General features: G+C 28.4%; 47 protein-coding genes and 1 riboswitch. Of the genes, 4 read left to right on the top strand and 43 right to left on the bottom strand.

The genetic code is table 11. The features are described from left to right. Positions 1-29 precede the first annotated feature (29 nt). The 3 genes from AAT22_RS04615 to AAT22_RS04605 all read right to left on the bottom strand — a co-directional run bounded on the left by AAT22_RS04615 (position 30) and on the right by AAT22_RS04605 (position 3,315). Positions 30-2,192, bottom strand: a complete 2,163-nt coding sequence (locus AAT22_RS04615) for a sensor histidine kinase (RefSeq protein WP_016208063.1) — start codon at positions 2,190-2,192, stop codon at positions 30-32. After that, positions 2,167-2,865: a response regulator transcription factor gene (locus tag AAT22_RS04610; protein ID WP_016208064.1), complete on the bottom strand. Its 699-nt coding sequence runs from the start codon at positions 2,863-2,865 to the stop codon at positions 2,167-2,169. The genes AAT22_RS04615 and AAT22_RS04610 overlap by 26 nt, the downstream gene beginning before the upstream one ends. Positions 2,866-3,015: 150 nt before the next feature. Then, positions 3,016-3,315: a thioredoxin family protein gene (locus AAT22_RS04605; RefSeq protein ID WP_016208065.1), complete on the bottom strand. Its 300-nt coding sequence runs from the start codon at positions 3,313-3,315 to the stop codon at positions 3,016-3,018. A 104-nt stretch (positions 3,316-3,419) separates the two neighbouring features. Between AAT22_RS04605 and AAT22_RS04600 the strand changes: the two genes are divergently transcribed. Then, complete coding sequence (locus AAT22_RS04600; RefSeq protein ID WP_052953908.1) at positions 3,420-4,139, top strand: superoxide dismutase; 720 nt, start codon at positions 3,420-3,422, stop codon at positions 4,137-4,139. A 177-nt stretch (positions 4,140-4,316) separates the two neighbouring features. Here AAT22_RS04600 and ugpC read toward each other — a convergent pair whose 3' ends face one another. From ugpC to AAT22_RS04560, 8 genes are all read right to left on the bottom strand, one after another. Then, complete coding sequence (gene ugpC / locus AAT22_RS04595) at positions 4,317-5,426, bottom strand: sn-glycerol-3-phosphate ABC transporter ATP-binding protein UgpC (RefSeq protein WP_016208067.1); 1,110 nt, start codon at positions 5,424-5,426, stop codon at positions 4,317-4,319. A 24-nt stretch (positions 5,427-5,450) separates the two neighbouring features. Then, positions 5,451-5,927: a hypothetical protein gene (locus AAT22_RS04590; protein WP_016208068.1), complete on the bottom strand. Its 477-nt coding sequence runs from the start codon at positions 5,925-5,927 to the stop codon at positions 5,451-5,453. Positions 5,928-6,156: 229 nt separating this feature from the next. Further along, positions 6,157-8,256, bottom strand: a complete 2,100-nt coding sequence (locus tag AAT22_RS04585; protein ID WP_047000407.1) for a UvrD-helicase domain-containing protein — start codon at positions 8,254-8,256, stop codon at positions 6,157-6,159. 116 nt (positions 8,257-8,372) lie between these two features. Beyond that, positions 8,373-10,265 carry an ATP-dependent zinc metalloprotease FtsH gene (ftsH, locus tag AAT22_RS04580; protein WP_016208070.1) on the bottom strand — a complete coding sequence of 631 codons (1,893 nt, stop codon included), beginning with the start codon at positions 10,263-10,265 and terminating at the stop codon, positions 8,373-8,375. Between the two features lie 23 nt (positions 10,266-10,288). After that, a complete protein-coding gene (gene lepB / locus AAT22_RS04575; protein WP_016208071.1) occupies positions 10,289-10,852 on the bottom strand; it encodes a signal peptidase I in 564 nt (187 codons plus the stop codon). Further along, positions 10,849-11,073, bottom strand: a complete 225-nt coding sequence (locus AAT22_RS04570; RefSeq protein WP_047000406.1) for a DUF3006 domain-containing protein — start codon at positions 11,071-11,073, stop codon at positions 10,849-10,851. Before AAT22_RS04570 ends, lepB begins: the two co-directional genes overlap by 4 nt. A gap of 142 nt (positions 11,074-11,215) precedes the next feature. Then, positions 11,216-12,508 (bottom strand): diaminopimelate decarboxylase, encoded by a 1,293-nt coding sequence (gene lysA / locus AAT22_RS04565; RefSeq protein WP_016208073.1) that lies wholly within the window; start codon positions 12,506-12,508, stop codon positions 11,216-11,218. Between the two features lie 174 nt (positions 12,509-12,682). Further along, positions 12,683-13,360, bottom strand: a complete 678-nt coding sequence (locus AAT22_RS04560) for a dihydrodipicolinate synthase/N-acetylneuraminate lyase (protein WP_016208074.1) — start codon at positions 13,358-13,360, stop codon at positions 12,683-12,685. Positions 13,361-13,596: 236 nt separating this feature from the next. Between AAT22_RS04560 and AAT22_RS04555 the strand changes: the two genes are divergently transcribed. Both AAT22_RS04555 and AAT22_RS04550 read left to right on the top strand, forming a co-directional pair. Next, positions 13,597-14,775: a DUF1576 domain-containing protein gene (locus AAT22_RS04555; protein ID WP_242849788.1), complete on the top strand. Its 1,179-nt coding sequence runs from the start codon at positions 13,597-13,599 to the stop codon at positions 14,773-14,775. Between the two features lie 3 nt (positions 14,776-14,778). Next, positions 14,779-15,123, top strand: coding sequence for a hypothetical protein (locus AAT22_RS04550; RefSeq protein ID WP_047000404.1), 345 nt, complete (start codon positions 14,779-14,781; stop codon positions 15,121-15,123). 98 nt (positions 15,124-15,221) lie between these two features. Here AAT22_RS04550 and AAT22_RS04545 read toward each other — a convergent pair whose 3' ends face one another. The 11 genes from AAT22_RS04545 to AAT22_RS04495 all read right to left on the bottom strand — a co-directional run bounded on the left by AAT22_RS04545 (position 15,222) and on the right by AAT22_RS04495 (position 25,553). After that, entirely contained in the window at positions 15,222-15,716 is a 495-nt protein-coding gene (locus AAT22_RS04545) for a peptidoglycan recognition family protein (protein WP_047000403.1), read from the bottom strand. 84 nt (positions 15,717-15,800) lie between these two features. Then, a complete protein-coding gene (locus tag AAT22_RS04540; RefSeq protein WP_016208078.1) occupies positions 15,801-16,298 on the bottom strand; it encodes an NUDIX domain-containing protein in 498 nt (165 codons plus the stop codon). Positions 16,299-16,349: 51 nt separating this feature from the next. Next, complete coding sequence (gene sfsA, locus AAT22_RS04535) at positions 16,350-17,045, bottom strand: DNA/RNA nuclease SfsA (protein WP_016208079.1); 696 nt, start codon at positions 17,043-17,045, stop codon at positions 16,350-16,352. A 505-nt stretch (positions 17,046-17,550) separates the two neighbouring features. Continuing rightward, positions 17,551-17,847, bottom strand: a complete 297-nt coding sequence (locus tag AAT22_RS04530) for a DUF3892 domain-containing protein (protein ID WP_047000402.1) — start codon at positions 17,845-17,847, stop codon at positions 17,551-17,553. A gap of 224 nt (positions 17,848-18,071) precedes the next feature. Further along, on the bottom strand, positions 18,072-18,512 hold the full coding sequence (locus tag AAT22_RS04525) for a hypothetical protein (protein WP_047000401.1): 441 nt from the start codon (positions 18,510-18,512) through the stop codon (positions 18,072-18,074). A gap of 47 nt (positions 18,513-18,559) precedes the next feature. Then, entirely contained in the window at positions 18,560-19,153 is a 594-nt protein-coding gene (locus tag AAT22_RS04520) for a response regulator (protein ID WP_047000400.1), read from the bottom strand. Positions 19,154-19,173: 20 nt separating this feature from the next. Beyond that, positions 19,174-21,000 (bottom strand): ATP-binding protein, encoded by a 1,827-nt coding sequence (locus tag AAT22_RS04515; protein WP_047000399.1) that lies wholly within the window; start codon positions 20,998-21,000, stop codon positions 19,174-19,176. 184 nt (positions 21,001-21,184) lie between these two features. Then, positions 21,185-21,772, bottom strand: a complete 588-nt coding sequence (rbr, locus tag AAT22_RS04510) for a rubrerythrin (protein WP_047000398.1) — start codon at positions 21,770-21,772, stop codon at positions 21,185-21,187. A gap of 199 nt (positions 21,773-21,971) precedes the next feature. Next, positions 21,972-23,852, bottom strand: a complete 1,881-nt coding sequence (locus AAT22_RS04505; RefSeq protein ID WP_047000409.1) for a fructose-specific PTS transporter subunit EIIC — start codon at positions 23,850-23,852, stop codon at positions 21,972-21,974. A gap of 46 nt (positions 23,853-23,898) precedes the next feature. Further along, complete coding sequence (pfkB, locus tag AAT22_RS04500) at positions 23,899-24,804, bottom strand: 1-phosphofructokinase (protein ID WP_047000397.1); 906 nt, start codon at positions 24,802-24,804, stop codon at positions 23,899-23,901. Beyond that, positions 24,801-25,553, bottom strand: coding sequence for a DeoR/GlpR family DNA-binding transcription regulator (locus tag AAT22_RS04495; RefSeq protein WP_047000396.1), 753 nt, complete (start codon positions 25,551-25,553; stop codon positions 24,801-24,803). Before AAT22_RS04495 ends, pfkB begins: the two co-directional genes overlap by 4 nt. A gap of 319 nt (positions 25,554-25,872) precedes the next feature. On the opposite strand from AAT22_RS04495, the gene pflB reads away from it, so the two are divergent. Next, a complete protein-coding gene (gene pflB / locus AAT22_RS04490) occupies positions 25,873-28,101 on the top strand; it encodes a formate C-acetyltransferase (RefSeq protein ID WP_047000395.1) in 2,229 nt (742 codons plus the stop codon). Positions 28,102-28,250: 149 nt separating this feature from the next. On the opposite strand, the gene AAT22_RS04485 is transcribed toward pflB, so the two are convergent. From AAT22_RS04485 to AAT22_RS04385, 21 genes are all read right to left on the bottom strand, one after another. Beyond that, positions 28,251-29,138 (bottom strand): tocopherol cyclase family protein, encoded by an 888-nt coding sequence (locus AAT22_RS04485; protein WP_047000394.1) that lies wholly within the window; start codon positions 29,136-29,138, stop codon positions 28,251-28,253. Next, the gene (locus tag AAT22_RS04480) at positions 29,128-30,570 is read right to left on the bottom strand and encodes an FAD-dependent oxidoreductase (RefSeq protein ID WP_047000393.1); all 1,443 of its coding nucleotides are present in this window, start codon (positions 30,568-30,570) and stop codon (positions 29,128-29,130) included. The genes AAT22_RS04485 and AAT22_RS04480 overlap by 11 nt, the downstream gene beginning before the upstream one ends. A gap of 74 nt (positions 30,571-30,644) precedes the next feature. Further along, complete coding sequence (locus tag AAT22_RS04475; protein ID WP_016208093.1) at positions 30,645-31,127, bottom strand: iron dependent repressor, metal binding and dimerization domain protein; 483 nt, start codon at positions 31,125-31,127, stop codon at positions 30,645-30,647. A gap of 172 nt (positions 31,128-31,299) precedes the next feature. Then, positions 31,300-31,587: a hypothetical protein gene (locus AAT22_RS04470; RefSeq protein WP_016208094.1), complete on the bottom strand. Its 288-nt coding sequence runs from the start codon at positions 31,585-31,587 to the stop codon at positions 31,300-31,302. Between the two features lie 203 nt (positions 31,588-31,790). Then, positions 31,791-33,191 carry an FAD-binding oxidoreductase gene (locus AAT22_RS04465; protein WP_047000392.1) on the bottom strand — a complete coding sequence of 467 codons (1,401 nt, stop codon included), beginning with the start codon at positions 33,189-33,191 and terminating at the stop codon, positions 31,791-31,793. Beyond that, positions 33,181-34,383 carry an electron transfer flavoprotein subunit alpha/FixB family protein gene (locus AAT22_RS04460; protein ID WP_016208096.1) on the bottom strand — a complete coding sequence of 401 codons (1,203 nt, stop codon included), beginning with the start codon at positions 34,381-34,383 and terminating at the stop codon, positions 33,181-33,183. The genes AAT22_RS04465 and AAT22_RS04460 overlap by 11 nt, the downstream gene beginning before the upstream one ends. A gap of 11 nt (positions 34,384-34,394) precedes the next feature. Next, positions 34,395-35,183, bottom strand: coding sequence for an electron transfer flavoprotein subunit beta/FixA family protein (locus AAT22_RS04455; protein ID WP_016208097.1), 789 nt, complete (start codon positions 35,181-35,183; stop codon positions 34,395-34,397). A 243-nt stretch (positions 35,184-35,426) separates the two neighbouring features. Next, positions 35,427-35,798 (bottom strand): hypothetical protein, encoded by a 372-nt coding sequence (locus tag AAT22_RS04450; RefSeq protein WP_016208098.1) that lies wholly within the window; start codon positions 35,796-35,798, stop codon positions 35,427-35,429. Between the two features lie 267 nt (positions 35,799-36,065). Continuing rightward, positions 36,066-36,632, bottom strand: coding sequence for a dihydroxyacetone kinase transcriptional activator DhaS (gene dhaS / locus AAT22_RS04445; protein WP_047000391.1), 567 nt, complete (start codon positions 36,630-36,632; stop codon positions 36,066-36,068). Positions 36,633-37,020: 388 nt separating this feature from the next. Further along, positions 37,021-37,911 carry an SDR family oxidoreductase gene (locus AAT22_RS04440; RefSeq protein WP_047000390.1) on the bottom strand — a complete coding sequence of 297 codons (891 nt, stop codon included), beginning with the start codon at positions 37,909-37,911 and terminating at the stop codon, positions 37,021-37,023. A gap of 87 nt (positions 37,912-37,998) precedes the next feature. After that, the gene (locus tag AAT22_RS04435; RefSeq protein WP_047000389.1) at positions 37,999-40,011 is read right to left on the bottom strand and encodes a methyl-accepting chemotaxis protein; all 2,013 of its coding nucleotides are present in this window, start codon (positions 40,009-40,011) and stop codon (positions 37,999-38,001) included. A gap of 272 nt (positions 40,012-40,283) precedes the next feature. Beyond that, complete coding sequence (locus tag AAT22_RS04430) at positions 40,284-41,024, bottom strand: amino acid ABC transporter ATP-binding protein (protein WP_016208108.1); 741 nt, start codon at positions 41,022-41,024, stop codon at positions 40,284-40,286. 12 nt (positions 41,025-41,036) lie between these two features. Continuing rightward, positions 41,037-41,810, bottom strand: coding sequence for an amino acid ABC transporter permease (locus AAT22_RS04425; protein WP_047000388.1), 774 nt, complete (start codon positions 41,808-41,810; stop codon positions 41,037-41,039). A gap of 67 nt (positions 41,811-41,877) precedes the next feature. Further along, entirely contained in the window at positions 41,878-42,705 is an 828-nt protein-coding gene (locus AAT22_RS04420; RefSeq protein WP_047000387.1) for a transporter substrate-binding domain-containing protein, read from the bottom strand. 146 nt (positions 42,706-42,851) lie between these two features. Then, positions 42,852-43,036, bottom strand: a riboswitch (Lysine riboswitch). A 275-nt stretch (positions 43,037-43,311) separates the two neighbouring features. Then, positions 43,312-43,983, bottom strand: coding sequence for a P-II family nitrogen regulator (locus AAT22_RS04415; protein ID WP_347456819.1), 672 nt, complete (start codon positions 43,981-43,983; stop codon positions 43,312-43,314). Then, positions 43,970-45,463, bottom strand: a complete 1,494-nt coding sequence (locus tag AAT22_RS04410) for a DUF1538 domain-containing protein (RefSeq protein WP_047000386.1) — start codon at positions 45,461-45,463, stop codon at positions 43,970-43,972. Before AAT22_RS04410 ends, AAT22_RS04415 begins: the two co-directional genes overlap by 14 nt. A 273-nt stretch (positions 45,464-45,736) precedes the next feature. Continuing rightward, entirely contained in the window at positions 45,737-46,660 is a 924-nt protein-coding gene (locus tag AAT22_RS04405) for an ATP-binding cassette domain-containing protein (RefSeq protein ID WP_047000385.1), read from the bottom strand. Beyond that, the gene (locus AAT22_RS04400) at positions 46,650-47,729 is read right to left on the bottom strand and encodes an ABC transporter ATP-binding protein (protein WP_047000384.1); all 1,080 of its coding nucleotides are present in this window, start codon (positions 47,727-47,729) and stop codon (positions 46,650-46,652) included. Before AAT22_RS04400 ends, AAT22_RS04405 begins: the two co-directional genes overlap by 11 nt. A gap of 13 nt (positions 47,730-47,742) precedes the next feature. Beyond that, on the bottom strand, positions 47,743-48,807 hold the full coding sequence (gene opp3C / locus AAT22_RS04395; protein ID WP_047000383.1) for an oligopeptide ABC transporter permease: 1,065 nt from the start codon (positions 48,805-48,807) through the stop codon (positions 47,743-47,745). After that, a complete protein-coding gene (locus AAT22_RS04390) occupies positions 48,800-49,741 on the bottom strand; it encodes an ABC transporter permease (RefSeq protein WP_047000382.1) in 942 nt (313 codons plus the stop codon). Before AAT22_RS04390 ends, opp3C begins: the two co-directional genes overlap by 8 nt. A gap of 160 nt (positions 49,742-49,901) precedes the next feature. After that, the gene (locus AAT22_RS04385) at positions 49,902-51,557 is read right to left on the bottom strand and encodes a peptide ABC transporter substrate-binding protein (RefSeq protein WP_047000381.1); all 1,656 of its coding nucleotides are present in this window, start codon (positions 51,555-51,557) and stop codon (positions 49,902-49,904) included. Between the last annotated feature and the right edge of the window lie 175 nt (positions 51,558-51,732).

Here is a 51,732-nt window from a genome sequence, read left to right as displayed (position 1 = left end):
ATTATGAAAAACCTCTTTTAAATAAATACTTATTTTTTAAATTTTATAGTTACTTTAAATAAATCTCCATCAATATCTATTTCAAAGCTTCCACCCTGAAGTTCTACTATACTTTTTGCTATAGCAAGTCCAAGTCCAGACCCTTCTGTACTTCTAGATTTATCACCCCTTTTAAATCTTTCAACTATTTCTTCTGCCGTGAAATCTAGCTGATATGATGATATATTTTTCATTATTACTATAACTTCCTCATCATTGCTTATAACCTCTATATATACTCTGGAATTTCTCATTGAATATTTAATAATGTTATTTACTAGGTTTTCAAATGCTCTAAAAGTTTTTCTACCATCTAAAAATAATATAGCTTTTGTTTCTGACCATTTAGTTATTACATTTAACTCTGCTAGCGATATTTTTTCTTCTAACTCCCCTAATATTTGTCTAAGTAATGATACTATATTTAATTCTTCTTTTTCAAATTCCATACTTCCAGATGTTACTTTTGAAGCCTCAAATAAATCTTCTATTAATATTTTAAGCCTCTTAGATTTTATATCTAAAACTTCTATATATTTGTCTCTTTTCTCTTGTGACAAATTTTCTTCCTTTAATAAATCTACATAATTTATTATTGATGTCAAAGGTGTTTTTAAATCATGTGATACATTGGTAATCAATTCACTTTTCATTCTTTCACTTTTAATTGCTTTGTCTAAAGCTCCATTAAGTCCTTCTTCTATATTTAACATATTACTTTCTATTTCTTTGAAAATTATCATTCTATTTTTCTTATATTCTTTTTCATATTTACCATCTGCTATTTTTCTTGATTTTATATTCAATATATTTGCTTCACCAAATACTATAATCACATAAGCTGTTAATATTATTAAATATACAATTACATATATTTGGGCTGTCATTACAGTTATATAGTTCCAATAGCTATAATAATTTATTAATATAGTGCACCATATAGCTAAAGCAGTCATAAAAATCATAGCACTTACTTTAAATGCTGTTGTACTAACAATATAACAGTTTTTTAATTTATCTATTACTATTATTATATATTTTTTTGTTAAGATATTTCCTAAGGCCCTTTTTCCTCCTATTATAAGAATCATATCCTTTATAAGTAAATAAGTTACTATTATTGCTACTATTGATAAAGCTATTATTTTGTTGGAATAACTATTACCACTATAATAAGGTATAACATTTGTTATAAGTTCTTTAATCGTGTTAACACATAATATAGGAATAAATATCTTAATATCTAATGGTAACTTTAAGTATAAACGTTCCATAAAGCCATTTTCATCTTTATTTTTATTTTTATATTTATAACTTAAAATTGCTAGTATCAAGGTTATTATTCCTGATGCTAAAGAAATAATACTATATCTTTTTAATGTATTTAAAGCTCCTTTCCTATAATCCCATTCATAATAAAGATTGTCCCCTTCATTTAAATTCTTTGGTATTCTATAATATTTAACTGTCTCTCTATTATAATAATCAATCAAATCTGGATAGACTTTGGATAATTCCTTAGAATACAAATTATTTTCATTATCATTTTTAGAATTTGGAAAATACATATAATAATAATTTTCATCTTCAAATTCCTTATTCTTTATCTTATATTCAAAGCTATTATCTTTTATATTAGTAATTTTTGCTCCAGTATTATCTTCAATGTAAAATTCAATATTTTTTGTTCTAGCTATAGTTTCAAATGTATTTATTTTTATATTATAGAAATAAGCATCTATATCATTATCTTCAGAAAGTATATTTTCTTTTGCTCTTTCAACATTTTCATTAATTTCATCTTCTGTTAATCCTTGACTTTTTCCCATACTTCTAATATTATTTTCAGATTCTTTCAAAAGATTTTCTTTTTCTTTTTTATCCCTTTCTTTTTCTGCCTTATATATATCTTGTCGTATAGTACCTTCCATATCCTCATATGCATATAAATAAGTTTTCAAAGTTTCATCAAAAGAATCAATATAACTTCTAATGTTATATTCATCATAAAAATTAGTTTTATGAATATATTTAGTATTTCTATATTCCGTTATTGTTTTTGTAAGTGATATTGAAAAAATTATTATTGATAAAATAACTAAGAATATATTTATTTCTTTATAAATTTTATTTTTTGTCAACTTTGTATCCAACTCCCCACACCACCTTTAAATATTGAGGATTTCTAGGGTCTACTTCTATCTTTTCCCTTATCCTCCTTATATGGACAGTTACCGTATCTACATTATATGCTATTTCATTCCATACTCTTTCATATATTTCCTCTATAGAAAATACACGTCCCAAGTTGCTCATAAGAAGACTTAGAATTTTAAATTCTATAGGAGTTAACTTAGCTTCTCTTCCATTAACTAAAACTTCCTTATTAGTGATATTTAACTCCAGTCCACCTACAGTTATTAGTCCTTTATTTTCTTCATTATTTATTGATGAAAACCTAGTATATCTTCTTATTTGCGAGTTAACTCTTGCTATTAACTCTAACGGATTAAATGGCTTAGTTATATAATCATCTGCACCTAAATTTAGTCCTAATATTTTATCTGAATCTTCTGATTTAGCAGATAACATTATTATTGGTATTTCCTTTTCTTTTCTTAATTCAATTGTTGCGCGAGTACCATCAAGGTTTGGCATCATTATATCCATTATTATTAAATGAATTGCTTCTTCTCTAGCAACCTTCAATGCTTGTATTCCATCATAAGCTATAAAAACATTATATCCTTCATTCATAAGATAGATTTCTATTGCTTCTGTTATCTCTTTATCATCATCTACCACCAAAATATTCAATTTATTCATATATCCCCCAAAAGTCTTTTTTATTAATATTTTAACATAATGTATATATTAAGTAACATCCTTATATTAATAATATTAATTTAAAGAAGTTACAAAGTTTATATCATATTTATTAAGGAATTCTTAAAAATATAGTTATTAATTAAATATCTATCTATAAATTAAATTGTAATATCTATCTATCAAATTTTTGAATTCTAATATATCAAAATGTCTCCCAACTCTTAGTGTTTCTTTTTTGTTAATGAACAATATCAAAATAGGTAAAGAAAATATATCATTTTGAGCTGCTAACTCCCTATGCTCCAATGCATTAATTTCAAGAAACCTAATTTCCTTGTAATCTCTAATAACATGTAGTACCTTCTCTTTTATTACATCGCAAGCACCACAAGTTGAACCACTAAAATATATTATACTTATCGAATTATTTTTTATTAATTTTTCCATAACTCCTCCAATTTTAATTTACTTATTATATTTATTATATCACTTACATAATTTATTTATAAAATGCTCTTTTTAGAGAAATACTAAAATAGGAGGTGTATAAAATGAAATCAAAAAATAAAATTTACTCATTCTTTTTATTAGCTTTATCTATAATCACTCTTATCTCCTTAATTCCTACTGCTTTAGTAAAAGGTACTGCATTAGGTGATTCTAAATTTGAGCTAAGACCATTACCATATGCTTATGATGCATTAGAACCTTATATTGATAAGGAAACTATGACCATTCATCATGATAAACATCAAAAAGCTTATGTAGATAATTTAAATAAAGCTATAGCAAAATATCCTGAATTATATTCTAAAGGCTTAGAAGGAATATTAAGGGATTTAGATTCAGTACCAGATGATATTAGAGAAACAGTTAGAAATAATGCTGGTGGCGTATATAATCATGAATTTTTCTGGACAATAATGTCTCCTAAAAAAGATCAAACACCCAAAGGAGATTTATTAGATGCAATTAATAGAGATTTTGAATCTTATGATAACTTTAAAAATCAATTTAAAGAAGCTGCTTTGAATAGATTTGGCTCTGGATGGGCTTGGTTAGTATCAAATAGTGATGGAAAATTATCAATAATATCTACTCCAAACCAAGATAGTCCTATTTCAACAGGACTAATCCCTATTATTGGTATTGATGTTTGGGAACATGCTTATTATCTTAAATATCAAAATAGACGTTCTGAATATATAGATAATTGGTGGAATGTAGTCAATTGGGAACAGGCTGAAAATAATTATAACAATAAAAAGTAAGCCATTATACAACTCATAAACATAGGTTACAGTTTAAAATGCATATTAATGCCTGATACTTATTAGTTTTAGTATATTTTTAATAACTCTAAAAATCAAAAAGCCTGCTGATTCCAGCAGGCTTTATTTTTATTTTCGTAATTTCAATTTAATTGTTAGCTACAAACTTTTCTCTGATTAAAATATTGTATTTTGCTCTTCTCTATCAAATATATGCATCATATTAGTATCAAATCCAAATTCTATTGGATCACCAATTTTATAATCATTAGCTGCTCTAGATTTTATTATGAAGTTAGCTCCGTCTTTCTTAAGGTGAATGTAAGTTTCTGCTCCTAAGTTTTCTTTTAAATCAACTTCACCCTTGAAAGTAACAACTCCTGGTTTAGATAATTCTTCTTTTGTATGGTAAATGTTTTCTGGTCTTATACCAACTATAACTTCTATATTTTCAGCATTCTTTTCTTTTACCATATTAACTTTATCTGCTGGAATTTCAACTAATTCATCAAATATTTTAACAAAGTTTTTTCCATCTTTAATTAAAGTTTGTCCATAAGTCATATTCATTTGAGGACTTCCTATAAATCCTGCAACGAAAAGATTTGCTGGATGATTGTATATTTCAGTTGGTGAATCAACTTGTTGAATAATACCATCTTTCATAACAACTATTCTTGTTCCCAAAGTCATAGCTTCTGTTTGATCATGTGTTACATATATGAATGTAGTCTGTAATTCATTATATAACTTAGAAATTTCTATTCTCATTTGAACTCTTAATTTAGCATCAAGGTTTGATAAAGGTTCATCCATTAAGAATACTTTAGGACTTCTAACTATAGCTCTTCCCATGGCAACCCTTTGTCTTTGTCCACCTGATAAAGCTTTTGGTTTTCTATCTAAAAGATGTTCAATATCTAGTATCTTTGCCGCTTCTCTAACTTTTTGATCTATTTCTTGCTTTGGTAGCTTTCTAAGTTTTAATCCAAATGCCATGTTTTCATAAACTGTCATATGAGGATATAATGCATAGTTTTGGAAAACCATTGCTATATCTCTATCTTTTGGAGCTACATCATTTACAAGTTTATCTCCAATATATAATTCTCCTCCGGATATTTCTTCTAAGCCTGCAATCATTCTTAATGTAGTTGACTTACCACATCCTGATGGTCCAACAAAAACTATAAATTCTCTGTCCTCAATGTCTAAATTAAAATCTTGAACTGCTTTAAATCCATTTTCGTATACTTTTTGAATATTTCTTAAACTTAATCCTGCCATAATTTTCTCCTCCAAATTTATATATTAATAAAATGCTAGTGGATTAACTCTTTTAATTAACCTTATCAAATTTTCGTCCATGGCTAATTGAAATCCTATTAGACCTTGAGATGTTTTCGCAATATAAATCTTGTCCTTTATTCCAGACTCCTTTAAATATGCTCTTACAATTTTAGTATTACTATTAACCATTTGTTCTGGGGTTTTCACACTTGATATGCTTCTTACACTGAAATTTCCCACTTCTTTTCTTTTACTTTTATTCATTATTTTAAATATTACTAATTCTTCACCAGTAAGCTCGTATTCATATTCAACTATGAGCTTTCTAGATAAAATAAATGCTACTAAGTATATTAAGGCAAAGATTGCAGCACCTATAAAATTAAGCATTGCTATAAATACTATTGTAATAACCAATACTACTTTAGATACATTGTTTAGTATCTTTTCTAAGTTACTATAATTTTTAGTCTGAAATTGTTCGTAAAAGCTATCCAAACTTCAACCCCCTCCTTTAATATCGTTTACAACTAGTTATGCTTTTATTATAGCTTGTTTTTTTTTAATTACAATCTTATTACCTTTAATCTATACTTTTCTTAAATTATGACTAATAAAAATTTAAATAAATTGTGAAATATCACAAATTAAAAATAAAAAGTAAAAGGTAACAGTATTCTAAAAAACTGCTACCTACTACCCATTACCTTCTACAAAAAATATAGTTTTATCTTATTTTTACTATTGATAATCTATGAAGTGCTCTAGTGCACATTATATATTTAATTAAATTATCAGTATTTTCATCAAAATCAATTATTATTACTGCATCAAATTCTAGGCCTTTTGCATAATAGGAAGGTATAAGAACTTTTCCCCCTTTATAGACAACATCTAGGTTATTAAATGCTAATATATTAGTATATTTCTTAAGTTCTGGAGCTATTATGTTTAACTCCTCTTTATCTTTCGTTATAATAGCTATATTTTCATACTTTTCTTCTTGGTAATCTTCTAATAAATTCAATATAACATCTATTAAATCTTCCTTATCATCTTTTGGTACTACTGTTTCTAAAACATCAAATTCACCTTTTCTTACAAATGGGACTATAGCATTTTCATCTAATATCTTACTTGCATATTCCATAATTTGATAAGTTGATCTATAACTCTTTTTTAATTCAAATAAACTAAAGAAATTCCCAAATATATCTTTTAACTTTAACATTGCTGGAACTTCTTCTACCTTTATAAGTCTTTGATTTGAATCCCCCACTATAGTATAACTTCTACATCCAGTTAATTCTTTAAGAACTATAAATTGAAGCATATTGTAATCTTGTGCTTCGTCAATAACTATATGTTTTATTTCTCTTTTGAACTTTCTTCCATCTAATTTTATCATCAAATATAAAATGGCCGCTAAATCTAAATAGGATAAAGTTTCAACATTTATAATCTTCTTATATATATTTATAATGCTGTCATTATCTATCCATTTTTCTATATCCTGTTTGACTTTTATAACTTCCCTTATTATATCTCTTATTTTAATTTTTCTTCTAAATTCAATATTATTTTCTTCTATTTCTAATTCTTGTTGTGATAGCTTTGATTTTTCTTCTTGTGCTTTTATATTAATTTCTCTTACCTTCTCATCTCTTTTTTCCTTTATCTTAGAAATTAATATTCTTTTTATCTTTTGACTTCTTCTAAATATAGGCATATATTTATAATGCTTATTGAATAGTTCTTTTATTTCTTCTATAGAAACTATTTCTTCACCTAAGAATTTAACTGCCTCTATATTAAAATAATTTTCTTCTATTTTTTCTATTTCAGTATTTAAAAATTCTATAAATTTATTTGATGACTTATATTTTATTTCATTGATTATTTTTTCGTTTCCATTTAGTACTTCTTCTAGATAAAAAGATATATCTATTACAGCTTCATTTAATCCTATTTCTTTATATGCAAAAGATAAAAATGTCTCATTTAATACTGCAGTTTCTCCTAAATTAGGTAATACCTCTGAAATATAATTCATAAATATATCATTAGGTCCTAAAATAAGTACTTTATCCGTTAACTGTTCTCTATAATTATATAAAAGATATGCTATCCTATGTAAAGCTATAGTTGTTTTTCCCGAACCTGCAACTCCATTTACAACAACAACTCTATTTCTATCAGCTCTTATTATTTCATCTTGTTCTTTTTGTATTGTATTTACAATATCCTTAAGCTTTTCTCCAGAGTTGGATGATAAAACCATTTGTAGTATCTCATCTTGTATATTTATATCTGAATCAAAATATCCTTCCAACTTAGCCTTTTTTACAATTAATTGTCTTCTTGATAATATATCTACTGGCATTTCTCCTTGTGGACTTTTATAACTTGTTTTGCCTAACATCCCTTTGTAAAATAAAGATGCAACCGGTGCTCTCCAATCTACTATTACTGGATCATAACTTTCTTCTGGAGTTAATCCATATCTTCCTATATACAATTCTTCTGAATATCCATCATCTATAAAGTTAACTTTCCCAAAATAAGGTGACTCTTTAAGCTTTACAAATTCACCTAATTTTTTATCTATCATTTTATATGATTCTTCCTTAATATATCTTTCGTGATCAAAATACTCCATTAATTTATCTTCATCATCTCTATATTCCTCAATATACTTTTTTCTATAATCAAGTATATATTCTGAAATACCTTTTCTCTTATCTATATATTTTAAAGTTTCTTCATTAAGAATATTTAATGTATTTTTTAAGTTTTCCTCTTCTTTTAATAATTCTATTTTATCCAAGAGTTACTCCCCCTTTGATTTTATATTTATATCATTAAGAAAGAGTGTAACAAGCAATTATGTACACCCTTTCATTAATTTATCCATTTTACATTATTTTAAACTTTTAAGATTTCTTATATTTCTATAACTTGGTTTGCATCTTTAACCTTTTTATTCTTTCTATCTCTTAGTTCTGGATATTTATCGTACACAAATTCCATAAACTCACTACCAAATATAGTTTCTTTTTCTAATAAGTACTCAGATATCTTATCAAGTAAATCTCTATTTTCTCTTAATAATTTTTTTGTGCTTTCATGACAAGTCCTTATTATTTTTAATATTTCTTCATCTATTAAAGTTGAGGTTTCATCACTACATTCTCTTACTGCTCTTCCATCTAGATATCTATTTTGAACTGATTCTAAAGCCATCATATCAAATTTATCTGTCATTCCATAAATAGTAACCATACTTCTAGCTGTTTTTGTTGCCCTTTCTATATCATTAGATGCTCCAGTTGAAAGTAAGTTAAATACTTCTTCTTCTGCTGATCTTCCACCTAACATGACCATTATTTGATTTGTTAGCTCTTCTTTAGAAACTAGATATTTCTCTTCTTCAGGTAATTGCATAGTGTAACCTAATGCTCCCATTGTTCTAGGTACTATAGTTATCTTGTGAACTGGATCTGTATTTTCTAATAGCGCAGCTACAAGGGCATGCCCAACTTCATGAAAGGCTACTATTCTCTTTTCCATAGGAGATAGTATCCTATCTTTCTTTTCTTTTCCTGCAATTATAACTTCTACAGCTTCCCTTAAGTCCTCTTGCATAACAAACTCTCTGCCATGTTTAACTGCTCTTAATGCTGCTTCATTTACTATATTTGCAAGGTCTGCACCTACTGCTCCTGGAGTACTTTTTGCTATTTCTTCTAAGTTTACATCATCCCCAAGTTTTACTCCTTTAGAATGAACTTTTAATATATCTATTCTTCCCTTTAAATCAGGTCTATCTACTATTACTCTTCTATCGAATCTTCCAGGTCTTAATAGTGCCTTATCTAATATTTCCGGTCTATTTGTTGCAGCTAAAACAACTATAGCCTTTGTAGAATCAAAACCATCCATTTGTGTTAATAATTGATTTAGAGTTTGCTCTCTTTCATCATTTGTTTGTATTTGAGAATCTCTACTTTTACCTATAGAATCTACTTCATCTATAAAAATAATACATGGTGCATTTTTTTCTGCTTCTTGGAAAAGATCTCTCACTTTTGCTGCACCCATTCCTGCAAACATCTCAACAAAATTTGATCCTGATATTGATAAGAAAGGTACATTTGCTTCACCAGCCACTGCTTTTGCTAATAATGTTTTACCTGTTCCTGGTGGACCAACTAATAATGCACCTTTAGGTAATTTAGCTCCTATACTAGTGTACTTACTAGCATTATTTAAATAATCTATTATTTCTTTTAATGATTCTTTTGCTTCATCTTGGCCTGCAACATCATCAAAAGTTATTTTTATATCATTTTCTTTATAAATCTTTGCATTACTTTTACCTAATCCCATCATAGGTGAACCACCCATTTTTCTTCCAACCTTGCCCATAAAAAATCTAATTATAAAGAAGAATATTATAGGCATTATTACCCAATCAAATATAAAATCAATTATATAATTATTCTTCATAGGCTCAGCCTTAAACTCTACTCCTGACTCCGTTAATATACTTACTAAATTGGGATCATTAACATTGCCAGTATATAGCATCTTGCCTTTTACTTTATTCGTACTATCTTCCTTTTTTAAAATTTGTATTTCACTAGATGAAATTATGACACTTTCAACTTCCTTATTTTCTATCATATTTAAAAATTCATTATAACTTACTTCTTGAGTAGTCATAAAATTTTTCGTTATGCTAAAAACATATAAAATTAGGAATGCCATAATTGCATACACTACAATATACTGCTTCTTTTTATCATCATTTTCTTCTGTATTTCTATTACTCATAATTCTTCCTTTCTAATCATTAACTATTTTATTTTTCCTAATTCATTAAAAGGATATACTTTTATTTGAGCTTTACCTTTTATATCTTCTTTAGATATATATGGATTAATCCAATATCTTGAATCTTTTGACCAAAGTCGATTATCTCCTAAAAAGAAATACTTTCCTTCTGGAACTTCATATTCTCCATTAAACTTATCTGTAGCACCTATATACTCTTCTTGTAACTCTTCACCATTCACTGAAACTATACCATTTTCAATTTTAACTTTATCTCCTGGTAAGCCTATTAATCTTTTTATTAATGAATCTTGAAGTTCTTCTGAGTAAAATACTATTATATCTCCTCGCTTAAGTTTATCTAAATTATATACTCTCGTAACAAAAAGCCTATCTCCAACATTTAAAGTTGGTACCATAGATTCTGATGGTATTAGAACCTTAAATAATAAAAACTTATTTATTAGAAAAGCTAATATTATTGCTGAGATTATTGGAACTGCCCATTCGTTAATGAAGTTTTTCATAGAATTTTTATTGCTTTTTTCTACTTTATTATCTTCATCTTTATTATTTGTATCAATCATTCTTTCCATAATCCTTTCATCATTGTATTAATTTTTTTATGTCTTAATTTTGTGGCCTCTTTATCTATAAGATATAAACCATCTCTTTTAAATAAAATGTCCCCTTCTTTTGCTATACCTACTATATCACTTTTTTTAATATCAATTAACTCATTAGCTTTTGTTTCCACTATAACATAATCATTTTCAATTCTATCTATTATATACTCTATATTATCCATAGTATGTTTGTATTTAATCACCTCTTTTTTTAATCTTATATTTTAGTATATCATATTTATTTAAAATTAAAATAGATTAAATGTTAATAAAAAATAGGATAAATGAATATCACTTATCCTACTTCTATTACATTATTTTATATTAAATCTCACTAGTTAATAACTCTTCATAACTTTGCCTTTTACAAACAATTTTGGCTTCACCATTTCTTACAAAAATAACTGCTGGTCTTAAGTTTTTATTGTATCCGCTAGCCATGGAAAAACCATAAGCTCCTGTTGCTAACACCGCAAGTATATCACCATTTTCAGCTTTTGGAAGACTTATATCCTGTATTAATATGTCACCTGATTCACAGCATTTTCCTGCTATTGTAATATTCTTTTCATTTTTATTGCTAGCTTTATTTGCTAATATTGCTTCATATTTTGCTCCATATAATGCCGGTCTTATATTATCACCCATTCCTCCATCTACAGCCGCATATGTTCTAATTCCTGGGATTTCCTTTATGGATCCTACAGTATATAGAGTAGTTCCTGCATTTGCTACAATTGATCTTCCAGGCTCAATTGTTAAAATTGGTTTTTTAAGTGATAACTTTTGGCAAACCTCATTAACTCTATTTAAGATTACATCACAATATTCCTTTGTTTCCTTAGGCTTATCTCCTTCTGAATAGTAAATTCCGAATCCTCCACCTAAATCTAATTCCTCAATTAGATGACCTGTCTCTTGTTTTATGCCATTTATAAAATTTAACATTACTTCAGCTGCATCTGCAAATGGTTCTGTTTCAAATATTTGTGAACCTATATGACAATGTAACCCTACTAATTCTATATTTTCTAATTCAATAGCCATCTTTACAGCATCCATTATTATATTTCCAACTGGGGCAAATCCAAATTTCGAATCTATCTGTCCTGTTTTAATATAATCATGAGTGTGAGCTTCTATACCTGGTGTAAGCCTTAAATAAATTTTTTGTATTTTATTATATTTTTCTGAAACCTTATTTATTTCTGTCATTTCCCATAAATTATCTACTACAAATCTACCTACTCCTAGTTTAATTCCAAACTCTATTTCTTCTAAGGTTTTATTGTTTCCATGAAAGTATATTTTATCCATTGGAAAATTAGCTTTATATGCAGTATATAATTCTCCCCCGGAAACTACATCTAAATAAAGCCCTTGTTCTTCTATAAGTTTACACATACCTACTGTCAAAAAAGCTTTTCCAGCAAATGCCACCCTATTATTTTCAGATTTAACTTTAAAACTTTCTATATATTCTCTACACTTATCTATTAAAAGCTGTTCATCCATAACATATAATGGAGTACCGTATTCATTAGCTAAATCCTTTGCCTTCAGTCCTCCAATGTATAAATCATTTCCTTCTATTTTACTTGCCCCAAATAATTTCATAAAATCTCCTCCAAAAATATAATTATAATAAAACCACCATGATATTACATAGTGGTAGATTTTCTTATGTTAAATAAAAAAATATAGACACTCACTATATATTTATTTTCCACCTATATATTTAGCCCTAAATCATATTATATGCATTATCTTTATAAATTGCTAAAATGCTTATTAATATCCATCCCTATATTTATCCATAAGATTTCCCATTACATCCCCTGATGGTGGTGGAGTATATGTTATAGCATTAGCTCCTGCTTCTATTGTTTTCATTATAGTTTCTTCCGTTGGACCTCCTGTCGCTATTATAGGAAAAGTTGGAAACTGCTCTCTTATTCTTCTAACAATTTCTGGTGTGTTTTTTCCTCCAGAAACATTTAATATAGTAGATCCAGCTTCTATTCTCTCTGCAGGATTTTCACATTCTGAAACAATGGTCACTATTACAGGTATATCTATAACTGTTCGTATTTTCTTTATTATTTCATTTGATGTTGGAGCATTAACTACCACTCCCATAGCACCTTTAAACTCTGCATCCAATGCTAAGTTTACAACCCTTTTTCCTTGAGTTATTCCACCACCTACGCCACAAAAAACTGGCACATCTGCTGCCATAACTAATGCTTGAGTTATAAGTGGTTGAGGAGTAAATGGATATACCGCTATTATAGCGTCTGCATTAGTATTTCTTATAATTGCAACATCAGTAGTAAATAATAATGATTTTATTCTTTTTCCAAATATTTTTATTCCGCTACATTCCCTTATGCAAGAAGGTACTTCTATCACATGGCTTCTTAATATTCCTTTTATCTCTGGTACTTGCTTAATTTTTTTCCCATCCACACTGAACTCCTCCTATTTTTATTTATATTTAACTAATTTTTAGATATAATTATATTATACTACTTTAGTACTATATAACTAGTTAATTTTATAAAATTAACTTAATTTATTCAACATTATTTTAAGTTTTTAATATTAATATTTATAGATATTTATTTTGAGAGGTGATTTTTATAGTAAAGAGGAAAATTTACTCCCCTTATATTGTTTTATTAGTAATGTATCTGTTCTTTATCTTGGTTGCATTTTTGCATGATTCTCCATCTGAAATATTTACTGGACTAAAAAAAATAATTTTAAGCCCAGATATTTTAATAACTGACTATGTTGAAATTGGTGGGATAGGTGCATCCTTATTTAATTCAGCTTTAACTAGTATTCTTTCTATGTTTCTTTTAATATTTATAGGTGTAAAACCTAATGGTTCAACAATCATGTCTTTATGGCTAATGACTGGCTTCGCTTTCTTTGGAAAAAACATTTTGAACATTTGGCCAATAATTATAGGTGTGTACTTATATTCTAGGTATCAAAAAGAACCCTTTCTTAATTATAGTCTAGTGGCTTTGCTTTCAACTACCTTAGCACCTACAGTAAGTCAGCTTAGTTTTACTGATCATTTTTCTACTTTATTTGCCTTAGTTTTAGGGCACGGCATAGGTATACTTACTGGATTTATAATAGCGCCTGTAGCTTCTCACTGTGTAAAGTCACATAATGGTTATAATTTATATAATGTAGGCTTTGCAGCAGGATTATTTGCAACACTTTTAATGTCTATTCTTAGAGCTGTAGGCATAGAGTTTGAAACTAGAATGATTTGGAATACAGGATCTAATTTAATATTTTCAATACTATTATTTACAATCTCTTTATACTTAATGGTAATAGGATTGTTTTATAATCCTCATCCTAAAGAAAAATTACTTTCTATCATAAAACAACCTGGTAGATTAGTTAGTGATTTCTATTTACTATTTGGAGAAACATGTTATATTAATATGAGTATCCTTGGTTTTATATCTACACTTTTAGTAATTTTTTTAGATGGAGACTTAAATGGTCCAACTATATCTGGAATATTCACTATAATTGGATTTGGAGCCTTTGGTAAACATTTACGAAATGTTGTTCCTATTATTATAGGTGCTCTAATAGGTGCTTTAATACACGTAAATCCTATAAATTCTCCATCCTTAATATTATCAATATTATTTTCTACAGCACTTTCTCCTATTGCCGGAAAATTCGGCATCAAAATAGGAATCTTAGCTGGATTTTTACATGTAAATATGGTTACCAATATAGGGTATCTTCATGGCGGCCTTAATTTATATAACAATGGATTAGCAGCAGGATTCGTAGCTATGATTTTAATTCCAATAATTAATGTTTTTAAAAAGGAGACTATATAAAATATGAAATTTAATTTTGAGAAAAACTTAAGAATAGTTAATGAACTAATGACATATCTTCATAAATTGGGTTGTAGTGATATTAATGTGAATTTACACACTGAAGAATCATACACTAATTTTATTATCTGGGGAAAAACCCAAGAAATTAATGACCTAGAATTATTTAATCTAAATAAACTATTAAATACTAAACGCCAACATGAATTAGAAGAGTATTATTGGAGCTTAGGTGGCGACTGTGAACTAGATGAGGAGCTTTCTTTAGTTGGAATGATGGTAGATACTGCAGAAATTAAATTCAATGATGGAATTCTAACTTTAAACATATTTAGAAGCCACTCTTAATATTCAATATTTTGATAATAAAAAGCAGTTGTAGATTTATTTAAAATAATTCGCAACTGCTTTTTATTATCAACTTTTAAGTTTTATTCTTATATAGCTTATACTACATTTAGCTGTTTCTTTATTTCTTCAAAAGGAAAATTTGCTCCTGGGCACTCTGTATTTCTTACATCTTTATGCCTTTTTAAATCAGTGATATTATATTTATTCATTAGGTATTTTGATAATTCGATAACACTAGTCATTTGTTGTGGAGTTAAATACTCATTGTTGAAGTTCCCTTCTAAAGCAATTCCAAAAGCCTTGCTATTGACACCTGGTGCATGTGATCCTACAGCATTTTCAGGTCTACCTCTGTATATAGTTCCATCTTTCCTTATATAAAAATGATATCCTATTCCAGACCATCCTCTATCTTTATGAATCTGATCTATTTGCTGAGGAGTCATATTATTATCTGCGGTATGATGATATACTATCATAGAAGGCTTTAAATTGTAAGTTAATGGAGTTGCCCAATTATATTCAACTTCATTAATTTTAAATTGTCGGTTTAAAAGCTTGTCTTTTAAGCTTCTTAATTTCTTCCTCATTATTACCCCAAACTTATTGATATATTAAAATTATATGTATTCTATTTCAATTTGTTAATATAAAGTTATGAGTAATAACTTTATTTATCTTCTTGATTTAACGTTTAATACCTTTTCAACAACTTTTGTTCCTATTATATCTTCCTTCATTTCATTTAGAGCATTTGAAAGTTTGCTCCATCCCATTCCTTCAACCTCATTAGATTTTTTTATTTGTCCTGATACAAAATCTGCAACAAATGTTATCATTAGAATTTCTTTATCTTTAACATAATCAGACCCAAGATAAGTTATATTATTTATTTCAATTCCTGCTTCTTCTTTTACCTCTCTATAAACTGCTTCTTCTGCGGTTTCATTATTTCCAACATATCCAGATAGTAATACCTTAGAATTCTCGTATATGTAGCTTTGTTTTAATAATAATATTTCATCTTCCTTAATTATAGCTACCATTATGCATGGTTTTGGTGTGTCAAAAAACATCAAATCATCATGTAAGCAATAAGGCACACCCCCTTCATCCCAACTATATTTTTCCTCTAACTCTCTTCCACATAAAGGACAAAACTTGTACTTCATATTACACCTCTTAATTCTCTAAATAAATCTTTATTACAACTTCTATGTTATTTATAATATTATATCAACAATATCATTTATTTCAATTCCCTCTTCATAAACTATACAATTATATGCCATTATATCAACATTGCTTTTCTTTGCAAGTCTTAAGGCTTCACCGAATCCTGGATCTGTCAAATCATTAGGTGAAAAAGTTTTTACATTATCTAGCTGTATCAAAAATAAAATTCCAGCTCCAAATCCTTGCTTTTTAGCTTCTATTAATTCTAATATGTGTCTTGCACCTCTTTCAGTTGGTGCATCTGGAAATCTACAATGACCATTTTCTTCTAAAGTTACTCCCTTAACTTCAAGATAATATATATTATTATCTTTTTCTGTAGATAACTTAAAATCAAATCTACTCTTTCCAAAAGTTTTTTCTCTTTCAATCTTTTCATACTTCTTTAAAAGATTAATTTTTTTATTTATTAAAGCTTCATTAACTACTTTATTTGGTATTTGTGAATCTATATTGATTAATATATCATCCTTAATAGCAGCTATTAAATCATATTTAGTTTTTCTATTTGGATTTAGTTCTTCTCTTAAAAAAATTTTTGTTCCTTCTTTAAGTATTTCTCTACATCTTCCTGTATTAGGTACATGAACAACTATTTCTTCTCCATTTAATATAACATTTGCATTAAATCTATTTGGTCTTTTTTTAAATATTCCTTCATATATTTTTTTATTATACTTCATATATCTCTCCTCAATTTTAATATTTTTTATATTTACAACATTTTTTTACATTAATTTTATCCACAGGTAATAAAAAAACATAAGTTGTCCACAGGCAAGTTTATAAAACATCCCCATTTTATCTATATTTATGGTATTATTGTAACATTATCCACAGTTTTTATCCACATTTTGTACAAACCGTGGATAACTCTATTTCTTAAAAATATAAATACTTTTTTCCTTGTTGCATCTTACTACATATACTAATCTTATTCATCAATAATCATCATATTGTTACAAACATATATTCTTTACATATATATTGTGTCAATACCCTTTAGAAAAGTTTTCAACAGTTTTTTCAACTTGTCCACATTTTGTGGATAACTTTCCACAGTTTTAACACTTTTCCACTATAAATGACCTTATTTTATTCCTAAAAAGTCTTATTTTAATTAATTTGTTAATAAATATTTTAAGAAAGCTAAGTAATCAAAATATTAGTTAGCTTTCTTAAAAACTATTATTTAATTACTGGTAATGAACTTAAATTATTATTTTCATTTTCATCTGGAAGACTTCTTAAATATTCCTCTCCTTTTCTAGAAACTCCAACTGCAACTCCTGCTATTTGACCATTTTTAGCCATTTGCACCCCTTCTTCTTTATTTATCCTTTTTCCATTTGAAAGTTCATATCCAACTATTTCCCCAGAATTCTTAATTATTGCTCTTATTGATTGTGCATCATTATTTGGTGTTGGAACATCCTTATTTATATTTCTTGGAAGGTCTCCAATCATTTCATTTTTTTCCTTCATAATAACACCTCCTATTAATTATACTTTTATTTTATCCATTAAAAATTCTTTAATACTTTTTATTTTTAAACCAAAATTTTCTTATTCAATCCTTCCACTCCAAGTCACCGTAAACTTACATATAACCTTTCAAAAGCTAGAGGAAAAAGTTATAAATAGTTATCCATATGATAAACTTTTTATAACTTGTATAAAAATAAAAAGGATAATTTTCATTATCCTTTTTACCCTAAAATTTTTTCAGCCTGTTCTTTTAATAATTTAATATTATTTTCTGCATCTACAGTTGTAAAATTATAAACATCTGTAAAGTTATAAAAATAATTTGCAATTGCTATTTTTGTGGCTCTAGTAATTTTTAATTCACTAGCTAAATTTTCTAAAAAATCTACTTCTTTATCTTCATACTCACCATCAACTAAAGATAATCCTACTAATTCAAAATATATAATCCTCTTAGATCTATCACTGGACTTTCTTATTACTTCTATTATGTCCTCATATTTAAGATTATAAATTTCCTTATCTTCTATTTCTAATTCCTCTTTATATTCCTTTAAAAGTACTTTTTCTTCCTTCGCAAACTCATTATCTACATCTGCAAAAATTGAAACTAGGTTTATAAAAGCAATACCTTCTTCTTTATTTAATTCTTTCAAAAACATATTCGTATCCCCCTATTTAAAAATTTCTTATATTTATTATATTACTATTAATTAAACAATTTATATATATCTTTAAATCTTTTTTCTTCCTCTATATTTCCAGTCAATTTATTAACTTCACTTATCAATAAATATATTTCTTTATTATATGGATTTATCGATAATGCTTTTTTTAATAATTCATGCGCTTCATATATTTTTTCTATATCATCTATATTTAGAAGTTCCTTAGATATCTTTAGTATTTCATCAACTCTAAATTCTATATTATCATTATTTTTTCTTTCAATTTCATCTAATACTAGATTTATTCTGTCAGGTGAAAAAGGTTTTTGAAGATATATAAGTGCTCCTAATTTTGTACATTCTATTGCATTTTTTACTGTTGCAAAAGCAGTCATTATAACAACAGGGCAAGCACTTCTAACTTCTTTAATTCCTTTTAACACTTCAGTGCCACTTATTCCAGGCATTCTTATATCTAAAAATATTAAATCTATTTTTTCACTTTTATCATTTATTATATTTAATGCCTCTATACCATTATCTGCAGTAACTACTTTATAACCTCTTAATTCTAAACAAGTACTTAATAATATTCTTATATTTTTAGTATCATCAATAACTAAAACTCTTTTCATATACTCATCTCCTACTAGCTTCATGATAATGGAATAGTAAATATAAATTTACTTCCAAATCCCAATTCACTTTCACACCATATCTTTCCTTCATGCATCTCTACAACTTCTTTGGCTATAGAAAGTCCTAGTCCTGTGCTTTCTTCAGGTATTTCAAAACCTTCTACTCTAACAAATTTTTCAAACACTTTTTCTAAATAATTATTAGGTATCCCTCTACCAGTATCTATTACACATATATATATCTTTTTATTCTTAACATACGTCTTTAATTTAACTGACCCCTTTTCTGTATATCTTATTGCATTAGATACTAAGTTATTTAATACCCATTTTATTTTTTCTTCATCTATTTTAGCCTCTGGTAATTCTTTTTCCAAATCTAACATGATATCTAAACCCTTATCTATTGCTTGAGTCTTAAAATTTGTTGCACAGCTCTCTATTAATTCATTTACATTGCTTATTTTCATATTAAATGTAGTTGAATTTGAGTGTATTTGAGATATCTTTAAAAGGTTAGATACTAATTCATTCAATTTTTGTGTATCTTCTTTAATAGTTTCTACTATATTTTGTTGTTTTTCATTTAGTACTCCTATACTACTATTATTTATTAATCCAATTCCCATCATTATAGATGTTAATGGGGTCTTTAGCTCATGAGATATAGTGCCTATAAAGTTTGCTTTAACAATTTCTAATTCTTTTAGACTAGTGATATTTTTAAATAATACTACTACTCCATTAACTTTTTCTTCTGGGCCTTTAATTATTGTTAGTGTCAAATTAAAAAAATACTTTTTATTATTTCTTTTTATTTCAATTATTTTTTCTTTATCCTCATACTTTAAATTAGTTTCACATCTAATATATTCATAGACCTCTGGTAAATTTATAATTTCTAGTAAAGCTTTATTGGTAAATTTCTTTTCGTTAATATCAAAGAAATTTTGTCCTTCATCATTTATAAATTGAACTTTATATTCATTGTCTAATAATATTATCGGATCGGATATACTTTTAATTATACTCAAAGATTTATTCTTCTCTGCCATTAAATAATCTTCAGCATTCTTTTCAAAGTCATGCAATCTATTAGTCATATTATTAAATTCCTTTGCTAATAGTCCAATTTCATCTTGATATATTACTGGAGCTTGTTTATTTAAATTACCTTCTTTTACTGACTTCACAGCATTTATTAATAAATGTATTGGATTAAAGTATCTATTAGTTAAAAACATAGCTATAGATCCTCCAATTATGGCTCCAATTATAGAAACAAACATAACGAAATATATTGATGAATTTCCATTAGCCTTAAGCATTTGTTGCTTTTTAAACATAGCATCTTCATTTAATTGCTTTAACTCTTGTAAACTTTTATTAATTAGCACAACATCATTGGTTATTGTTTTTTCATAAATTTTTACTAATTCTTCATGGTTTTGTCCATTATTATAATCTTGTAGACTTGAAAATGATTTACTAAATTCTATATATTGTAAGTTAACTGTATCTATTAATTCTATTTCCCCAGGTTCAGTTATATTACCCTTTTCAATATAGAACCACTTATAAAATTCATCATCATTTACGTGAAATAAATTTAATGCCTCTTCTTTATTTCCCTGTAGGTATATTAATATAGCCTTATCTTGATTATAAATACAATTAGTCATATTATTAATTGTATTTATACTTTTGTAATTATTTCCTATAAAAATATCTGTGGATGTCTTTATTTTGTACATATTAATAGTAGATACAATACCTACTATTATTATAATAACTACTAAAGTTATATATATTGTCGTAAATTTTTTCTTTAAGAAATTAGTCATAAAATTAACCTTCTATCTTAAAATATTAACTCTATCTTAATTATATATATGTTTTATTTAATAATCTACATAATTTATTTCAATTAAAATACTCAATTCAAACTTAAAAGTTCAATAAATTCTTTTCATATATTCATATATAAAAATAAAAGCTTAAGGAAAAATCCTTAAGCTTTTATTTTTATTAATAATTTTCTGCTGCTACTTCAAAATATCCTTGTGGATGTAAGCATGCTGGACATACTTTTGGTGCTTCTTCACCTTCAAATATATATCCACAGTTAGTACATTTCCATAAAACTGTTTCATCTTTCTTAAATACTTTGCCTTCTTCTAAATTCTTTAATAGCTTATTGTATCTTCTTTCATGCATATTCTCTACTTCAGTTATTCTTTCATAAGCTATTGCTACTTCTGGGAAGCCTTCTTCTCTTGCAATTCTTGCGAATTCTGGATAATCATGAGCCCATTCCTCATGCTCTCCTGCTGCTGCAGATTTTAAATTTTCTGCAGTTTCTTGAGAAAATGCTACTGGATATGCTGCATTGATTTCAATTTGTTCTCCTTGGAAATCACTTAGTAAAAATTTATAGAATCTTTTTGCATGTTCTTTTTCTTGTTCTGCAGTTTCCATGAATATGTTCGCAATTTGTACATATCCTTGTTTTCTTGCTACGCTTGAATAATAAGTATATCTTGTTCTTGCTTGTGATTCTCCAGCAAAAGATTTCATTAAGTTTTCTGCTGTTTTAGTTCCTTTTAAACTTTTCATTTTAACACTCTCCTAAATAATAATTTTTTCTATACGTTACCATTATATTACATACATGTTTTATTATCAAATAATTAAAGAATATATATTTCTATTTAATAGTTTATTCCTTTAAAGTTTTACGTATTTTTTAGGATTAATATTTATTAGTATATTCATAAATTCAATACTTCACATAACGAAAAATACTAAAATTACATTATATATTAGTTTTATTTTTCTTTAATATAGATAATACTATCATTCCTACTAGTGAGCCTACAACTAATGCTGCAAAATATCCTAATGGATTCTCTATAACTGGAAGAACAAAAATTCCACCATGAGGTGCTCTTAGTGAACATCCAAATGCCATTGATAATGCTCCTGCTGTTGCTGAACCTACTACACAAGCTGGTATTACTCTTAATGGATCAGCTGCTGCAAAAGGTATTGCTCCTTCTGTTATAAATGATAATCCCATTATATAATTCGTTACTGCTGATTGTCTTTCTTTAGCTGTAAATTTCTTCTTAAAGAAAGTAGTGCATAAAGCTATTGCTAGTGGTGGTACCATACCACCAATCATAACTGCTGCCATAAATTCAAATTGTCCATTAGCTAATGATGCTGTTCCAAATACATATGCTGCCTTATTAATTGGACCTCCCATATCAACAGCCATCATTCCACCTAAAACTGCGCCTAATAAAATCTTACTACCACTTCCCATTCCATTTAAGAAGTTATTCATAGCATCATTTAATGCTGATACAGGTGGATTTACTACAAATATAATTATTGCTCCTATCAATAAGATTCCAAGTAAAGGATATATTAATACAGGTTTTATTCCTTCTAATGCATCTGGTAATCCCTTAAAAATTTTCTTTAGGAAAAGCACTAAATAACCTGCTATAAATCCTGATAACAGTGCTCCTAAGAAACCTGATCCTCCTGCATTAGCTATAGCTCCGCCTACAAAACCAACTGCTAATGCCGGTCTATCACCTATACTCATTGCTATATATCCTGCTAATATAGGTAACATAAATCCAAATGCTGTTCCACCTATATTTTTAAAGAAAGCTGCAAATGGAGTATTGCTTCCAAAATTAGATGGATCTATACTATAATCGTCAAATAAGAATGCTAATGCTATTAAAATACCTCCACCTATAACAAATGGTAGCATATGAGATACACCATTCATAAGGTGCTTATATATTTGATGTCCTATACTTTCTTTTTCTTCTGATACTTCTTCATTTGAAGATTTTACTCCATTGTGATGATAAATTGGGGCATCTCCTGATTTAGCTTTATTTATTAATTCTTCTGCTTTGTGTATTCCATTTGAAACCTTGGTTTGGATAACTTTTTTACCATCAAATCTAGCCATTTCAACTTTTTTATCAGCCGCAATTATTATACATTCTGCTTCTTTTATTTCCTTTGAAGTTAACACATTCTTAGCTCCACCTGAACCATTGGTTTCTACTTTAATTGAAACCCCCAGTTCCTTAGCTTTTTCTTCTAAACTTTCTGCTGCCATATAAGTGTGAGCTATTCCTGTAGGACACGCAGTTACAGCTAAAACTTTATATCCATTTTTACTTTCCTCTTTATCTTTGTTTAACTTTTTACTTTCAAAATTATCTATTAACTTTATAAATTGCTCTGCTGATTTAGCGTTTAATAATGCACTTCTAAAGTTTTCATCCATTAACATAGTTGATAATCTTGCTAAGACTTCTAAATGAAGATTATTTTCTCCATCCGGCGCTGCAATCATAAAAAACAACTTTGCTTTTTCACCATCTAAGGAATCATAATCAACTCCATCATATACTACTATTGCTGATAAACCTGCTTCTTTAACAGCTTTTGTTTTAGCATGTGGTATAGCAATCCCGTCTCCTATACCAGTTGTGCTGAGTTCTTCCCTTTTTAAAACTTCCCTTTTATATTCTTCCTTATTATTTAAGTTTCCTGATAAATTCATTAAATCAACTAATTTATCAATAGCCTCTCCCTTTGAAGAAACATTATTAGGATTTATTGCTATAGATTTTTTATTTAATAAATCTGTTATTTTCATTTTATTATCCCCCGATCTATAATATTTCATTTTATTACCCCCTGAACTATAATATTTCATTTAATAATTCATAAACTTTTTCTTTTGTTGCTAATCCTTCTGAAAATGCACTTGCACTTCCAGTTGCTATTCCCATTTTAAATGCTTCATCTAAATTTTCATTTTTTAAATATCCAGATATGAATCCTGCCACCATAGAATCTCCTGCACCTACAGAATTTATAACTTTTCCTTTAGGAGCTCTAGATTTTATTACTTCATTATTTTCAGTTATAAATATAGCCCCCTTACCAGCTCTAGAAATTAAAACATTTCTTGCTCCCATTTCTTTAAGGCTTTTAGCATATTTTATTATGTCTTCTTCATTTGATATAGTAACATTGAATAATTCTGCTAATTCATGATGATTAGGTTTTATTAAAAACGGCTTATATTTTAATACATTTAATAAAAGTTCTCCTGTTGCATCAACAATAAATTTAATTCCCTTTTCAGATAATCTATCCATTATTATTTCATATATATTTTTAGGAAGAGTTTTAGGAATACTTCCAGCCAAAACTAAAATATCACCTTCTTTTAATAAATCTAATTTTTTATATAATTCTTCTAAATCCTTATCAGAGATACTAGGCCCTTGACCATTTATTTCTGATTCTTCCTTGGATTTAAGTTTGACATTTATTCTAGACATTCCATTACTAAGCTTTATAAAGTCTGTACTGCATCCAAAAGATTTTACTTTCCTCTCTATTTCATCTCCTGTAAAACCTGCTATATATCCAAGTGCTATATTTTTTTCATCTAAGTTTTTTAATACTATAGAAACATTTATTCCTTTTCCTCCTGGATAAACTTCTTCGTAAGATGTTCTATTTACTTCTCCTAACTTAAAATCATGAACTCTCACAACATAATCTAACGCTGGATTGAAAGTTATAGTATAAATCATAGTTTTAAAACCTCCACTATTTCTGCCTTTTTATAATAACTAGTATCTTCTAATGATGTTGTTATTATAACTGCTTCATCTATTTCTCCAAAAGTTATTGAACTAATTGAATTAAACTTTGTGTTGTCTGCCAATATATATGGATTTCTTGTCCTTTTTATTGCTTCTTCTTTGACTAATGCTTCTTTTATATCTGGTGTTGTATATCCTCTATATTCTGATATTCCATTTGTTCCAAAAAAGCCTTTAGTAAAATTATATCTTTTTAAGTTATTTATGGCTTCAACTCCAACTACTGCCTCTGTTGATATCTTTATTTCCCCACCAAGTATATAAGTTGTAAATCCATTACTTATCAGCTTTTTAGCTTGATTTATTCCATTAGTAACATATATAGCATCTTTTTCTTTTAGAAAATCAATTATTAAATTTGTTGTTGTACCTGAATCTATATATACAAAATCACCTTTTTTTATAAGACCTGCTGAATATTTTGCAATTATAGATTTATCACTAACATTTAATGTTTCTCTTGTTGATACTAAATCATCTTGTGTATTAAAATCTTTCTCTAATAATGTAGCCCCTCCATGTACCTTATTTAGTTTTCCTTCTTTATGTAAATAATTCAAATCTCTTCTTATAGTAGATTCTGAGGTATTTAGCATTTCTACAAGTTCGCTCACATATACAGCGGAATTGGTACTTAATTGTTCTAATATAATTTTATGTCTTTCTTCTGTTAGCACTAAATATCACCTCCAAATTTATAATACACCTTTTAGTAAATGTTTTCAAGCATTTTCATTCAAAAAAATTCACTTTCATTCATTTTTTAAGTCAAATACCTTCAACAAACTAAAAAATATAAACTTTTTTATATTTTGTGATTATAATCACTTATTTATCAATTTATCAATTTTATAATTATATTATCAAAATTATAATTATAGCGGTTGAAACTAGTTGACTTTAATGATAAAATCTATTTGAGAAACATTCTTTATTAATAATATTTTTCCAGTAAATTCTGAATGTTTTGAATTGTTTGAAAAAGGGGTGCAATATATGAATCAAGAATGGATTAATTTTAAAGAAGGTCAATGGACTAAATCTATTGATGTTAGAAACTTTATACAATTAAACTACACTCCATACAACGGTAATGACAGCTTTTTAGTTGGTGCAACAGATGCTACCAAAACTCTATGGAATGAAGTAAGTGAATTATTTGTAAAAGAAAGAGAAAATGGTGTTTTAGATATTGATACTGAAACTATCTCTGGAATTAACGAATACAAAGCCGGTTATATTGATAAGGCTTTTGAAAAAATAGTTGGTGTTCAAACTGATGCTCCACTAAAAAGAGCTGTTATGCCTTTTGGTGGTGTAAGAATGGCTGAAAATGCTGCTAAATCATATGGCTATGAAGTAAGTCCAAGAATTTCAGAAATATTTACTAAATATAGAAAAAGCCATAATCAAGGTGTATTTGATGCTTATACTGATGAAATGAGATTAGCAAGAAAATCTGGTGTTATAACTGGGCTTCCTGATGCTTATGGTAGAGGAAGAATAATAGGTGATTATAGAAGAGTTGCTCTATATGGGGTGGATAGACTAATAGAAGATAAAATTGCTCAAAAGAAAAGCTTAGAAGTTAAAGTTATAGATGAAGATGTAATTAGATTAAGAGAAGAACTTTCTGATCAAATTGTCGCTTTAAAAGAATTAAAAGGCTTAGCTCAAACTTATGGATTAGATATTTCAAAACCTGCTACTAATTCAAGAGAAGCAATCCAATGGTTATATTTTGGTTTCTTAGGAGCTATAAAAGATCAAAATGGTGCTGCAATGTCTCTTGGTAGAACATCTACTTTCTTAGATATATATATAGAAAGAGACTTAAAAGCTGGTTTAATAACAGAAGAGGATGCTCAAGAATTAGTTGACCATTTTGTTATGAAATTAAGACTTGTTAAATTCTTAAGAACTCCAGAGTACAATGATTTATTCTCAGGAGATCCAACTTGGGTTACTGAATCAATCGGCGGTATGGGATTAGATGGAAGAACATTAGTTACTAAGAACTCTTTCAGAATTCTTAATACACTATATACTTTAGGACCATCACCAGAACCTAACTTAACTGTACTTTGGTCAACAAGATTACCTCAAGGCTTTAAGGATTTCTGCTCAAAAGTTTCTATTGATACAAGTTCAGTTCAATATGAAAATGATGATTTAATGGCTCCTTACTGGGGAGATGATTATGCAATTGCTTGTTGTGTATCTGCAATGAGAGTTGGTAAACAAATGCAATTCTTTGGTGCTAGAGTTAACTTAGCAAAAACTTTACTTTATGCTATAAACGGTGGTAAAGATGAAAAATATGGAATGCAAGTTGGCCCAAAATTAGCTCCAATAACTAGCGAATATTTAAATTATGATGAAGTAATGGAGAAATTTGAAATAATGACAGATTGGTTAGCTAACCTTTATGTTAATACTTTAAATGTTATCCACTATATGCATGATAAATATTCATATGAAAAATTACAAATGGCACTTCATGATAGAGATGTATTTAGAACAATGGCTTGTGGTATAGCTGGACTTTCAGTTTGTGCTGACTCACTATCTGCTATTAAATATGCTAAAGTAAAACCTATAAGAAATGAAGAAGGTGTTGCTATAGATTTTGAAGTTGAAGGCGATTTCCCTAAATACGGAAATGATGATGATAGAGTTGATGATATAGCAGTTTATTTAGTTGAAAATATGATGAATAAGATCAGACAAAATAAGACTTATAGAAATGCTTATCACACTCAATCAGTATTAACTATAACTTCAAATGTTGTTTATGGTAAAAAGACTGGTACTACTCCTGATGGTAGAAAAGCTGGAGAACCATTTGCTCCAGGTGCTAACCCAATGCATGGAAGAGATAACAGTGGTTCATTAGCATCATTAAACTCAGTTGCTAAATTACCATATGAACATTCACAAGATGGTATATCAAATACCTTCTCAATAATTCCAGATGCTTTAGGTAAAAACCCTGAAGACAGAATTAAGAATTTAAGTTCATTAATGGATGGATATTTTGGTCAAAATGCTCATCACTTAAATGTAAATGTATTTGATAGAGAAACTCTATTAGATGCTATGGAGCACCCAGAATTATATCCTCAATTAACTATAAGAGTTTCAGGATACGCTGTAAACTTCATTAAGTTAACAAGAGAACAACAATTAGATGTTATAAACAGAACTTTCCATAAATCAATGTAATTAGTGTAAAGTTTCTTTTAAACTATGAAATGAAAAAGAAAAAACCCATTTTGGTTTTTTCTTTTTTTAATTTCTTATTTTTTACCTGTTACCTGTTACCTAAATTCTACTAAAATATATTAAAATTTTTTAATCATACTTATAAAATTTTAATTGCTAACTGGTACATATTCAAAGCTTGCATTTTTACTTTCCAAATTAAAAATTATTTTATTTTTTATGTAAAATTTAAATCTTGCTGTGCATGATATGTTTTCATAAATAGTTCTTTTCATTTCTCCACCATCTGGTGCCAATAACTTTTGAGGATAATCCTCGTTAATTTCTATTTCTAATTTATATTTTCCTCTTTTTATTATTAATCCTCTTTCATTATAATTAATTATTTTTACTCCATTATAAGTTGCTAATCTATATTCTTTGCCCTTATACAAAACACATGCTATACAGCCCTTAAATTCAAGCCCTAAAAATGGAATATCGGCAATAGAAACCATAATGCTTGCTTTTTCATTTTTAAAATCATTTCCTTGAACCCATAAATATGACTTAGGAAACGAACTGCCCCAATCTTTTTCTATATATCCAATTCCATTCTCTATAATTTCATCTTTATTATTTATACTTAATTTTCCACTAACCATATGATGCAAACTTATTATTCCATGATTACACTCCATAAAAGGACATAAAGCAAATGGTCCCATTATATCTCCTTTAATTGGAGTAAGATTTTCATAAGTCAACTTGCCTTTTACTTTTATTTCATTACTTACTACATTTAATATTAAACCATTTTTAGAAAATAAATTATCTTTTATCTTAATAGTTAATTTATCCTTACTTATTGAAAAGTCTTTAAAATCATACTTTATATTATATGTTTTTTCATTAGTTATTATTTGAATAAATGAATACTTCAAACCATTTCTATCTATATTTACTCCAGGAATAAATGCTATGCTTCTATCATTACATTGGTGCTTAAAGTACCATCCTTCAAAAAATCCCTTTTTATTATATTTACTATTTTTCATATTTTAGTTCCTTAATAGCTGGTGAATCTAATAAATTTCCCTTATAGTCAAATCTTGATCCATGACAAGGACAATCCCAAGATGAATCATCAACATTCCACTTTAATTCACAACCCAAATGTGGACATTTTGTAGAAACTGTATATATCTTTCCATCATTATCTTTATATACTCCTACCTTTTCTCCATTATAAATAATGGTTTCTCCTTCTCCATTATTTACATTCTCTATAGTTTCCATTGGAAGGCTTATTTTTTGAGCTATAAAATTATATGCTGTTTCTACTCCATCTCTAACTAAATTTTTTATTGAAGCTGTAATATCAAATCTATTTTCCGAAAATATTTTACAAAAATCATTTTCTTCGCCAGTTATCATATCACTTATTATTATTGCTGAAACCATAGATGATGTCATTCCCCATTTGTTAAAGCCAGTAGCTACATAAACATTTGGCATTTCTTTAGAATATACTCCTATATATGGTATTCCATCAGATGTCATACAATCTTGTGCTGACCAATTGTATTTTTCTATAGCAGTAGGATAAACCTTTTTAGCAAATTCTCTAAGATTATTATAACAACCTCCTGATTCATTATTTCCTGTTCTTTTATCTGATCCACCCAAAATTAATAAATCCTTATATCTTCTAAATGAATATCCAGCTGTATTTTCATCTTTATACATTCCGTTAACTATTTGAGCATTTTCTAGTGCAATTACATAAGATCTTTCTTGATGCATTCTTAAAAAATAGTATCCTGGAACATTTATAATTGGAAAGTGAGTTGCAACTACTATACTTTTAGCTTTAATCTTTCCATGTTTAGTTATTACAGTATCCTCTTTTATATCTATAGCTGTTGTATCTTCATAAATTGTCAAATCCTTTGCTATATAATTTAAAAATTTAATTGGATTAAATTGTGCTTGATTTTTAAATTTTACAGCCTTAGCTATTTTAAATGGTAACTCAATTTCATCTACTAATTCTGCATCTATTCCTATTTTAATAGCTGCTTTATATTCACTTTCTATTTTTCTTGAATTATTTAAGCTATATATATATGCATCCTCTCTTTTGAAGTCACAATCTATTTTATTGGCTTCAATTATATCATTATAAGTTTCTATTGCTAATTGATTTGCTTTAGCATATCTTTTTGCATTTTCTTCTCCGAACTCCTTAATTAACTTATTATATATTATATCGTGTTGTATTGTTATTTTAGCCGTAGTATTTTTGGTATTCCCACTTAATATTTTTCCTCTTTCTATAACTACAACATTTACTCCTCTTTCTTTTAGCATATATGCAGTTAATAATCCTGTTATGCCTGCTCCTATAACAACAGCTTCGACTTCTATATCACTTTTTAAAGCTTCTCTTTCCTTTATTTTATAATTTCTACTCCAAACTGATTTCATAAAAATATCACCTCTTTGATTATTATTCCATTAAATTTGGTATTTAAACAAATTATTAAGAGATGATAATTTTACTATATTCTATTATCACTTTTTAAAATCACATTATTATCTAGAGTACTCTTTATTTCTGGATGCTTTTCAATTACATCTATAAAGTTAATTATTCTTTCAAATGTTTCTTTACTTAAAACATGCTCTATTTTCTCTGTTTCATGTAGTAAGTATTTTTTTACTCCTAATACCTGTAAAAACTTTTCAACAGTATTATGTCTATTTAATAAATATTTACCATAACTAGTTCCATTTTCAGTTAGTTTTATATATCCATACCTTTCATAATTGGCTAGATTAAGATCGTCTAGTTTTTTTATCATCTTTGTTATTGATGCTGGCTTTACATTTAATGCTTTTGATAAATCACCTACTCTTGTAAACCCCTTTTCTTCTGATAATCTATATATCATCTCTATGTAATCTTCCATTGAAGCTGTAATTAGTCTACTATCATTTTTTAAGTAATTATTAAAAGTATAAAATCCTTCACTCTCCTTCATTCCATCCTCCTACTACTTGGCTATCTTTATATTATATTTAACCATAAAACATAAAATTCTATAAAGTTATATATTTCTGTATTAATATATAAATTGATTGTATAATTATTTTTATGAATTAACTATAAATTCCCTAATGATAGTAAATATCATTAGGGAATTTAAATTTACATTATTTCGGTCCATTTTCTAATAATTCTTTACTACTATCATTTCCACAACAGTTCTTTTTCTTTCCTCTAGACATCATTATTACCATTGATAGCATCATTAGTGGGCATATAAATGGTGCTATTAATCCAAGTAATCCACTTATTTTAGGAAATACCTTAGATATTATTGGTAATAAAGACACAATAATTATAGGCAATCCACAACAAAGTATCATATGCAGTAAATATTTAAAATTATTATGCTTAACATTAGATTTACTTTCATTATTTCCTCTATGACAATTCATATTAACACTCTCCTAATATTATTTTGAATATTTATATTTACAAATACTTTTTTATATCAACCCCTTTAAATTATTTTTTCTATAGACTTATATTAAACAATTTTGATGAAGAAAATATGAATAAATACTTATATTATAAATAAATATTTAAGACAAATAAAAATAGCTTAGTATTTCTTATTACTAAGCTATTTTTATTTATTTTAATAACATACTTTTCCTGGGTTTAGTATATTTTTAGGATCAAAAACCGCTTTTATTCCTCTCATAATTTCAATATTCTCATCACTTAAAGAATCACTTAAATATTCCCTTTTAGCATATCCTATACCATGTTCTCCAGAAACTTGTCCTGATAATTCTTTAGCTTCATCATACATTCTCTTCATTACATTGTTAAGTTTTGTTTGCCATTCTTCTTCACTTAAATCATCTTTTAAAATATATATGTGTAAATTTCCATCTCCAGCATGTCCAAAACTTTTTATTCTTATTTCATACTCTTTTTGAAGCTTATGAGTAAATTTTACAAAACCAGCTACTTTATTTCTTGGAACTACTACATCTACTTCGTCCATCTCGGTTGTAGATGATTTTATAGCTTCTAAAAAGGCTCCTCTTGCAGACCAGATTGCTTCTTGTCTTTCTTCTGTATCTGATATGAATACATCTATAGCACCCTCTTTTAAGCATATATCTGCAACTTTTTCATAATTCTTTTCTATTTCTTCCTTTGAATTACCGTCAAAAGTTAATAATAAATAGGCATCTGAACTATGATCTGGGAACTTTTTACCTAGATACTCTTCTGCTGCAAGTATTACTTCACCTTGCATAAACTCAATAGCTGTTGGAACTGCTTTTGATTTAATTATTTTAGGTACAGTTTCAATTGCAGTTTCTAGTTCTTTAAATGGAACTAATAAACTTATTGCCTTCTTAGGTAATGGTAGTAACTTTAACGTTGCCTTTGTTATTATTCCCAAAGTCCCTTCTGAGCCTATTATTAAATCTTTTATACTATATCCTGAACTATTTTTAACCACTTTTCCTCCAAGATTTAATATTTCACCTTTAGGAGTTACAACTTCTAGTCCTCTTACATAATCTCTTGTTACTCCATATTTAACAGCTCTCATTCCGCCTGCATTAGTACTTATGTTTCCACCTATTGTTGCTGTTTTTTCACCTGGATCTGGTGGATAAAACAAATCATTATCTTGAACAAACTTTGATATTTCCATAAGTAAAACCCCTGGCTCTACTGTTAAAGTTAAGTTTTCTTCATCTAGTTCTAATATATTGTTCATTCCACTTAAATCAATTATTATTCCTCCTTTAAGAGGTACACATGCTCCAACTAAACCCGTGCCTGATCCTCTTGCTGTAACAGGTATATTATTTTGATAGGCATACTTCATAATACTAGATACTTCTTCTGTTGTAGAAACCTTAATTACTAACTCTGGAAGCTTTCTAACAAAACCTAATTCATCATGACTATAATCTTCATTTATATTTTTTCCATAAAATATTCTATCATCATCTTTTATAATACTTTTTATATCTTCTATATTTTTTTCTAAAACTTTATTATATTGCATACTTTTTCCCTCCATTTTCCTTAATCTTTTGGATTAACTTAGGAACTATCTCATATATATCTCCTACTATTCCATAATGAGCAACTTTAAATATAGGTGCCTTATCATCATTATTTATAGCAAATATATAATCTGAATTATTCATTCCTGCTGTAAATTGAACTGCTCCTGATACCCCACATGTTATTATAAGTTTAGCTCTAACAGTTCTTCCACTTAATCCAACTTGCTTGCTGGCATCTTCCCATCCAGCTTCAATTAGAGGCCTAGTAACTGCAACTTCCCCTCCCAGTAACTCTGCTAACTCTCTTATCATCATCATATCTTTCTCTGACTTTATCGCTCTTCCAGCTACAACTAAAACCTCCGCTTCTGATATGCTATGTTCTTTCTTTTTAGCTACCACACTTTTTACATCTATATTTGAAAATAATTTATCTCTATCAACATCACAAATTACTATTTCTCCTGTTGTCTCTTTACTTCTTTCTGGAGCAGACATAACCTTATATCTAACTGTTGCTAATTGAGGTCTTGAATTTGGAGTGATTATTTGAGCCATTATATTTCCACCAAAAGCTGGTCTTATTTGTACTAAATCTGTATTTTCCTTTATATCTAAAACTGTACAGTCTGCTGTTAGTCCTGTTCTATATCTCGCAGCTACTCTTGGTGCTAATGATCTTCCTACTGTAGTTGCACCAACTAATACTACTGATGGCTTAACTTCATCTATAAAATTTTCAAACATTGCTGTATATGGTTCTATTCTAAAATTGTTAAGACTTTCATTGTCATATACGTATACCTTATCTACTCCATAATGTAATAATTCTTTTGCTTTTTCACTTATATTATGACCTATAAATATACAATAAACCTCTTGTTTTACTTTACTTGCTAGCTCTCTTGCTTTTCCTATAAGTTCAAATGTAACAGGGTGTATATCTCCATCTACATGATCAACATATACTACTATACCTTTCCATTTACTTTTATCTATTAATATTTTTTCTTCTTCTATATATTCTACTGCACCTTTTGGACCCTTTTTCACACATAGCTTACACATCTTGCAATTAGAATTAATATCTAATTTCCCATTATTATTTTCTAAGGCTCCAAATGGACAAATTTTTATAATTTCATCTATATTTACTACTTTATCTTGATTTACAACTAATTTAGACATATATTTTCCTCCTAAACAAACTTTAATTCTTTTAGCTTATTAAATATATTTTTGCTTATTTCGTCTGAATCTCCATTCCACTTTTCATGACTAGAATTAGATTCAGGAGGAAATATTCTTTCAACTTGAGTTGGTGATCCATTTAAACCATATTTATTTTCATCTTTATCTTCAAAATCTTTCAATGATATTACTTTAATTTCTCTATCTTTTGATTCTATTTTTTTCTTATATGAGGGTAATCTTGGTTCAAATATATCCTTTTCTACAGTTAATAAACAAGGATATTTAACATCTACAACCTCTACAGTATTCGGCATGTCCATTTCTACTGTTATATAATCGTCTTCTATCTTTAATATGCTTCTAACATTTGCTACATGCGGAATTCCTAAATATTCAGCCATTTCTGGACCTACTTGAGCTGTATCTCCATCAGTTGTTTGTTTACCACAAATAATTAAATCAAAATCCCCAGTTTTTCTTATTCCTTGTGATATTGTATATGATGTTGCTAAAACATCTGCTCCAGCAAACTTTCTATCTGATATTAATACACCACTGTCAGCTCCCATTGAAAATGCTTCTCTTATTACTTCCATAGCTTGAGGTGGCCCCATGCTTATTACACTTATATTCCCACCCTTTTCTTCTTTAATTTTAAAGGCAGTTTCTAGTGCATAAAGATCATATGGATTCATTTTTGTATCTATTCCATCTCTTTTTAGAACTCCTGTTTTTTCATCTACTTCAACCTTTGAAGTCCCTGGTACCTGTTTAATACAAACTATAGTATTCATAAAATCATCTCCCCTGATTTATTATGTTTTAAAGTCTTCTATATAAATTTAAGAAAACATTCTTGCTTATTTGTAGTTTTAATATACATAATTTCGTATATTGAAATAAAAAATCATTCTATTTCATTATCGTTATATTAATATTTCATTATAATTGTAAACCTTTTACTAAATCTTGTCCATAATAGTTATTTTTATAACATATATTTAAATAAAAAAGGATATTAAATAAAATTACTTTAACTAATTAATATCCTTTTTTAATAAATATCTTTGCTTTAATCCTCCCCATAGAATTCTACATCTTATTCCTATAAACCTTGCATATATATAAGTTATTGGACTTCTTAATCGCCCTCTTGAACAAGCTATTATAACTTCTTCTCTTTTGTTATTTGATATTTCTAACAACCTTTTTCTTATTATTTCTCTATTTTTTATTATGCTTTTTATTATTATAAAAATAGCAAATGGATAAAATCGCTTTATCATGTTGTGCTGCTCTTCATCTATTACTGGAATATTATATTCTGTCATATTCATATTTAAAAATTCTGATTTTGTTCTAACATCTATAAGCTTCTTATTATTAATATTTTCAAACTTTATAAACATATATTCTCCTATATATTTCAATTAGTAAATTATAGACTAACCAAACCTTAAATTTAGTATTTATAGACTATTTAGATTAAATAGAGAAATTTAAATCATGTATTCTTTAATCTTTCTATAATATTCATTATTCTATTTTTTGTTTCCTGTTGTTATATGATTTAGAATAAAAAAATAAAAGACCTATCCATAAGGATAGATCTCTTCATTTTTAATTTGTTAAGCTATGATATTTGCATTTTCTACTTTTTTTATTTTTATTAATTGTTAATCCATTTCTTCATATCTCTTTAATGCCCTCATAAAGTTTCCTTCTATTAATTCCTTTAATTTATCTATTAATATTTTAGGATCTTCTATCATCCCATCTTTCATCCACTGTATTACCAGTCCTGCAAATGCATGCGTATAAAAATCTGCCATAAATTTTTTATCTTCAACTTTTACAGTCATTCCGCTAGATACTTCATTAATTACTCCCATAAGCAATTCATTAATTACTGAAAAAAGATACATATCTAAATGTGTTCTACTTAATGAATTTAATGTATTATTACAAAATTTTTTATTATCTTCTATGTATAAAAATATTTTATAAAATCCATCAAGCCAAGTGCTATAACTTTTATATTCTGATATACTTTCAATTGCCTCTGTTCTATATATCCATTCTACAAGCTCATATATATCATGGAAGTGATAATAAAAAGTTTGCCTATTTAAATTACATTCATTAACTACATCCTTTACTGATATTTTATGCAATGGTGTAGTTTTCATTAGAGTCTTTAATGATTTTGCTAATAACTTTTTAGTATGTAGCGAACTTGTCAAAACTTATCATCCCCAATCTAAATCTTATTATATAATTATTTTTAGTAATTTGTAAATTTTCCGAACAAAATATTTCACTACACTATTCATAATTCACATTTTTTTTGATAAATTAATAGAATAATTCATTATTAGTATTTGATTTAAAAAAATATTACTGGAAATTTAAATTTCCAGTAATATTTAATAAATAAGAATCTCAATTATACAAAACTATATCAAGTCTCGAACTTCCTACGAGCTTCTTTCCTCATTTTAAAATCTACATTAATTCAATTTTTTCTGCAGAATTAACTTCCCTGTTCACTGTTACTTATTCCCTTCAAATCTTCATAATCGGAAACCTTACACTAGAAAATCACTTTGCACTCATTGCTAAGGAAGCGCTTTAACTTTCTACCATGGTTCCTCCATTTACATGAATAATCTGCCCCGTAACATAACTTGAATCATCAGAAGCTAAATATACATATGCCGGAGCTAACTCATAAGGTTGCCCAGCTCTTTTCATTGGAGTATCTTCCCCAAAAGTAGCCACTTCTTCTGCTGAAAAACTAGATACAATAAGAGGTGTCCAAATTGGTCCCGGTGCTACTGCATTGACCCTTATCCCCTTGTCTACTAATGATTGTGATAAAGACCTTGTAAATGTTGTTACTGCTCCCTTAGTAGCTGAATAGTCTATAAGGGTCTCATGTCCCTCATAAGCTGTAACTGATGTAGTGTTTATAATAGAACTTCCTCTTTTTAAATATGGTAATACTGCTTTTGTTAGATAAAACATAGCAAAAATATTTACTTTAAATGTTATCTCTAACTGCTCCGAAGTTATATTTTCTATACTCTTTTGTGGGAATTGTACTCCTGCATTATTAACTAATATGTCTATTTTACCAAACTTTTCTATAGTCTTTTCCACTATATTTTTACTAAAATGTTCTTCACTAATATCCCCTTCTATTAATAGACATTCACTTCCATAGCCCTCTATATATCCTTTAGTTTCTTCTGCATCTTCCCTTTCATACAAATATACAATAACTATCTTTGCTCCTTCTTTTGCAAAAGCAACAGCAGTAGCTCGTCCAATTCCGCTATCTCCACCTGTTATTATAGCCACTCTATCTTCTAACTTTCCGCTGCCTCTATACTCAGGGTCATCAAACACTGGCCTTGGATCCATTATCGCTTCTATACCAGGTTGAACCTCTTGATGTTGGGGTGGAAAATCTCTATAGAAATTATTTCTCCATAATCCACTTCTTTTATATGAATTCATGTATCCTCCAAATTTACTTATTACATTATTCATAATATGTCTTTTCTAAGCTATTAGTTCCATCACCCAAACTATCTATGTTACAATTTAAATTTTAAACTTCTTAATTAATCTATTTAATATCTCTGAATAATTTTTCAGTGTTTCAGCTTGTTCAGCCATTTCTTGTAACCCTGAAGATTGCTCCTCTGATGCAGCACTTACTTCTTCCGTAATTGCAGCTGTTTCTTGTGATACTGCTGCAACCTCTGATATATTAGACACAACAATATCTTTACTTTCAGTTATCTTATCTAATGATGATGTAACTTCACTAATATTGCTTTCTAACTCATTGATCATATTACTTATTACATCAAATTTAGTTTTTGTTATTTCTAAGCTTTCTTCTGTTTCTTCATTAAGCTTTTTAGTTACTAATGTTTCTTCATAAAGCTCTTTTATACTTGCTTTTACTTCTTCTATTACATAATTAATTTCTGTTGCTGATTTAGCTGATTCCTCTGCTAATTTTCTCACCTCATCTGCAACAACAGCAAATCCTCTACCAACTTCACCAGCCCTTGCTGCTTCTATGCTTGCATTTAAAGCTAAAAGATTAGTTTGCTCTGTAATTGATTTAATAGCATCAACTATAATTCCTATTTCCTCTGATTTGTTTGATAATAAATCCACTTTAGATACCATGTTATTACTAGCTTCTATATTCTTCTCATATGTATCTGTTAAATTCTCTAAGGCAACTGTTCCTTCTGATGAAGACAATCTAACTTCTTTTGATGTTTTAAGCATCTTTTGAGAACTTGATATAGACTTGTCAACTTCTTCTTCTAACACAGCCACTACACGAACTCCTGAATCTAATCCAGCAGCTTGATCTGTTGCTCCTCCTGCTATTTGTTGAATTGACTTTGCTACTTCTTCCCCCACATTGCTAGACTCTTTAATTATTCCAAATAATGTCTCTGATCCATAATTCACCTTTTCAGATGCTTCTTGTATTCCTGATAAAAGTATTCCCATATCTTCGGTTAATACATTTAAACTATCCATCATAGCATTGATTTCTCTATTATAATAAAATTTACTTTCTACTTTTCCTGTAAAATCTCCATCTTTAATTTTATTCAATAAATTTACAACTTCTCTTATAGGCTTTGTAAGTCTTCTTGTAAATATTCCAGCTGATATAACCACCATAATTATCATTATTATTAGTACTGATACTGATAGCAATAACTCTTTTATATATGAAGAAATTAAATCCCTTCTTGGAATAGATACCGAAATAATTAACCCGCTCTCTTTTTCTACAACCTTATAACTTATATACTTTACGTCATCTATTTCTGTAGTAATTCTTACATTACTTTCACCTTTTATTATGTTCTCTATCCAAGGAAAGTCATTTATCCCTTTCCCTATTAAACTTGTATCACTATTAGCGATAATTATTCCATTCTTACTAAATACAGTACCAAAAGCTTTATCCCCTAATTCAAGATTCTGAACTATACCTGATAAAACATCAAGGTTCTTATCTATCCCTACAACACCTTGTATTTCACCTTTATCATTTAATACAGCTTTAGAATATGTAACTACTATTTTTTTAGTTGCAATATCTTGATAAGGTTCTGACATTATAGTCTTAGATGGATTATTTACTGCTTCCTTATACCAATCTCTTTGTCTAGAATCAAAATTATCACCTAAATCAGCATATGGTGCTAATACAAATTTTCCATCTTCACTTCCCATATACACAGATATTACATCCTTATTTATTTCCTTATATGCCTGTAATGTCTTTTCAAACCAAACTATTTCATTATTTTTATTCTCTTTCAATCCCCTTGCATTAGCATCAACAGCTAAATATTCAATATCTTTAGTACTATTATTATTTTCATTTACTAATGATTGAGATACTACATCAATACTTTTATCAATAGTTGCATTTATAACACCATTAATATTTTTATTAAGCGAATAAAAGTTAGATAATACCATTGCTACTAATGGTATTATGGATGTCATAATAAGAAGTCTTACTATTGCTTGCTTTATAGTTTGTTCCTTAATTTTTCTTTTTTTCATTTTTCCTCCTCCAACCTACATGAAAATTAATATAAACAATATACTTTCCTTATATTAATTTATCGTATAAATAAGCACTAAATTTAGTCATAAACAGGCAAATTCAAACATTTATTTTTTCCTTTTTCTATATTTTTTAATTTCCATTCTTAATTCTTTTAAAATTGTGTATGAAAACATTATCACAAATTGATATTTTATTACTTTCTATACAAGTAGTAAATAAAAAAAATTACTACTCCCAAATTCATTTTGACAGTAGCAATTTGTATTTACATATCTTTTAATGTACGCTTTAAAAATTCACGTGTTCGTTCTTTTGTTGGATTATTAAATATTTGCTCTGGAGTTCCTTCTTCTTCAATAACTCCATTATTCATAAATACTACTCTATCTGAAACTTCTCTTGCAAAACCCATTTCATGCGTTACAACTAACATTGTAAGACCACTTTCTGCAAGCTCCTTCATGACCTTTAAAACTTCTCCTACCATTTCTGGATCAAGTGCTGATGTTGGTTCATCAAAAAGAATAACATCTGGCTCCATCGATAATGCTCTTGCAATGGCAACACGTTGCTTTTGTCCTCCTGATAGTTGCTTTGGTTTAGCATTAACATAATTACTCATACCAACTATATCTAAATACTTCATTGCAACTTTCTCTGCTTCTTCTCTTGAGCGATTTAATACTTTCATTTGTCCGACAACACAATTACTAAGCACATTATGATTATTAAATAAATTAAACTGTTGAAAAACCATACCTAACTTAGTTCTGTATTTATATATATTGTGATCGTCATCTAAAATATTTTCTCCATTGTATATTATTTTTCCACCAGTTGGTTTTTCCAAAAGATTTATACATCTTAGCAAAGTTGACTTACCAGATCCAGATGATCCTATTATGCAAACAACTTCTCCCTTATCTACTGAAAAATCAATATCTTTTAACACTTCATGAGTTCCAAAGGATTTATTTAAATGTTGAATATCTATTACTTTCTTCATACTTTTCCTCCATTAAGCTACTACATCTTTAGTTTTTTGTAGTATATCTTCTGGTCTTTCTACTTGCATTTGATTTCCAGCCATAATGTAATTTTCTGGGCCATCTATTTTTCTTTCAAATGCTCTTAAGATTCTTGTAACTGTATATGTCATTATAAAATAAAGGATACATGTTACGAAGAATGCTTCGAAATATCTATAATTATTTCCTGCTACTGTTTTTGTTTGGAAATATAGTTCGGATACAGAAATTACATTTAAAACAGATGTATCCTTTATATTTATTACAAACTCATTACCTGTTGCTGGTAATATATTTCGTATAACTTGCGGTAATACAATATTCATCATTGTTTGAAAATGATTCATTCCTATTGCTTGAGCAGCCTCAAATTGACCTTTATCTATAGAAATTATGCCCCCTCTTACTATTTCTGACATATATGCCCCAGTATTTATTGATACTATAAATAATGCTGCTGCTATTTTATTTATATCTATTCCTAAAAATTGAGCTGAACCATAGTAAATTACCATAGCTTGCACTATCATAGGTGTTCCCCTAAAAAATTCTATATAAATAGAAAGAATTACATTAATAATTTTAAGAAATACTTTCTTTAGCCCCCTATCAGGCACAGGAATAGTTCTAATAACCCCTACTAATAAACCAATTAAAGTACCAATTAAAGTACCAATTATAGAAATAAAAAGTGTCATACCTGCTCCACGTAAAAACATTGGTAAGTTATTTTGAAGTATTTTTACTATCCATTCAATACTCATATTATCCTCCTAATAATTATCTAAGATAAAATTTGAATAGGTTAAATATTAACCTATTCTAATAAAACTATTGAGCTGCCGGTTGATTCTTAATAGCATTACTCATTATTTCTGTTTGTTCTTCTTGTGAAATACCTGATAAAATTTCATTTATTTTTGCTGTTAACTCACTGCCTTTTTTAATACCTACTGCTGTTTCTGTATCTTCTGGATTTGTAACAAATCCATCTTCAAGCTCAATCATTTTAAAGTTTGAGTTAGCAGTTTGTGCACTAACAGCTTCTGGTTTTTCAGATACATATGCATCAATAACACCTGATTCAAGAGCAACTCTCATAGCTGGAAAGTTATCCATAGCTTCTAGTTTTTTTACCCCTTGAATTTGCTCTATTACTGAATAATGGAATGTATTTAATTGCCCTGTAACTTTTGCTCCATTAAAATCAGCTAATGTTTTAGCATTAGTATATTGACCGCCATTTTTAACAACCATAACTAATTGTGATTTATAATAGTTATTAGAAAAATCTATTGTTTCCTTACGCTCTGCTGTTGGTGACATACCTGCAATTATTGCATCAATTTTTCCTGATGTTAATGCTGGTACTAATCCATCCCATTCTGTTTTAACAATAACTAGCTCTTTTCCTAATCCGTCAGCTATTTTCTTTGCAATTTCTACGTCATATCCACCTGCATATTCTGCACTTCCATCTATTTTTACTCCTCCATTTGAATCATCCATTTGTGTCCAGTTAAATGGGGGATATCCAGCTTCAAGTCCAACTCTAAATACATTTTCATCCTTTTTATTTGAGTTTCCTGAGCCACATCCTGTTAATAATAGCATTGCTACTAATGATAATGAAATTAATAATGATAGTTTTTTCTTCATAGTAAATCCTCTCCTCTTTTTTAATAATAAAAAACCAACCCTTTGATTGGATTGGTGCTATCTTAAATCTTTGGATAGGTTCCTATAAAAAAATAACTGAGCAAAGCTCAGGCCTAATTTATATATAACCTAATCCTCATCTTCCCATTTGAGATAGCACAACTTAATAAACCGGGAAAGTTTATTAAGACAGTCCTGTAGCTCTTAACTACAGACCCAGCAAGTAATACCGAGATATATTACAAGCTTCGGCAAAATTTCCTTCTCCTTAGTATCATCACTTTCTCTAGTTCAACCAAAGACTGTTAAATTTTGCGCCTCTACCCCACATATGAAAGTGAGGTATTTATTAAATTTATGTTTTTAGTGTACAGGCTTATATAATAAATGTCAATAGTTTAATAAAAAAATCTATTTTTATATTTTAAATTCTCTAGCTTTTTTAGGATCAGTAACTAATATAAACAAACCTCATAAAGATACTATCTATTTTCCCTCTAAAATATCCACTTAAGGTAATTTGAAATTAAATAAACCCTTCCAACTTGCTAGTTTAGAAGGGTATAACATTAACATATACTTTATTTAATATAACTTTATTATCTTTTACTCATATAGACCATAAGTTTTATTTATATCTTGTGTAAAAACAATGCCATTTCCTGGCTTATCCATTTCAAGTTCTTTTCTTATAGAAGCTATAATTGCCTCTGTTTTATCATTCTTAGATATAATCATAACTATTTCTTTTTCAGGTTCTATTTCCATAGCAAACACTTTACTTGTTTCATGGATGCCAGAACCTCTAGCATTTATTATTGTTCCACCTTTTGCTCCTGCTTTAGTGGCTGCATCTATAACATCTTCTGCTCTGCCTTTTTCTACTATAGCAGTTATAGAATTATACATTATATTTTCTACACCTCTTTCTTTACTAATATTATCGCTTTTATACCTTCTTGTTCCTAAAATATTTGATATAGAAGTAGTAAATACTATCCCATGATTTGGCTTTTCAAACTTAAATTCTTCATCTAACTCTTTTAAAGATTTAATAACAGTATCACTATCAGCAACCATAAGAACAATTTCTTTTCTTATATCTGATAGACCTAAATAATCTAAAATTTTATTATTAACTGTCCCTCTTCCTAAAAATATAGTTCCCCCAGAAACACCGTGATATTTTGCTCTCTGTATCAATTTACTTCCTAACCCAAAATTGACTATAAAATAAATAAGCTCCATACCTTTAGATTCAAGGCTATTGGACATCATCAACAATTCCTCCTTTTCTGGATTTAATTTTAAAGATAAATCCTAGTATTTGTAATGCGATTATAGGTGTCATTGCAACCATTGCAATCATACCAAATCCATCTATAAGAACATCTGCACCTTCAATAGCTTCTGCTACACCTTGAGCAAAGGCTAATATGAATGTAGCTGTCATCGGTCCTGATGCAACTCCTCCTGAATCAAAGGCCATTCCAACAAATAATTTCGGTACAAAATAGCTCATTGCAATTGAGACTAAATATCCAGGCAATAAGTAATGCCATAATTTAACTTCAGGTACTAATATTCTTACCATGGATAGCGCTACAGCAAAACCTACTCCTATTGCAAGTGTGAACATTACAACTTTTCTTTTTACATAGCCACTTGTAACATCTTCTATTTGATGTGTCAATACATAAACTGCTGGTTCAGCCAATATTGTAACAAACCCTAATACAAAACCTACAATAATAACATATATTTTATTGTCCAATGCAGCTATACTTTTACCAACTACAGTTCCTACATCCATAAAACCTGCATTTACTCCAACTAAAAATATGACTAATCCTATAAATGTAAATAGCATCCCAAATAAGACTTTTCTAAATAATCTTTTTGATAATTTAAACTTTACTTTTTGAAAAATAATGAAAATAATCAATATTGGTAATAATGCTAATAATATTTCAAATGTTATTACTGGTATTTTCTCAATAAATGGTAAAATAATTGATGTAGATATTACCTCTGATCCTTCAAGGCTTCCTGTAACTTGGTCTGTCTTAGATAAAATACTCATTAACATTACTGATATAATAGCACCAGTAGATGCTATAGCAACTAATCCAAAACTATCCTTTTCTGATGACTTACTATCCTTTTTCAGACGGGAAACTCCTGTTGCTAGTGCTAAAATAAATGGAACTGTCATTGCTCCTGTTGTAGCTCCTGATGCATCAAAAGATATTGCTAAAAATTCTGGAGATGTAAATAATGCAAGTAGCATAATAACTCCATATATAATAGTTAATAATTTATATAAAGGAAAATTATATACTATTCTCCCCAATCCCAAAGAAAGCATAACAGCTATTCCTATAGAAACAATAGCTACTATAAGCCATTTAGATACTAATCCTGACGTAACAAATTCTACTTGCCCTCCAAGAATTTGTAGATCTGGCTCAGCTACAGATATAAAGAATCCAAGTAATAATCCTGCTGCTATAACTATCCAAAGCTTATTTGTCTTTGCTATATTCGTTCCCATTATATTACCTATAGGTGTTACTCCAATATCTACTCCAACTAAGAATATAGATAACCCTATAACAATTGCAACTGTTCCAATTAAAAATCTAATTAATAATGGAATTTCTATAGGTGTCAATGTGAAATTTAATATTAATACTATTATGGTTATTGGCAGAACAGACATTAATACTTCTTTTATTTTTTCCGTTAATAAATTCAAACATGTATCATCCCTTTCTTTTATTAATTTTATTAACTCATAATATAATTATACAGTATTATTATGTTTTTATTGCTATTATTACGTTCTTTTTACACTATGTTAATATTTTATTCATCTTTATTATAAATTCCTCTACTATATAATTATTATTTACTTAAATATAAAATTAATTTATTTATATAAAAATATCCTATGAATAACTTACAATTTGTTACCCATAGGATATATAATATATATTAAAGAAGCGTATTAACATTATTCTTATGAATTTTATATCCAGCTATTAAATTCTTCATCTGTAGCTAGCACATAATGCGTTCCGTCCACATGTTTCTTAACCCCTTCTGAATAGTCTATTCCACTAGTTTCATAATCATAAGATTCTGATATTCTTGATTTTTCTACGTTTGGATTCGGATGTGGTATGGCTGATATTAAGGATTTAGTATAAGGATGAATCGGGTTTGAAAAAATCTCTTCTGTTGTTCCAGTTTCAAGCAAATATCCTAAATGAAGTACCCCTATTCTATTTGAAATATACTTTACCATTGATAAATCATGAGCTATAAATAGAAGTGCAGTATTAGTTTCATTTTGAATTTCTTTCATTAAATTTACAACTTGTGCTTGAATAGAAACATCTAAGGCACTAATGGCTTCATCAGCTATAATAAGCTTGGGATTCATTATAAGTGCTCTTGCAATTCCTATACGTTGCCTTTGTCCTCCTGAAAATTGATGAGGATATCTATTAGCATGCTCTTTTGATAATCCTACCTTCTCTAATATCTTATATACCTTTTCATTTCGTTCTTCTTTATTGCTATATAAATGATGTATGTCCAAACCTTGTGCAATAATATCTAATACCTTTTTACGAGGATTTAAACAAGCCATAGGATCTTGAAATATCATTTGCATATTAGTTCTCAAATGCTTATTTTCCTTTTCTGATAACTTTCCAGATATATTTGCACCATCAAATTTTATTTCTCCAGCTGTTGGATCATATAATCTTATTATTGAACGTCCAATTGTGGATTTTCCACTTCCAGACTCTCCAACAAGACCATAAGTTTCACCTGGATATATTTCAAATGAAACACCATTTACTGCTTTTACAGTAAATTTTCTACTTACCCTAAAATGTTGTTTTAAGTTTTTTACTTCTAATAAAGGCTGCTTATCTTGCATCCACATACGCCTCCTTTAACATTCTATCTATTCTACTTCTTAGTTCTTCTGGCATTTCAACTTTTGGTGAATTCTCATGCAATAACCAAGTTGCTGCATAGTGAGTATCAGTAATTTTAAACATTGGAGGCTCAATACGGTTGTCAATATTTAATGCATAAATATTTCTTGGTGAAAAAGCATCTCCCTCCACCTTATTTAATAAATTAGCTGGTGTTCCTGGTATTGTATAAAGCTTATCATCCGTAGTATCTATATCTGGCATAGCTGATAATAACCCCCAAGTGTACGGATGTCTTGGATCATAAAATATCTCATCTACATTCCCTTTTTCTACTATTTTTCCGGCATACATAACTGCTACATAATCAGCCACCTTTGCCACAACTCCAAGATCATGTGTTATATATATAACTGATATATTTAATTTTCTTTGAAGATCTTTTATTAATTCCAATATTTTTGCTTGTATAGTTACATCTAACGCAGTTGTAGGTTCATCACATATTAGCAGATCAGGATTACAAGCAAGTGCTATAGCTATAACAACCCTTTGTCTCATTCCTCCTGAAAGTTGATGAGGATAATTTTTCATACGTTTTTTTGCATCAGTAATGCCAACAAGTTCTAATAATTCAATAGCTTTTTTCTGTGCTTCTCTTTTTGGAGTCTTATAATGCCAAATCATTCCCTCCATGATTTGTGCTCCAATTGTCATAGTTGGATTTAATGATGTCATAGGATCTTGAAATATCATCGCTATACGCTTTCCATTTATTCTTGTTCTCATTTCTTTCTTTGATAATTTTAAAATATCAACTTCAACTTTTTCATTATCTCTGTAATAAGTAAAATTAATACTTCCTGAATTAACTTCACCGTTACTACTTAATATCCCCATAGCAGCCTTCATCGTAACTGATTTACCACTACCACTTTCACCTACTATTGCTAGAGTTTCTCCTCTATATAAATCTAACTTTACTCCACGAATGGCATTTACCATACCTGCTGATGTTTTAAAGGATATGGATAAATCTCTAATGGATAATACTTTTTCTTTATTCATTTACCATAACCCCCTACATTTCCTTCATTTTAGGATCAAAAGCATCACGTACACCATCTGCCAACATATTAAAGCTTAGCATTAATATTGCAAGAACTATAACCGGAGCTACTATCATATATGGATGTGTAGTGAATGATTTAAAGGCATCACTAATTAGTGATCCCAAAGAAGCCATTGGTGCCGGTACTCCTAAGCCAATAAAAGCTAGAAAAGCTTCTGTAAATATAGCATTTGGTATAGAAAACATTGTATTTGTAATTATTGCACCTAATATATTTGGGAGAATTTCTTTAAATATAATAAATAAACTCTTTGCCCCCAAAGTTCTAGATGCCAAAACAAATTCTTGTTCTTTTAACTTAAGCATTTGAGCTCTAGCAATACGATTCATACCAATCCAACCTGTAATCATTAAAGAAAATGTTATTGTTAATAATCCGGGCCTTAATACTATAATTAGTAATGTAACAATTACAAGACTTGGGATACCATTTAGTATTTCTGCAAAACGTTGCATTACATTATCTACAGCACCTCCAAAATACCCTGAAATTAGTCCATAGCTTAAACCAAATATCATATCAATTGCAACTGCTATCAATGCAATATAAAGAGAAATTCTTGTTCCCATCCATGTTCTTGTAAATATATCTCTACCTAAAACATCTGTACCAAACCAATAATAAGTATCTTCAAGTCCTGTTTTATTTCCATTAGCTGATACATACTTATTAACTTCAATTGCTCCTTGTGAAGTATTCATCTTTTCTCCACCGTCAAATATACCGATATTTTCTATTAATGGTATTCTTGGTGCAAGGTTTTGATGTGCTATAGTTTGTGAATCATATGTATGACCATTCATCCAAACCCCTACCACAGCCATAAAAGTAATTAGTATAATACAAATAAGTCCTAGTATTGCTCCTTTATTTTTCTTAAGACGTGATAAAACATCCTTCCAATAAGATTGACTAGCATAGATTCTATCAATATTAGTTAAATTTTCTTCACCAACTAACTCAAAATCATTTTCTAAAAATTCTATACTTTCTGTTACAAATTCTTTACTCATGATTATCCTCCTTTGCTAATCTTATTCTTGGATCAACAACTCCATATAAAATATCAACTACAAGCATTATTGCTATATACATTGCGCTATATATAAATGCTAATGCAACTATTACATTATAGTCATTTGATTGAATTGCAGTTACCAAAAGACTTCCGATTCCAGGAATCGAAAATATCTTTTCAATTACCAAACTACCAGTCATAAGTCCTACTATTAACGGAGCTAAAACAGTAATAATTGGAATTAAAGCATTTCTTACAGCATGTCTTAGTAAAAGTCTTATTCCACTTACTCCTTTACTTTCTGCAAGTTGCATATAATCTGAACCAAGAACCTCTAACATTTCGGTCCTTGTAAAACGAGCTATTGTAGCTATTGTAAACATGCATAAGGCTATTGTTGGAAGTACTGAAGATTTAAAGGGCATTTCTGCTGAATATAAAAGTGGAAATAAAGTTACCTTAAAACCTAAATAATAAGATAATCCTAATGCAAATACATATGAAGGTAAACTTACTCCTAAAACGGAAATCACAGTAGTTATAGTATCCCAAATCGTATTATGCTTTATTGCAGCTATTATTCCTAAAATTAACCCTATTAAAGTTCCAAGTAAGACCGCTTGTCCCCCAACTCTTAATGATATTGGTAAACGTGTTTGTAGCAATGCAGATATTGGTGTATTCTTTGAAATTGTATAAGAAACCCCAAAATCTCCTGTAAGCATATTTTTTATATAATTAAGAAATCTTATAAATACCGGTTGATCTAATCCATACTTTTGATTTAATAGTGCAATTTGATCTACAGTTAATTTTTCATCATTAAATGGAGATCCGGGCATAAATTCTAGCATTAAAAATAATATTAATAAAATTACTAAAAGTGTCGTTATGGAAATTGCTATTCTTTTAAGCAAATATTTTTTCATCTGCAATTCCTCCTGAAAGTAATATAATAAGTGAAAAGTGAAAAAGGAAAGAGTGAAAAAGTGAGTTAGCATCTGTATCTTTCAAGTTTTGCATAGCAAAACACCCTTAACTTTTCACTTTTTCACTCTTAACTTTTCACTATAATAATTTTTTTACAATTTAATTCTTAGTAACATTCTTGAAAATTCTAGTAACACCAACTGAATGGAATTCTATATTAGAAACACTCTTTTTAATCATAACAGCATTTCCTTTTTGATATACAGGTAAAATAACCGCTTCATCCATTACCATTTTTTCTGCTTTCTTTAATTCCTCCCATCTTTTTTCAGGGTTTAGAGCAAGTTCTCCGTCTTTAGCTGATTTAATCAACTTATCATATTCTGAATTTGTCCAAAAACCGTAGTTGTTAGGGCTATCTGTTGTCCACATATCTAAATATGTCATTGGATCTGCATAGTCAGGACCCCAACGAGTAAGTACAGATTCAAAATCTCCTGCTTGCATTCTTTCAACTCTGTTCTTTTTAGGCATTACTTCAAGTTCTATTGTAACTCCTGGAAGAGTTGTTTGAATTTCTGATTGAATAAATTGAGCTACATTTTGAGCTGATTCAGTATCTTCAACCATCATTTTATATTTGAATGTTTCTTTTCCTAATTCTTTCTTTGCATTATTATAGAACTCTAAGGCCTTAGCTTTATCTGTTGAAAGATAAGTTCCAGTTGTTTCACGGAAGTCTTTTCCATCTGGTCCTGTAGCTAGTAACTGCGGTACTGCAAAATCTGCTACAACAGAACCATCTTTTAATATATTATTAACGATAGCTTCTTTATCATAAGCTAATGCAATTGCTTTACGTAAATTTTCATTTTCTAATCCTGCTACCTTTTGATTAACAGAAATATACCAAAGGTATCCTGCTGCAACATTTGTAAACTCAGGGTCAGCTTTAAATTGTTCTACTTGTTCCCCTGCAAGTGCAGCAACATCTAAATCACCATTTTGATATGCAAGCATAGTTTGTTGAGCTTCTTTTATTACTTGGAATTTGATTCCATCTAACTTAACAGCATTAGCATCCCAATAATCCGAATTCTTAACTAATTCTATTGTTGTTGCTGCTGGTTCATAAGAAGAAATTTTATATGGCCCATTTGCTAAAATAGTATTTGGTGATGTTGCAAAGCTATCTCCAGATTGTTTATAAAATTCTTCATTAACTGGGAAAAATGATGGGAATGATAATAATGATTCAAAGAATGTAACTGGATGTGATAGTTCTACTACCAAAGTATTATCATCCTTTGCCTTTACCCCTAACTCTTCAACTCCCTTTTTACCTGCTAAAACATCTTCAGCATTTTTAATTCCTGCAATGCCAATCATAAAAGCATATTCACTAGCTGTTTTCGGATCAGCTAAACGTCTCCAGGCAAATACAAAGTCATTTGCTGTTACTTTAGTACCATTTGACCATTTAGCATCTCTTAATTTAAATGTATAAGTTAATCCATCTTCACTCTTTTCTGCTGATTCTGCTGCAGCTAATATTGGTGATCCTGCCTTGTCCACAGAATATATTCCTTCTGTAACAGCTGCTATTGCTTCAAAAGAAGTACCATCAGTTGCAATTTGAGGATCCATTGATGCAATCTCAACATCAAATTGAACTTTTAAAGTTTTGTCTGAACCTTGTGTTGTCTGTGTACCATTAGAATTATTGCTTGTACTTTTTGCCCCACCGCAAGCAACTAAGCTAATTGACAACGTCATCGCTAATGCCAAGGTTAAAAGTTTCTTAACTTTTTTCATATTACGCCCCCTAATTATTTATTTATCAAAGAAACAAAATTATTTTTTACAATTTGATAATATCGTTTGCTTTTTTATATATTATATATTGTTATTTTTATCCTTGTCAATATAAAAATTTGATAATTTAATAAGTATTTTAATTAATTTTTTATATTAAATATCTTTTTTTATT

It is taken from the genome of Clostridium sp. C8 (assembly GCF_001010885.1).
In the GTDB taxonomy this organism is placed as follows: Bacteria; Bacillota; Clostridia; order Clostridiales; family Clostridiaceae; genus Clostridium; species Clostridium sartagoforme.
The sequence above is the reverse complement of the archived record's forward strand: the minus strand, read 5'-3'. Positions and strand labels throughout refer to the sequence as shown.

Coding starts and splice junctions, on each gene's coding strand:
- AAT22_RS04520 (WP_047000400.1), bottom strand. CDS start 19,153: ATGAAAAGAGTTTTAGTTATTGATGATACTAAAAATATAAGAATATTA.
- AAT22_RS04485 (WP_047000394.1), bottom strand. CDS start 29,138: ATGAAAAATAGTAAATATAATAAAAAGGGATTTTTTGAAGGATGGTAC.
- AAT22_RS04460 (WP_016208096.1), bottom strand. CDS start 34,383: ATGTCTAAATTAGTTGTAAATCAAGATAAAGTAGTAAATATAGATGAA.
- AAT22_RS04475 (WP_016208093.1), bottom strand. CDS start 31,127: ATGAAGGAGAGTGAAGGATTTTATACTTTTAATAATTACTTAAAAAAT.
- AAT22_RS04405 (WP_047000385.1), bottom strand. CDS start 46,660: ATGCAAGATAAGCAGCCTTTATTAGAAGTAAAAAACTTAAAACAACAT.
- AAT22_RS04505 (WP_047000409.1), bottom strand. CDS start 23,852: ATGAAAATAACAGATTTATTAAATAAAAAATCTATAGCAATAAATCCT.
- pfkB (WP_047000397.1), bottom strand. CDS start 24,804: ATGATTTATACTATAACTTTCAATCCAGCGTTAGATTATGTTGTGAGA.
- AAT22_RS04400 (WP_047000384.1), bottom strand. CDS start 47,729: ATGAATAAAGAAAAAGTATTATCCATTAGAGATTTATCCATATCCTTT.
- AAT22_RS04415 (WP_347456819.1), bottom strand. CDS start 43,983: ATGATGTCCAATAGCCTTGAATCTAAAGGTATGGAGCTTATTTATTTT.
- AAT22_RS04600 (WP_052953908.1), top strand. CDS start 3,420: ATGAAATCAAAAAATAAAATTTACTCATTCTTTTTATTAGCTTTATCT.
- AAT22_RS04435 (WP_047000389.1), bottom strand. CDS start 40,011: ATGAAAAAAAGAAAAATTAAGGAACAAACTATAAAGCAAGCAATAGTA.
- AAT22_RS04430 (WP_016208108.1), bottom strand. CDS start 41,024: ATGAAGAAAGTAATAGATATTCAACATTTAAATAAATCCTTTGGAACT.
- AAT22_RS04385 (WP_047000381.1), bottom strand. CDS start 51,557: ATGAAAAAAGTTAAGAAACTTTTAACCTTGGCATTAGCGATGACGTTG.
- lysA (WP_016208073.1), bottom strand. CDS start 12,508: ATGAAATTATTTGGGGCAAGTAAAATAGAAGGAAATGATTTATACATT.
- AAT22_RS04540 (WP_016208078.1), bottom strand. CDS start 16,298: ATGAAGTACAAGTTTTGTCCTTTATGTGGAAGAGAGTTAGAGGAAAAA.
- AAT22_RS04440 (WP_047000390.1), bottom strand. CDS start 37,911: ATGAATTCATATAAAAGAAGTGGATTATGGAGAAATAATTTCTATAGA.
- AAT22_RS04420 (WP_047000387.1), bottom strand. CDS start 42,705: ATGAAGAAAAAACTATCATTATTAATTTCATTATCATTAGTAGCAATG.
- AAT22_RS04425 (WP_047000388.1), bottom strand. CDS start 41,810: ATGAGTATTGAATGGATAGTAAAAATACTTCAAAATAACTTACCAATG.
- AAT22_RS04605 (WP_016208065.1), bottom strand. CDS start 3,315: ATGGAAAAATTAATAAAAAATAATTCGATAAGTATAATATATTTTAGT.
- AAT22_RS04570 (WP_047000406.1), bottom strand. CDS start 11,073: ATGGATAATATAGAGTATATAATAGATAGAATTGAAAATGATTATGTT.
- rbr (WP_047000398.1), bottom strand. CDS start 21,772: ATGAAAAGTTTAAAAGGAACTAAAACAGCAGAAAACTTAATGAAATCT.
- lepB (WP_016208071.1), bottom strand. CDS start 10,852: ATGATTGATACAAATAATAAAGATGAAGATAATAAAGTAGAAAAAAGC.
- AAT22_RS04465 (WP_047000392.1), bottom strand. CDS start 33,191: ATGCAATATAATAAAGTTTTAGAAAAAAATATAGAAGATATAAAAAGT.
- ftsH (WP_016208070.1), bottom strand. CDS start 10,265: ATGAGTAATAGAAATACAGAAGAAAATGATGATAAAAAGAAGCAGTAT.
- pflB (WP_047000395.1), top strand. CDS start 25,873: ATGAATCAAGAATGGATTAATTTTAAAGAAGGTCAATGGACTAAATCT.
- AAT22_RS04450 (WP_016208098.1), bottom strand. CDS start 35,798: ATGTTTATAAAGTTTGAAAATATTAATAATAAGAAGCTTATAGATGTT.
- AAT22_RS04610 (WP_016208064.1), bottom strand. CDS start 2,865: ATGAATAAATTGAATATTTTGGTGGTAGATGATGATAAAGAGATAACA.
- AAT22_RS04525 (WP_047000401.1), bottom strand. CDS start 18,512: ATGTTTTTGAAAGAATTAAATAAAGAAGAAGGTATTGCTTTTATAAAC.
- AAT22_RS04530 (WP_047000402.1), bottom strand. CDS start 17,847: ATGAAGGAAAAAAATGAAATGATTGGAGACCTTCCAAGAAATATAAAT.
- AAT22_RS04545 (WP_047000403.1), bottom strand. CDS start 15,716: ATGAGGAAGAAATTAAGAAGCTTAAAAGACAAGCTTTTAAACCGACAA.
- AAT22_RS04480 (WP_047000393.1), bottom strand. CDS start 30,570: ATGAAATCAGTTTGGAGTAGAAATTATAAAATAAAGGAAAGAGAAGCT.
- sfsA (WP_016208079.1), bottom strand. CDS start 17,045: ATGAAGTATAATAAAAAAATATATGAAGGAATATTTAAAAAAAGACCA.
- AAT22_RS04470 (WP_016208094.1), bottom strand. CDS start 31,587: ATGAATTGTCATAGAGGAAATAATGAAAGTAAATCTAATGTTAAGCAT.
- AAT22_RS04550 (WP_047000404.1), top strand. CDS start 14,779: ATGAAATTTAATTTTGAGAAAAACTTAAGAATAGTTAATGAACTAATG.
- opp3C (WP_047000383.1), bottom strand. CDS start 48,807: ATGAGTAAAGAATTTGTAACAGAAAGTATAGAATTTTTAGAAAATGAT.
- AAT22_RS04455 (WP_016208097.1), bottom strand. CDS start 35,183: ATGAATACTATAGTTTGTATTAAACAGGTACCAGGGACTTCAAAGGTT.
- AAT22_RS04515 (WP_047000399.1), bottom strand. CDS start 21,000: ATGACTAATTTCTTAAAGAAAAAATTTACGACAATATATATAACTTTA.
- AAT22_RS04390 (WP_047000382.1), bottom strand. CDS start 49,741: ATGAAAAAATATTTGCTTAAAAGAATAGCAATTTCCATAACGACACTT.
- ugpC (WP_016208067.1), bottom strand. CDS start 5,426: ATGGCAGGATTAAGTTTAAGAAATATTCAAAAAGTATACGAAAATGGA.